Below are 44,222 nucleotides of genomic sequence, written 5' to 3' on the forward strand. Positions count from 1 at the left end.
GCCCGCGGCCTCAGGTTCCGATCACCTTCACCCCAGCCGTTAAGAAGTGAGAGCCGGGCACCCAGCGGCTCAACCGGAAGAGTTTTTCAACAGCATCGGTCAGGCACGGTAGTTCCTGTGCTCTTCAGGAACGTCCGGTATTCGCTGCCTATTCGCTGCCAGAGCTGACACTCGGTTTACTTCCGAGAAGTGCCAAGACCCGACCTTTACGAACTCACCAGTCCGCAGCGATTCATTATCCGACAGGCTGTTCTAACGGGAACGTCCCACTTTCGAAGGACATCGCTTGCGGCTATTACTTCGAAGGCTTCACGACCGCCCACATGCCAATTAACCCTGCTCAATGGATTGAGGCGCCTTCGTCACCCTGTTCATGGGCTATCACCGGACAGACTCGTTGGTCCGGTGCAGGGTGCGCCCGACTTTCTCGCGGAGGTGCATGAGACCCGGGGAACCGTGATCCTGTGGCTCGCGGGTCTGCACACCCTGATCGCCTGTTGACACCAGTTCGTCCTTCGGGACGGCACTTTGGGGCGCAGGAGCCCGGTCTAGGGAGGGCTTGCGCTCCCAGGATCGGAAGCGCTCTGGCCCTCATGGCCAAACGGATCCTATCGGGTGGTCATCCGCGTCCAAGCGGGCGGATCGCTGGCCGGGAAGGATTCCTCGTCGGCCTCCTCGACGATGTCCAGGACGTCCTCCGGGGCATCGGCAACGCTGACCAGATCGGTGTGCCCGAAGCCTTTGGAGTAGTCGAGCACCGAGATCACGGTCGGCGTCACGCGGAAGATGCGGACCTCCTCCGGGCCTGGCATCGGCCCCGGCAGGGAGGTCTGCTCGGGATAGTTCCGCACGAGCATCCTCATCACCCTGCCTGCCTCGGCCATGTCGATCACTGCCCGCGTATGTCCTGCCATGAATAGGCCGCTGATCGCCATGATGTCCGACGTGTCGTGGTCAATCGTCAGGGACACCCGGTCATCCCGCGCGAGATTCTTCGCCTTCTGGCTATCCAGGCCGCACAGGAAGTAGAGGGTGAGGCCCTCGCTGGCGTAGCCGACGGTGGTCGCCTGAGGCCAGCCGTCGGGCCTGAGGGTAGCCACCGTCATGATCCGATGCTGCTCCAGCAGCGTCAGGATCTTCCGTCTGATTTCCTCGTCCATCTCCCGCCTCCATGATGGTGCGCAATCCAACGCGGACGGAATTGATAGGAGGTCGACTATCGGGACCTCTGCAAGCCGTTGAGCCGAGCCGTCCAGTTGGATGGCCAGAAGGCCAGTACGCCCACGATGAGTGTGAGCAGCAGGAGTGCTACCATTACCTGGATGATCCCGAAGTTGGGCGCGTCCTCAGCGACAACCCAGCCTGTTACGGCACCGGCGGCGATCATCAAGAGACGGACGATCCAGGAGATCATGTCCTCCTCCGTCGGCTGAAGGCTGCACAGGATCCGTCTGGTCCCGCCTTCTATGAGACTGACTCAGTATAGCACCTATTCGTTTGCCCGGTTTGATTCAGATCAAGGCAGGCTCAAGCGACGCTGCTCACCATTGCGCTGTCTCGTTCGCGTTCAAGCGTCGCCGGCCGCCAAGCTGCCTCAGGTTCACCGAATTGTTCTGCTTAACCTAGGTTAGTAGCTCAGGCGGACGCTCTAACAACCAGAACATCAGCGGAGGAAGCCATGCCGACAGATGTGCAGCACCTGCGCTTCCAGGAACCATCGCACACGGATCGAGTGTATTCACCCGACATTCTACCCCGGCTCCAGTCGCTCCTGGCCGACCTGGCGGACATCGACTTAACCTATGAGAAGGCGCACACAGCCATCGAACGCGGCCTCGGCGAGGAGAGCCTCAGGCGCAGGACGATCGCCCAGCTTTGGCAAGATCATCAGGACCGCCGCGCACCCTACGTAGCGGCGCTTGAGGAGCTACAGGCGCAGGTCAGGGACTGCTTCGAGTAACCAGGCGCGGCCCTGAGACTGCGGGATGAGAAGAGGTCTGGTCCATGAAGGGGATGGTCCTCCACGAGGTGCGCACGCCCCTTCGACTTGAAGAGCGGCCCCTGCCCTCACCGGGCCCAGGCGAGATCCGCTTGGTGGTCGAAGCCTGTGCGGTCTGCCGCACCGACCTTCACGTGGTGGAAGGTGATCTCGCAAATTCCAGTCTGCCGGTTGTTCCCGGCCATGAGATCGTCGGGAGGATCGATGCGCTCGGCGGCGGCGTGACAGGCTTGCGCAACGGCGAGCGTGTCGGCGTTCCCTGGCTCGGCCACACCTGCGGTCATTGTCCCTACTGCACCTCCGGACGTGAGAACCTCTGCGACGAGCCGCTGTTCACGGGCTATACCCGGGATGGGGGCTTCGCGTCCCATGCAGTCGCCGACGCAGCCTACGCCTTCCCCTTGCCGGATGATGGCAATCCCGTTGCCCTGGCCCCGCTCCTCTGTGCTGGGCTGATCGGCTGGCGTTCGCTGGTGGCCGCGGGTCCCGGTGAGAGGATCGGCATCTACGGGTTCGGAGCAGCGGCTCACATCATCACCCAGGTCTGTACCTGGCAGGAACGGCATGTCTTCGCCTTCGCGCGCCCGGGCGACGTCGCCGCCCAGGATTTCGCGCGGTCACTCGGCGCTGCCTGGGCCGGGGGTTCCGATCAGGAGCCTCCCGAACGTCTCGACGCGGCGATCATCTTCGCGCCCGTGGGCGAGCTAGTGCCCTTGGCGCTCCGTGCCGTGCGAAAGGGTGGCCGCGTCGTCTGCGGCGGCATCCACATGAGCGACATCCCGCAGTTCCCCTATCGGCTTCTCTGGGAGGAGCGACAGGTCGTCTCCGTCGCCAACCTGACCCGCCAGGACGCCGTGGATTTCCTGGCGATCGCCCCCAAGGCGCGGATCAGGACGCAGACCGTCTGCTATCCCCTAGAGGCCGCCAACGAGGCCTTGGACGACCTGCGGTCGGGACGGCTCCAAGGGGCCGCGGTCCTGGTCCCCTGATGCAGGGTGGGAACAGAAGTCATTGCGTCCAGAAGCCGAATCATAGGTTCAGAGGGAGGAATCCATGCTGCAGAACATTCGCAGCATCCTGATTGGGATCACGGGAGAAGGCGAAGCCGAGGAACGCTCGTCCGCCCTGGCCTACGGGCTTTCGCTCGCCCGGCAGGCGGACGCCCATGTGACCGTCCAAGCTGCCTCCCTGAAGCTCACCCTGACCCATGCCTTCATCAGCGCCTTCGCCGAAGGGCTGGTGGCCGCCGAGAACCGCCGGCTGGATGCGCTTGCGCGCGGCCGCCGACTCGTCCCAGCGGGCCGCCGCCGCATCGGGAGTTACCTGCACCACGCAGGCGCCGCAGCTTGCCTATCCGGCCCTCATCAGGAGCTTCAGCTCCCTTGCCCGCGCCCATGACCTGACGGTCCTGGACGCGGAGCCGATTGCCCTGGCTGTCGACCGCGGACTGATCGAGGCCGTGCTCATGGACAGCGGGCGGCCTCTCGTCGTCGTGCCACAGGGTCGCGAAGCTTTCGCGGCAGAGAGGATCGTCGTGGCGTGGGACGGCAGCGCCAAGGCGGCGCGTGCCCTCAACGACGCCCTGCCGATCCTGCGGGCCGCCACTCAGGTCGAGCTGGTGAGCGTCACGGGCGAGAAGGACCTGGAGCACACGGTGCCCGGTGCGGAGATCGCACCGCATCTCACCCGTCACGGCGTCACGGTGGATGTCCTGGCCCTGCCGGCCATGGATGGGGATGTGGCCGAGACCTTGCGCAACCATGCCCACCTGACGCGGGCCGACATGATCGTCATGGGCGCCTACGTCCATTCACGCCTGCGCGAAATGGTGCTCGGCGGCACGACGCAGTCCCTGCTCAGGAACGCCCCGGTGCCCCTGTTTCTATCCTACTGACCGTAGAGGCCCGGCATTCACGCACGCTCTTCACCAAGGGAGGTCCGCATGTACAAGAACATCCTGATTGCCACCGACGGCTCGTCCCTGGCGAACCGTGCCGTCGAACACGGCGTCAACCTCGCCAAGTCGCTCGGTGCCAATGTCCTGCTCCTGACGGTCACCGAGCGCTTCCATGTCTTCGCGCTCGAGGCCGATCAGTTGGAGGAAACATCGGACTCGTTCAGGGAGCACATGCGGAAACAGGCCGAGCGCACCCTGTCGGAAGCGTCCGAGATCGCGCACAACCTGGGGGTCGAGGCCACAACGCTTCAGATGGAGGACGACGCACCCTATCGGGCGATCATCCGCATGGCCGAGGATCACGTCTGCAACCTGATCGTCATGGCTTCGCATGGACGCGGCGGGATCTCGGCTCTCCTTCTCGGGAGCGAGACCATGAAGGTGCTCGCCCACTCGAACATTCCGGTCCTGGTCGTGCGGTGACGACGCCAGGTCCTACCACTGTATGGAATCCAGGTAGGCGATCAGGTCGTTGATCTGCGCCGGATCGAGCTGGAACTGCGGCATGGAGGGATGGCCCGTCGTGATCCCTTCGGCGAAGGCCTCCGCCAGGTCCTCGACGGGATAGCGCGTGTGCAGGGTCCGGAAGGGTGGCGCCTCCGGAATGGGGCTTTCGCCGACACGGCCGATCGCATGGCATTGGGAACAGTTCATCTGTGCGAACGTGAACCCCCGCTGCACCCGTCCGGACTGGGCCATGGCAGCCGACGAGGCGCATGCGAGAACAAGGCAGAGGAGAGCGAGCCGCCGCATCATCGATGCTCTCCTGCCATACCGAGTTCCGCCGGCGTCACCGAGACGACCTGGAACGTGTAGGGCTCGCCGTCATCGTCCTCGATGGTGACGTATTCGCCCTCAATGAAACGATGCTGATGCAGGTGATAGCCCGCTTCTTCGTCGCCAGGCCGATCCTGGTTGTAGTCGATCATCCAGGTCGCTCCACCAGCCCCGCCTGGCCGATGGACCAGAACACCCTGGCGTTCGCCCTCGTCGGCCCAGAAGCGCCTGACCCGGCAGTGATTCCGTCTCGCTCCCCATTCGTCCTGATCGAGGCGCCCCTCTGCATCGAGCGGCGCGGTGATCTCATAGCCGTAACGGGAACTTCCTTCGGGAAACCGCTTGCTGCGGGCGAGGTGCAGCGTGATGTGATGGAGCATCGGTCCCTCCCGGGTATAGCCGCGGCTCAAGCAGGTCATGCCATTGTGGCAAAGCGTAGGAGCCAGCCCGCCTCGCCGCCTTGATCCTGATCAACATAGAACTGCCCGCGGATCGTAAAGCCGGTTCGAGGCTATTCGCGCGCTCCATCCTTCAGGGCATCCCTGATGCGCCGGATGATGACCCCTTTCGCCTTCCTGCCGGCTGCCGCCTCCAGGGCGTCGTTGATCTCGAGAAGCAGTTCCGCGTAGTCGTTGTGCCAGTCCCGGTGCCCGGCGCTTGCGCCCGGCAGACGCTCCGCATGGCGCTCGATCCGGACCGCCTGGTCGCCCGCCAGATCGTAGACATCGTCGATCTCCGGGATGATCGCGCCGGGCACGCGGTCGAGATCGGCGAGGGACCCGTGCAGCACCTTAAGGGGCGGATCCTCCCCATGCACGAGGAAGACCCCGCGTCGGACCGGAAGGCGCTCGGCAAGCCAGGCCCTCAACTCAGGCCCGTCCGCATGCCCCGAGTAGAGATCGAGCGTCCGCATACGGGCACGCACCCTCACCTCCTCGCCGTGGATCCGGACCTTCGAGGCGCCGTCCTGAAGGATCCGCCCGAGCGTTCCCTGTGCCTGGAAGCCGACGAAGAGAAGGGTGGCCTCGTCCCGCCAGAGCCAAGCCTTCAGGTGATGCCGAATGCGGCCCGCCTCGCACATGCCGCTGGCCGCGATGATGATGTGGAAGCTGTGGATGCGGTCGATCGCTTTGCTCTGCTCGACGCTCTCCGTGAATCGGACCCACCGGGACTCGAGCGCCTGGACCAGGTCCGATCCGTTCCTGAGTTCGTCGGCATGCCGCTTGAAGATCGCGCTGGCCTTTGAGGCCAGAGGTGAGTCGATGAAGATCGGGATGTCGGGCAGTTCGCCCGCTTCCATCAATTCCATGAGATCGACGAGAAGCTCCTGCGTTCGCTCCACCGCGAACGATGGAATGAGCAACACCCCACTTGGATGCATCGCCGTACGGACCTCGTCGCGCAACATCCGTCGGCGGCGCTCGATGGTGGTGCCGTCACGATCCGTATCGCCATAGGTGGATTCGAGGACGACGTAATCGAGATCGCGCGGACTGTCAGGATCGGGCTGGAGGAGCTTGTGATCGGGTCCAACATCGCCGGAGAACAGAAGGCGCGTCGGCTTCCCGTCGCCGCCGTGCGTCACCTCAAACTCGATGGAAGCCGAGCCTAGAAGATGACCCGCGTTCCAGTAGCGGGCCCGCACACCGCGGACGACCTCCTGCCATTGGCCGTAAGCCACGGGCCGGAACTGCCTGAGGGATGCGACGGCGTCCTCTTCCGTGTAGATGGGAGACACCGTCTCCCGCCCGCGGCGGCTGTTGCGGCGGTTGAGCTGGTTGACCTCCATCTCCTGGATGTAGCCGGAGTCCGGAAGCATGATGGAGGCCAGATCGGCCGTTCCGGCCGTCGCGTAGACCGGGCCATCGAAGCCGGCCTTCACGAGTTTCGGCACGAGGCCGCTGTGGTCGATGTGCGCGTGGGTGAGGCAGAGTGCGTCGATCCCTGCGGCGCGGAAGGGGAAGTGCTGATAGTTGAGCTCCCTCTCCTCCTTCGACCCCTGAAACATGCCGCAATCGACCAGGACGCGGGCCGCGTCCGTCTCGAGCAGGAAGCAGGAGCCCGTCACGGTTCGGGCAGCGCCGTGGAAGTGGAGGCGAAGCGACAAGGTTCTCTCCCGGGCTTGACCGTCGAGCGGAAGGATCGCACCTTCGTACACCGCGGTCGAGCCGTCGCGTTTGATCCCGGTCAAGCCCTTGGGACAAGGTGAGACCGTTCCCGGGCCTTACAAGGCCAGCATGGCGTTATCGAGCCCTCTTGCCGAGGCTGCGCATGGTGCCGAGCCACGCTGCCCGTTTGCCGTCGCCCATGGCCTCGATCATGCCGATCAGCGTGTGCCGGTTTGAGCCGATGCCGACCAGGGACAGGATGCTGCGCTTGAGGCTCTTGAGGCTGTGCGCTCCGAAGTACCAGCGATACGCGAAGGCCGGCATGCCCATGGTGATCACGATCCGCGATGACCTGCCCTTGAGCAGACTCTTCCAACTCGCCCCTTCCCGACCGCCCGTCATGAATGCGGGGCGCAGGGCCTGCTCCAGGAAACCCTTGAGGAGGGCGGGCATGCCTCCCAGCCACAGAGGATAGATGATGACGAGGTGCTCGGCCCACGCCAGCGTACGCTGGGCCTCTGCGATGACGGCTGGCGGCGGGACCTCGTCCCAGTCGGCTTTCGAGCGCAACAGCGGGAAGTCCAGGTCTGCGACGGTGATGAACCGGACCTGATGGCTGCCCGCGAAGGCCCCTTCGGCATAGGCCTCTGCCAGTGCATGACAGAAATGCCCGGCACCGGATGTGGGATGACCCTGGATGATGGCGATGCGCATCATGCTGTTGTCCGTTGCGCATTGCGTGGCGTCAATGCCGCCCGGAGCCGCTTGGCGAGCCCGAACCAGCCGCCCGCCAATACCGCAATGGTCAGGGCTGCCGCCAGCCATGACAGGCTCGGCGGCGAGAGGCGAAGGATGGCGGCCAGCGGTGGGACATAAAGGATCGTGGCAACGAGAACGGCAGCCCCGGCTCCGATTCCCCAAAACACGCGTCTCCTGCTGTCGAAGAAGGAGGTTCCCGGCTCGGCCGCGTCGGAGAAGGCGAGGACCAGATTGGCGACCACCAGGGCCACGAACGCAGATGCCCGCGCCTGCATCTCGGGGGCGCCGGCATTCAGTGCCCACACGTAAAGCCCGAGGACGGCACCGAGAACGACGGCTCCCTGGATGAACCCGAGCCCAATCTGGGAAGTGCCGAAGAGCGGCTCACTCGAGGGACGCGGCGGCCTCTCCATTGCGTGCCGTTCACTCGGCTCGCCCTCAAAGGCGAGCGAGCAGACCGGGTCGATGACGAGTTCCAGCAGGATCACGTGCATCGGGTACAGGATCGGCGGCAGGCCCATGATGAGGGGCAGCAGGGCCAGCCCGGCGATCGGCACGTGGACCGCCGTCACGTAAATCAGCGCCTTGCGCAGGTTCGTGAAGATGCGCCGCCCGAGCCGCACGCCGCCGATGATCGAGACGAACCGATCATCGAGAAGGACGAGGTCCGCCGCCTCCCGGGCCACATCCGTGCCCCGCTGCCCCATGGCGATGCCGATGTGGCCGGCCTCGAGAGCCGGCGCGTCGTTGACGCCATCCCCGGTCATGGCGACGATCTCGCCGTTGGCTTTCAGCGCCTCGATCAGGGCAAGCTTCTGCTCCGGCATGATGCGCGCGAAGACCCGGATCCGCCGGACCCGCTCGCGCAGGCCTTCCGCGTCGAGTTCGGCGATCTCCCGTCCGGTGAGCACGCCGGCACCCGTATCGATCCCGGCATGGCGAGCGATCTCCAGGGCCGTGGCTGGGTAGTCGCCCGTGATCATCGCAACAGTGATCCCGGCCCGTGTCGCCTCGGCGATGGCCTGGGGAACATCGGGCCGCACTGGATCCGCGAAGCCTACGAGGCCTTCAAAGGCGAACGCTAGATCCTCGGGAGCCGACGCACGGTTCCTGTCCTCGCGCGCCGATGCCACGCCGAGCACCCGCAGGCCGCGGCTCGCCAGTCCCGCGACCACGGCGTCCGTCACGGCCCGTTCGTCATCGCTCATGCGGCAGAGACGGAAAACCGCCTCCGGCGCGCCTTTCGCGGCATACAGAACGCCCGACGGGTCCGGCCAGACCTGGATGAACGCCAGAAGCTCGGGACGGAGCGGATAGCTGCGAAGCGGGGCCCCAGCCCTGTCCGTCTCGCCGGGCAGCCACTCCGCCACCGCGTGGACGGCGCGGTCCATCGGGTCGACGGGACGGATGGCCGAAGCCAAAGCGGCCACCCGAAGCGTCTGCTCCATGGATTCGGGCAGCCTGATGCCGCCCTCAAGCTCCTGAACCCTGCCGGCCCGCCAGATCGTGGTGAGAGCCATCCGGTTCTCGGTCAGCGTCCCGGTCTTGTCGACGCACAGGAACGTGGCTGCGCCGAGGGTCTCGATCACCGCGGCGCGGCGCACCAGCACCTTGTGCCGGGCGAGGCGGAAGGACCCGAGCGCCATAAAGATCGCCAGCACCATCGGGAACTCTTCCGGCAGGAGCGCGATGGCCAGCGTGATGCCGGACAACGCACCGCCGATCCAGTCGTCCCGCAGCACGCCGTACGCCACGGCGACGATGGCGCAGAACGCGAGCGCGAGGATGCCGAGTCTGGCGATGAGAGCGCCGGTCGTCTTCTGGAGCAGCGTCGGCTCGTCCTCGATGGTGACCAGGGAGGCGCCGATGCGTCCCAGCCGCGTCGAGGCGCCGGTGCGGACGACGTGGATCATGCCTTGCCCGCGCACGTTCAGGGTCCCGGCAAACAGGTACGGGGTGTCATCTCCCCCAGGCTCCGGGTCGGCGGCTCCGTCCGTCCCGGTCGGCGCAGGAAGTTTGGACACGGGCACGGACTCGCCCGTGAGGGCGGACTCGTCGACCGTCAGTGCGTCGCCCGCGATCAGGAGACCATCGGCAGGCAGACGCTCCCCTTCTCCGACGAGGACGAGATCGCCCGGCACCACCTCGCGCGCCGGGACGCGCCGCTCGGTCCCACCGCGGATCACCCGGGCGAAGGGCTCGGCCAGCTCGCGCAGGGCTGCAAGAGCCCGCTCGCTCCTTGCCTCTTGCAGCACCACCAGACCGATCGTCACGACGGCCCCGGCCGTCATGAACAGGCCTTCCCCGATGTCGCCGACCACCAGGTAGAGCCCGGCCGCAGCCAGCAGAAGCAGGAACATCGGCTCGCGCAGGATGCCGCGGACAATGTCGATCAAGCCGCGGGAGCGCGTCCCCGCGATCGCATTGGGTCCATGGCGCGCGAGGCGGTGCTGCGCCTCGGCCTCGTCGAGGCCCGTCAATCCCGCAGGTGCGACCGTCGCGGTATCCGCGTCATGGCCACTCGGTGCGGTCTGCGCATGAACGGCCATGTCCGCTCCCGGCTGGAAGGATCCGCCTCAATGGGCCACCAGGACCGGACTTTCCGATGCGGTCAACATGTCCCGCGTCGCGCCGCCGAACACCTGCTCTCTCAGGCGGGTGTGGCCATAGGCGCCCATGAGGACGAGGTCCGCGGAAATGCGGCGCGCCTCCTCGAGGATGACGTCGGCGACGGAGCGATCCCGGCTGTCAGCGGTGACGACCTCCGTGACGACATTGTGGTGGGCGAGATGGGCCTTCACCTCCGCGTAGAGCTCCGTATCCGCCGGAGGATCCACGACCAGGACGACTACTCGAGCCGCCTGCTCGATGAAGTCTAGCCCCTCGCGTAGGGCGCGGGCTGCCTCGCGACTGCCGTTCCAGGCGACCAGCACGGTTTGGATCGGCCCCTGCCGGCGGCGACCGGGCGGCACGAGCAGGAGCGCGCGCCCACTGCCGAATAGCACCGCCTCCACCAAGTCCGGCCAAACCGCTGTCTCGGCCCCGCCATAGGGCCGCGTGGCGATGAAGAGGTCGGCGCAACGGGCCTGGTCGACGACCTTCCCGGACAACGCACCGAACGTCTCGTCGAACCGGCGCAGCTCGCTCGGCACCTGAAGGCCGGCAAGCCGCTCCGTCAGCCGCCTGGCCGTGGCATCACCGTCCTTCAGGGCTTGGTCCTGTAGCTCGGTCAGAACCTGGATCGCGGCCGCTCCGCCATCCATGGGCATGGCGACCGTGAGGTCAGGAAGTTGGTTGGTGAAGAGCCCGATCAGATGAGCCCGCCCAGCCGTCGCGAGGGCCTGCCCGTGTTCCAGCCGGATCTCGTCTTCGCGACTTCCATCGAGATGCACCATGATGTCCTTGATCATCGCTCTCTCCCTCTGCGTTCCCGGACACAGCCGTCGTGCCGAAGCGACTATCGATCATCATGTGGTCGAAATCGGGGTGGATGCTTTGATCTGACGCAATTCGCCTGAGATCGCTCGGATTTAATGTCGAGTGATCCACCGACCTCAGCACGCGGGGTTAAGCCCGGAGGCTGCAATGCCGTCCCATACGACTGGTGCTCTCACGGGCGGTCGCGCTCGGCAAGCCCAAGCCGCCCCACTTCCTAAGCGAAGGCCGGATCGGCTTCCTGTCCGAACCGTGCCTTCACCGCCCCTTCAGTCCCAACCGTCCGATGACGCCGAACTCCATCGGATCCGGGACGCTCTCGACCATGCCGCCCACGCAGGTCTGGCGCGCCTTACGGGTGGACTGTCACCGGCTGCCGTCTTCGATGCCTACATGGACTGGGCCGTCAATCTCGCCATCTCGCCGGGCAAGCAGGTTGAACTCGCGGCGAAGGCAGCCCGCAAATGGGCGCGGCTGGCGCAGTTCGCCTTACGCTCCGCCACTGGCGGAGGCACATGCGAGCCTTGCATCGAGCCGTTGCCCCAGGACAGACGCTTTGCCGAAGCCGAGTGGCAGCAATGGCCTTTCAATCTCATTCAGCAGGGCTTCCTGCTCCAGCAGCAATGGTGGGACAACGCGACGACCGGGATCGACGGCGTCACCAAGCAGCATCAGGCCGTGGTCGAGTTCATCTCGCGCCAGATCCTCGACATGGCATCACCCTCGAACTTCCTCCTGACCAACCCGGTCGTGCAGCGGCGCATCCTGGAAACGGGCGGCCAGAACCTCGTGCTGGGCTTCCGCAACTTCCTCGATGATTGGGAGCGGATCGTCCGCTCGAAGTCTCCCGCAGGCGTGGAGACCTTTCAGGTGGGTCGGGATGTGGCCGTCACGCCGGGCAAGGTGATCTACCGCAACCGTCTCATCGAGCTGATCCAGTATGCGCCAACGACGGATAAGGTCCGGCCGGAACCCATTCTGATCGTGCCCGCCTGGATCATGAAGTATTACATCCTCGACCTGTCTCGTGAGAACTCGCTCGTCCGCTACCTCACGGACCAGGGCTTCACGGTGTTCATCATCTCTTGGAAGAACCCGACCGCAGAAGATCGGGATCTCGGCATGGACGATTACCGGACGCTTGGGGTGATGGCGGCGCTGGATGCCGTGATCGCGGTCATTCCCGATCAGAAGGTTCATGCGGTCGGCTACTGCCTTGGCGGCACGCTCCTCTCCATCGCAGCCGCCGCGATGGCACGCGACGGGGACAAGCGCCTAGCGACCCTATCCCTGCTTGCTGCGCAGGCCGACTTCCGGGAGGCCGGAGAGCTCACCTTGTTCATCAACGAGAGTCAGGTCCACTTCCTTGAGGACCTGATGCGCAGCCAGGGCTATCTCGACACCCGGCAGATGGCCGGGGCTTTCCAGCTCCTGCGCTCGAACGACCTGATCTGGTCGAGGCTCGTCCGGCATTACCTCATGGGCGAGAGGACGCCCCTGAACGATCTCATGGCCTGGAATGCCGATGCAACCCGCATGCCTTACCGCATGCATGCGGACTACCTGAGACAGCTTTTCCTCGACAACGACCTCGCCGAAGGACGTTTCCAGGTCGACGGCCGTTCCATCGCCATCAGCGACATCCGGGCACCGATCTTTGCAGTCGGGGCCGAGCGCGATCACGTGGCGCCCTGGCGCTCCGCCTTCAAGATCCATCTGCTCGCCGATACCGATGTGACATTCCTTCTCACGACAGGCGGACACAATGCCGGCATCGTTGCCGGACCGGACAATTCGAAGGGAAGCTTCCAGGTATTGACAAGATCCGCGGCGGGCCACTTTCTGGATCCCGACACATGGACCAGGATCGCACCCCGCTTCGAGGGCTCCTGGTGGCGCGAATGGACCCGTTGGCTGTCCTCCCATTCCGGAGAGTTCACGGATCCGCCCTCCATCGGAGCACCGGCACAGGGGTACGCTGGTCTGGGTGATGCACCCGGCACCTACGTGATGCAGGCCTGATCGGAACCCGTGGCATCTCCCCAAGCCTATGGGGTGACCGCCACCTTCAGCACGCCATCGCGCTGATGGCCGAACAACTCGTACGCCTCCTCGATCTGGTCGAGTTTGAAGCGATGCGTCACAAGCGGACGCGTATCGACGCGTCCTGACGCAATCACTTCCATCAGGCGGCGCATGCGCTCTTTGCCACCCGGGCAAAGCGTCGTTCGGATTGTGTGGTCACCCAGCCCGGCCAGGAAGCCGTCGAGCGGGATTCTGAGATCGCCCGAATAGACTCCTAGCGAAGACAGCGTACCGCCAGGACGCAGCACCCGCAGCGACGCCTCGAAGGTCTCCTGCCGTCCGAGCGCCTCGATGGAGACGTCGACGCCCCGTCCGTCCGTGAGGCGCCGGATCTCCTCGACCGGATCGGCCTCCGTGAAGTCGACCACGTGATCCGCGCCTATGCGGCGTGCCATCTCCATGCGAGCGGGCACGCTCTCGACCGCGATGATGGAGGTGGCGCCCATCAGCCGGGCGCCGGCCGTGGCGCACAGGCCGATTGGGCCTTGTGCAAAGACCGCCACAGTGTCGCCGATGCGGATGCGCCCACTCTCCGCGCTGGAGAAGCCCGTCGACATGATGTCCGGACACATCAGCACCTGCTCGTCCGAGAGTCCGTCCGGCACGGGGGCAAGGTTCGCCATGGCATCGGGAACGAGCACGTACTCGGCTTGGCAGCCGTCGATGGTGTTGCCGAAGCGCCAGCCGCCCAGCGGCTTCCACCCGTGCTTGGTGCCGGCCCCATCCTGGGAATGGCAGCCGCACAGGCAGGCCGCGCTGTGCCCGCTCGGCGTGATCGCACCAGCGATGACCCTCTGGCCTTCCCGATAGCCCTGCACGGCCGAGCCGAGCTTCTCGATCACGCCGACAGGCTCGTGGCCGATGGTCAGGCCACGAGCGACCGGATACTCACCCTTGAGGATGTGGACATCCGTTCCGCAGATCGTGGTGGTGGTGATGCGCACGAGCGCGCCGAGTGGACCGATATCCGGGATCGGCTTCTCATCCAGGACGATGCGACCCGGCTCCACGAAGATGGCGGCCTTCATCTTGGGCATGGCAGTCCTCCGGCTGGTTCATACGGAGCGTGTCGGCCTATCGGTGCACGATGCCGAACATGGCCTAGCTTTCGATGGCCGGCATTGACGCGGATCAAATCAAGTCGAGGAGTCTCGCCGTGGCGCAAGGCCGTCCTTGATGTGATAGGCACGCGCCGACCATTGACTCGGGCTGGCCTTCATCCGGATCTCATGTCGTTGGCCCGGCCCGCCAAATCGGTGGCCTGCTGTCCCGCTCCGGAAGGGCAGCACAACGCGGACTGAATGTTCGGATCCTGCCCTTCCGCCATGGGTAACCCGACGCGAAAGCGCCCAGTCCGCAGCACCGATGATAGTCCTCGATCGGCCGTCTTGGAACCGAGATTCCATCGACCGGCCACAATACATGCGCAATATTGGGATGACGTCGCCGCCCGGCACGGGTGCTCCGTCCCATGGTTGCCAGCATCGGCCCAAGACGCATGCATGGGGAGTAAGTTACTGTAGTTTACGGGGAGAGGCGCCTCATGCGCCCGCGGACAACGGACCGATCCATGCTCGGCGAAAGCAACGGCACTGTCAGTGCCTTGCCGCAGGCGCAGTCGCCGCCTGCGGCAGATTGAGCGAGGCAGACTATTCAGGGCCGCCGACGTCACCAGGCAGATCCGGCATCGCGACCATCGACCCGCGCGGGATCGGGTTGTCGGTGAGCTCAGCCTCGACGTAATTGGGCGGTTGGCTGCCCGAAGGGCCCGACACGCAACCGGAGACCAGGGCCGACAGGATCAGGAAAAATGGCAGTCTAACGAGCATCGTCTTCTCCTCTGCGGATTCAGGACGGGAACGAGGGATCACGTGCCGAGGCGATCGGTGCCGAGGAAACGCGGGCCTGACGAAATCGGCCATGGGCGTCACCGCGTTCCGTTCCGGATCCTTGCTCCTGCGGTAGACCCCGACATTCGACGCAGCGCGTGCCGGGCGGGGTCGGGTGGCGCAGATGCGCCGTCCCGCAGCAGCCATCATCGGTGGAGAGGCCGCGGAATGGAAGTAACTTACTGTATGTGCGGGTGGGACAGCTCTGCGGGGACGTGTTTCGGGCGCCCTCGATCCTGGCGCCGACCGTGATCGCCACTCTGTAAACTACACGATGCTACAGGCGGACCGTCGCGCTCGCCTGCTAACGTCCTGCCCGGATCCGCACCGTTTCCACGCCACGCGTGGCCTGCGGCAGTTTCCGATCCAAACGTCCCTGGGCCGCAATGCGACGGAGTTGCCCCGAGGCCCGCGCACAGGAGAGATCACCATGAGGAGAGCATCATCGCCAGCCATTCGCGTGGCCGCCGTCCTGGCGGTCCTGTGTGCGGGCGCGCAGGCCCAGGACGCCATCCGGTAACCGGGTCAGAAGCAGATCGGCAAGGTGAAGCCGGAGGTCGAGCCGGCCCTGATCGTCATAAATTCCGCAGGAGCGACGCTCGAGGCAAACAAGCTTGTTCTCACGGGCGTCGCTCCCAACTTCATCATCTTCGCTGACCGTCCTGTGCGCGCGGCGGGCCACGCCCTGACGGCCCACCTCCTCGAGGAGTGGGCGGTCGGTTCCGACAGCTTCGCCAAGGATCCGCCGAACGCGACCGTGTCAGTGTTCGACAAGGCCGACTCCGCGGTGAAGGACGCTGTTGTCACCTTAAAGAACCCGAAGATGGAAGGCAGCCAACTCACCTTCGACGTGGCGGTGCTGGAAGGCGATCTCGGCAATGCCGACGGTCCCGTCTCGGTGTTCATCGACATCATCGGCATGCCGTTCACGCCGCTGTCGTTCGCCGGCATGGCCCGCCGGACCGCCTATCGGGGTGCGTTCTACGCCGGAGCGGCTGCTGCCACGGCCAGGGCCTACGGCTAATACCATCCGTACGCACCGCCTCCCTACGCTTACCCGCCCTATCCCTATCGCCCCTACTAGGGACACCAAGGCGTTGGCCGCCCGGCAGCCTTCGCCGAACGGATCCAGTCCGGCTTCACCTTCCGCCCCTCACCGTCAAAGGAGACTACCCCGTGAAAAGACATGCCCTCTTCGCCGTTGCGTTTCTTGCGTCCGTCACCGGCGCCGTGGCCCAGAGTCCTGCGCCACTGAGCAGCTACGCCGATGCCGACGGCTTCCTCGACGTTCAGGCGCTCACCTGTGCCCAGCTCGCCGGCACGTACCAGGAGGACGCCGACCTGCTCACGACGTGGTACAGCGGCTGGAACAACGGCCTTGCGCAGAAGCACTTCATCAACCTGCCGCGCGCGAAGGAGGTGGAGCACGAGGTCATCGTCTATTGCAAGGCCAACCCGCGCGTCAAAATCATCGAAGCGATGGGGCTTTTCTTCGACAGGATGCGGAAGGAGAGAGGCATCGTCCTGTCGAAATGAGGGACAGGAGCCGATGACCTTCAGGCGGGCCGGTGCCCGCCTTTCTTTTTGGGTGCCTTACCCGACGGCTCGTCCAGGGTCCACTGTCCTGAGCCAAACCGACGTGAAGGCCCGGCAGGCAGGTGTGCGCCTTTGCAGAGGCCTCCTACTTGTTGCGGTCCAGCTCGGCCTCAATCTCGACCGCGAGGTCCCGCACCAGTTCGCGGTATTCGGCGCAGCGCGCCTCCCTCACGGATGAGGACGATCGCTCCCAATGCACGAGGGCTGCCTGTGCCGCGGCGAAATCCTCGTACAGCGACTGAAAGCCTTCGTCTGTCCTCGCCAGCTCCTCGATGGCATGGCCCCGGTCCGGGAAGCCTGCGATGGCGGCCTGGACGGCGTAATGCATGGCGTGACCCCGTGGCCGGGTTCGGACAGCGCGGTGGCGCTGTCTCATGATTGTCAGCATCGGCCCGTACCGTGCGCCTGGGGAGTATGTTACTGTAGGTTACGGGGAGAGGCGTCTCGTGCGCCCGCGGATTACGGACCGAATCATGCTCGGTGAAGGCGACGGCACTGTCGGTGCCTCGCCGGAGGCGCAGTCGCCGCCTGCGGCGGAGGACGTACGCGCCCAGCTCGACCGCCTCCTTGCCAGCCCCGACCTCGACGCGCCTGCGCGGGCGCGCAAGTTCCTGCGCTATGTCGTCGAGGAGACGCTCGCCGGCCGCGCGGAGCGCATCAAGGCTTATGCCATCGGCACGGAGGTGTTCGAGCGCAGCGCGGACTTCGATGCCCAGAACGACCCAGCCGTGCGCATTGAGGCAGGACGGCTGCGCCGGGCGCTGGAGCGCTACTATCTCTCCGATGGCCTGTCGGACCCGGTCGTCATCACCATCCCCAAGGGGGCCTATATCCCGCACTTCGCCTGGCACACGCCGCCCGCTGAGGACTCCGCTCCTGTCCCTGGCACCGTGGTGCCTGTGCCTCAGGTCGATTCGCCGCGACGGCGGCGGACACCCTGGCTCGTCGCGGCTGCCGTCGCGGTTGCCTTCCTTGCGTTCCTTGTCGGGCTGATCCTGTGGAGCCCGTGGCGCGACGGCGCGTCTGACACGCCCCACACATCGGCCCCTCTGCCTCCCAGCGGGCCGACCCTCGTCGTGATGCCGTTTGCGGCTCTGGGCGAGTCTCCGGCGGCCAAGACTTACGCAGACGGCCTGACGGAGGAGGTCCTGAGCCAGTTCGCCCGCTTCAAGGATATCACAGTCCTCGGGCGGGAGACGTCGCGCAGCATCCCGCCGGGTGCGGATGTCGCCCGCATCCGCCGCGACCTCGGCGTCCGCTACGTGCTCGAGGGCAGCATCCGGGCCGCGGCCCACCGCCTGCGCATCACGGGTCGGCTCCTCGATGCACAGACCAGCGCTGTCCTCTGGTCGCAGACCTACGACGAGGACCTGCAGATCCGCGACCTCTTCACGATCCAAGACGATGTCGCGCGCAAGGTCGCGACTGCGGTGGCGCAGCCCTACGGCATTATCCAACGGTCATACCAGACCCGGACCGGGGCTCGCCCGCCCGGCGACCCGGAAGCCTATGCGTGCACGCTGCGGTTCTACGATTACCGGGCCGCGCTGTCGGAGGAGAGCCATGCCGCGATCCGGACATGCCTCGAGCGGGCTGTGGCGCTCCATCCGGATTATGCGACCGCTTGGGCAATGCTGTCCGTCCTGTATCTCGACGAGGACCGGTTCGGGTTCAATCTAAGGGCAGGGTCAAACTCCCCGATCCAACGCTCGCTCGAGGCCGCGCGCCGCGCGATCCGCCTCGACCCGCAGAACGTGCGCTCGCTCCAGGCCCTGATGATGGCGCTGTTCTTTGCCCAGCAGCCCGCTGAGGCGCTAGCGGTCGGCGAGCGGGCGGTGGCGCTGAACCCGAATGACACCGAGCTTCTCGGCGAGTTCGGGACCCGGCTGGGCCAGGCGGGCGCCTGGCAACGCGGCGCCGAGCTGCTGGAGCAGGCGCTCGCCCGCAATCCGGGCCATTCCGGCTACTACAGCGGGACGCTGGCGGTGTACGCCTACATGCAGCATGACTACGCGCGCGCCGAAAGCCTGATCCGGCAGGCGGCACTGGAGAAGTTCCCGCTCTACCATTTCGTCGCCGCGGTCATCTACGCCCAACTCGGCAAGGGGTCGGAAGCCACCGAGGCCCGCGACCAGTTCCTGCGCATGCGCCCGACCATCTTCGAGAACTGGGACGACGAGATGGCCAAGCGCAACTACCGGCCGGAGGACACCGCTCATTTCGCCGAGGGAGCGCGCAAGGCCGGCTTTCCGGTGCCGGCCCGGACCGCCGCGGAAACGGCTCTTCAGGCGGCCTCTCACCAGCGCTGACCGCCACCACTACTACGTAAACTACAGGTGCTACAGGCGCGAACGCTTCGCCGTTGCTAGCGTCCGGGCAGTGTGCACCCGAAAGCAGTCCCGAAACAGCGCCCCCAAAGCCCCCCACGCCGAATGCCACTGTAGCCGGACAGGCATCCGGCGCACGGCACGGCCGTTCAGGCCTCGGGGGTGCTCCAGTCGCGGAAACGCAATGGAGGACAACATGCAGACCCGTACCCTGAAACTTCGTGAAGCGCTGCTCGGCGGCGTCGCCCTCGGCCTGATGACAGCATCGGCACTGGCCCAGGCCAATCCCGAGCGCGAGGCCTTCTTCGGCGAAACCCACGTCCACACCGGCTGGTCCTTCGACGCCTACATCTTCGGCAACACCATGACCGGGCCAGCGGAGGCCTACGCCTACGCAACCGGCGAGCCGATCCGGCATCCGCTGGGCTACACCATTAAGATCGATACGCCGCTCGACTGGATGGGCGTCACGGACCACTCCGAGTACGTCGGCACCGTGCGGCTGGCGAACGATCCGAGCTCCCCGATCAGCAAGCTGCCGATTGCCGAGAAGCTGAAGGTCCGCACCAAGGCCGATATCCAGAGGGTCTATCTTTGGCTCGGCACCAGCATGATCGACAACAAGCCGGTCAAGGAGCTCCTCGTCCCCGAGATCGCCGGCACGGTGTGGAAGGAGAACAACGCCATCGCCGACCGCTACAACAAGCCGGGCACGTTCACGGCGTTCTGCGCCTACGAATGGACCTCGACGCCGAACAACCGGAACATGCACCGCAACGTCTTCTTCAAGGACTGCGCCAAGGTCCCGCCGATGCCGTTCAGCTCCATCGACTCCACGAACCCGGAGGATCTCTGGGCCTGGATGGACGGCCAGCGTAAGGCCCGCAACGAGCTTCTGGCGATCTCGCACAACGCGAACCTGAGCGACGGACACATGTTCCCGACCGAGGTCGACGAGAAGGGCCGGCCCATCGACGCCGCCTGGGCCGAGTCGCGCCTGCGCAACGAGCGCCTGTCCGAGATCAAGCAGATCAAGGGACAGTCCGAGACCCATCCGTTCCTGTTTCCGAACGACGAGTTCGCCAACTTCGAGGTGCTGACCTACCTGCTCGGCGATCCAGCCGGCCGCATCCCGCACATCCCCGGCAGCTACATCCGCCAGGCCTACAAGGACGGTCTCTCGATGCAGGGCGCCCGGGGCTACAACCCGTACAAGTTCGGCCTCGTCGGCGGCTCGGATTCGCACAACACCGGAGTGCCCTACCGGCAGGACAACTTCTTCGGCGGCCATGCCAAGAACGACGGCACGGCGCAGGTCCGTCTGGGCAACGTCTTCGCGGGCCTCGACACGAAGTTCGAGAACCCGGCCGGGCTGACCGGCATCTGGGCCGAGGAGAACACGCGGGCATCGCTGTTCGAGGCCATGCAGCGCAAGGAGACCTTCGCCACCAGCGGGCCGCGCATCAAGCTGCGCTTCTTCGGCGGCTACGACCTCGCCTCCGACATGCAGCGCGACCGCGACTGGGTGAAGGCCGCCTATGCGAGGGCCGTACCGATGGGCGGGGACCTGCCGCCGATCACGGCCGGCAGGCCGACCTTTGCCGTCTGGGCGGTGAAGGACCCGACCTCAGGCAACCTCGACCGGGTTCAGATCGTCAAGGGCTGGTCCAAGAACGGCCAGAGCTTCGAGAAGGTGTTCGACGTGATCTGGTCCGGCGAGCGGACGGTGAGCGAGGTCGACGGGCAACTGCCGCCCGTCGGCAACACGGTCGACGTCGCCGCCATCGAGCCCCGCCCGCAGGGAACCTCTGTCGAGGCGCGCGTCGAACGGATCGCCGAGGATGTCCGCACGCGCGGCGACGAGCGCGCGCCAGCCGGCAGCGTCGGCGAAGGGATGAACCTGGGCTACCGGAATTCCATCGGGGCGGTTGAGCTCAAGACGGTGTGGACCGATCCCGAGTTCGAGCCGGGCGTGGATGCGTTCTACTACGCCCGGGTGCTGGAGATCCCGACGCCGCGCTGGACGACGATCCAGGCCCGCCAGCTCGGCCAGCAGCCGCCGGCCAACGTCGCCGCGACGCTGCAGGAGCGCGCCTGGAGCTCGCCGATCTGGTACACGCCAAGCGCCGAGGTCCGCAAGAGTGCTTCCCAAGGCCAGACGGTGACCGACCTGGTGCAGCGTGGGGCGAAGGCCCTGACGGACGACGAGATCAAGGCGCTGATCGTCAGCAAGACGCTGAACGTGCGCAACACCGTGACCGGGCAGACCTTTACGATCATCTATGCGGCCTCGGGCCGGCGGCTAATCACCGGGATCGACGGGGTCGCGCCCGAACCGGGCGAGATCGGCGACGTCCTGCACAGCGGCGAGATCGGCGCGCCCGCGGGCTACGAGATCAAGGGCGGCAAGATCATCACCACGCTGATGAACTCGCCCTATGAGGTCGCCGTCTACCAGCTCGGGAACAAGTACTATGGCGCACGCAGCAACGAGTTCGGCTTCGCGAACTACGAGATGGACGTCAGCCCGACAACGCCCTGAGCGGAATCACGCAGCGCGCCGGCGACTTCGCGCCGGTCGGCAGGTTCCAAGTCGAAATCCTGATTGCCCGAGGATGTGACCATGATGGAAGCAGCAAAAGAGCAGATCCCGCCCCGGTGGACCCGCCGATGGCTTCGCGATCCCCTGTTCCACTTCATGCTTGCCGGCGTCGCGCTGTTCGGGTTCTACCGAGTGCTCAACCCCTCGGCCGACGCTCCGAAAGAGGGCCGGATCGTGCTGACGCAGGACGACCTGCGCCCGATGACGGTGGCCTGGATGGCGCAGGGACGGCCGGCTCCCGCGCCCGAACAGGTGGCAAGCCTCGTCGAGGCTAAGGTACGCGAGGAGATCCTGTACCGGGAGGCCCTGGCCCTTGGCCTCGACCGCGATGACACCATCGTCAAGCGCCGGCTGGCGCAGAAGATGGACTTCCTCGCCGAGGACGCCGCAGCCCTGCGGGAACCGACGCGACAGGAGCTTGAGACGTGGTTCCGGGAGCATTCCGATTCCTTCGCCTCGACGCCCCGGGTCTCGTTCACGCACGTCTATTTCTCCGCCGACCGCCACGGCGAGGGCACCAGGGAGGTGGCGGCCAAAGCCCTCGAGACGATGCCGGCCCGATCCCGGCAGTCCACGGCAGGGCTGGGCGATCCGTTCATGTTCCAGGACTTCTACGGCGACCGCTCACCGACGCAGCTTGCCGGCGTCTTCGGCCCGGCCTTTGCCAAGGCGCTGTTCGAGGTCAAGCCGGGTACCTGGCAGGGGCCGATCGCGTCGGGCTACGGCTGGCATCTCGTGTTCGTCGGCGCGATGACACCGTCCCGCGTTCCCGCCTTCGAGGAGGTCGAGGGCGAGGTCAGGGCGGAGTGGACCGCCGAGCAACGCGCCCGCTCCAAGCAGACCGCGTTCGAGACGATGCGGGCGCGCTACACCGTCATCCTGCCGGATGATGGGGAGGCCAAGCCATGAGCACCGGATCCGCATGGCGGCCCCTGGCGGCCCTTCTGATCGGCCTGTGGGCTGTCCTGGCGGGCGTGGTTCCTGCGTCCGCCCATGACGCACGGCCGGCCTATCTCGAGATCACCGAGACGGCACCCGGACGCTACGCGGTGCTGTGGCGCACGCCGCTCCTCTCCGGACTGCCGCTGCCGGTGCGGCTGGGCTTTGCGGAGGGCATCCGCAACGTGACGGAGTCGGCCCGACGCGAGCTGCCCGATTCGGTGATCGAGCGCCGGCTCGTCGCGGCCGACGGCGGTCTCGGCGGCAAGCGGATCGCGTTCGTCGGCCTCCAGGGCACCATCGCGGATGTCCTCGTCCGCATCCAGGCCCTCGACGGCACCCATGCGACGACGCTCGTGCGACCGTCGCGGCCGTGGCTGGATGTCGAGGTCCGGCAGGGGCCGTTCGGGGTGGCGGCGGCCTATCTCGTGCATGGGATCGAGCACATCCTGTTCGGCTTCGACCACCTGCTGTTCGTGCTGGCGCTCGTCCTCATCGTCAGGGATCTGCGGGTGCTTCTCTGGACGGTAACCGCGTTCACGCTCGCGCACTCGATCACGCTGTCGCTGGCGACCCTCGGCTACGTGGATGTGCCGGGCCCGCCGGTCGAGGCCACCATCGCGCTCAGCATCCTCCTTCTCGCCTACGAGATCGTCCGCGCCGGGAGGGGCGAGCCGAGCCTCACGGCCCGCTGGCCATGGCTGGTGGCGTTCTCCTTCGGCCTGCTGCACGGGTTCGGTTTTGCGGGCGCGCTGACGGATCTCGGACTCCCGCAGGGCGACATTCCGCTGGCCCTGTTCTCGTTCAACCTCGGGGTGGAGCTCGGCCAACTGGCCTTCATCGCGGTGGTTCTGGGCGCCATCGCCCTCGCCCGCCGACTGCCGCTCCCGACGGCAGTCGGACGATACGCGCTGCCATGTGCGACCTACGCGATCGGCGGGCTGGCGGCTTTCTGGTTCGTCGAGCGGGTCGCTGGCTTCTGGACCTAAGAGGAAATGATGATGAGATGTCTGCTTGCAATCTCTGCTCTCGCCCTGACGGCCACGGCCGCCACGGCCCAGGTCAGACCACCCACGTCGCAGCGGACCTGCTCGGCCAACCGCCAGCTCGTGCTGAAGGACGGTGCGGTCGTGCTCGACACCAGCTCCTCTACCTATGCCCGTTTTGTCAGGAGCAGTGCGGAATGCCTGGTCGACCACTTCCCGGAGCGGGCCTGGGTGCCGAGCTCCAACAACCCGCAATGCTTCATCGGCTACCGGTGCAAGGACGGGTCCGACGACTTCTGACGCTGCGCTCGCGTCAATGCATTGAATGAATACTGGAACGGGAGGCACACATGCGCGCTCGCCCGTCCTGGCTTGGCACTCTTGCCCTGCTCGTAACTTGGATCCCGGTCGCCGTCGCCCAGACCGGCCCGCTGCCTTCATGGAACGACGGTCCTGCGAAACAGGCTGTCATCGCCTTCGTCACGGACGTGACCCGGGAAGGATCCCTCGACTTCGTTCCGGAGCCTGAGCGGATCGCTACCTTCGACAACGACGGCACGCTGTTGATCGAGCAGCCGATCTACGTGCAGTTCGCCTTTGCGCTGGACCGCGTCAAGGTGCTGGCGCCGCAACATCCGGAATGGCGGGACACGCAGCCCTTCGAGGCGGTGCTCGAAGGCAACATGGCGGCACTCGCAGCCGCCGGCGAGAAGGGATCGGTCGAGATCGTCGCCGCGACGCATGCCGGCATGACGCCGGAGGAGTTCCGGCAGACGGTCAAGGAATGGCTCGCGACCGCCAGACACCCCCGCTTCGGCCGCCGCTACGACGAGCTTGTCTACCAGCCGATGCTGGAGGTTCTCGCCTATTTGCGGACGAACGGGTTCAAGACCTTCATCGCGTCCGGCGGGGGAGCCGAGTTCATCCGGGCCTTTGCCGAGGAGCGCTACGGCATCCCGCCCGAGCAGGTCGTCGGCTCGCGCATCGCCACGAAGTACGAGCGCCGCGACGGCCGGCCGACGCTGTTCCGCTTGCCCCCGGTCGATTTCATCGACGATGGCCCTGGCAAGCCCGTTGGCATCAACCAGGAGATCGGCCGACGGCCCATCGCGGCCTTCGGGAACTCGGACGGCGATCTCGAGATGCTGCAATGGACAACCGAGGCGGGGAAGCGCAGGCTTGGCGTCGTGGTGCATCACACCGATGCGGAGCGGGGATATGCCTACGACCGCCAGTCGCATGTGGGCAAGCTCGACAAGGCGCTCGATGCCGCGACGGTGGACCGATGGACCGTGGTCGACATGAAACGGGACTGGAAGACTGTCTTCCCGATCAGTCCATAGGGGCAGTCCGGGACGATCCGCGCCCAGGAGGGAAGCAATGACGGTTGCCCGCCCCACCGTTTTCTGGATCACGATCGCCCTCATCGTACTGCTGATGCTGGTACTGTTGCGTGAGATCCTGCTGCCGTTCGCCGTCGGCATGGCGCTCGCCTACCTGCTCGTCCCGGTCGTCGACAAACTGGAGCAGGCCGGGATCAATCGTGGGTTGGCTGCCCTCATCCTCATCCTGCTGCTGGCCGTCGGCTTCGTTGGCCTGCTGCTGGTGATGCTCCCGGCCCTTCTCGGCGAACTGCGGTTCTTCATTGACGAGTTCCCCCGCTATGTCACCCGGGTCCAGTCCCTCGTCGCCGACACCGGTCGGCCCTGGCTGCACAAGGTCATGGGCCAGGAACTCCGGATCGAGGAATCGATCACCCACACAATGGCCGCGATGGGCTCTGCCTGGCTCGATGACCTCGTCCGCTCGGCTTGGTCGGGCGGGAAGGCCTTGCTCTCCCTTCTCTCGCTGCTGGTCGTGGTCCCGATCGTCAGCATCTACCTCCTGGCGGACTGGGACGGGATGATCGCGACAATCGACGGCTGGTTGCCCGCAGGGCAGCGCCAGGAGGTCCGCGCCCTCGGGCGGGAGATCCACGACACGGTGGCCGGCTTCGTGCGCGGGCAGATCGTCATCTGCCTCATCCTGGCCGCATTCTACGCAGGGGCCTTGCGGCTGACCGGGCTCAACCATGCCATCCTGATCGGCCTCACGGCCGGCTTGATCAGCTTTGTCCCCTATCTCGGGCTGGGCGTCGGCTTCGTCGTCGCAGCGTGCGTCGCGATTGCCCAGTTCGGGCCCGACTGGACCCCCCTAGCTGTCGTGGCTGGCATATTCCTGCTCGGCGAAACGCTTGCCGATTATGTGCTGTCGCCGCGGATCATCGGCACCCGCGTCAATCTCAATCCGGTCTGGCTGATGTTCGCGCTGTTCGCCTTCGGGTACCTGTTCGGTTTCGTGGGCCTGCTGGTCGCGATCCCGGTCGCCGCATCGCTCGGTGTCATCCTGCGGTTTGCGATGCGCAAGTCCCTGGCCGCGCCGAATATCGTACCAGTGCCGGTCGCATCGGGCGTATCCGCCCCAAAGCCGGTGGCGCCTGGACGAGGAGAGGTCGGTCAACCTGCGGAGGAGTCTCCCAGCCCGGCGCCGCATGAAGCCGTGATTGCACGTCCCGGGATACAGCCTGAGGTTTCCTGAGACATGACTATCACCTAGGCTCGCCTGCGTTGGACGAGCCGATTGGAAGGACCGCTTCGGATCAGCCTTTCACGTTCCGGCCGCTCAACGAACATCGGCTCATGAGCGCCGAAGCGGACCAAGCTATTTCGTCGCAGGAGTGCTATTTCCAGACCTTCCAGTACACCTCTTGGGTTGCATGTGGTTGGGCACAACGTTCGACGCCGTCGCCCATGGCTTCGGCGGGATAGCCCCCCTCGAGCAGTCGGCCCGGGCAGTCACAACACGCGGCAGCATCCTCAGCCAAGGGAGATGAGCACGGCTGCGATGGGGCAAAAACCCGCTGGAGCTTTCACGAGCTGGCTGCCGAAATCGATTGGCGTCCCGCCGATCTCGATTCCGATTGGACATGGCCAGGCTCCGCGCCCATGTCCGGCGCAGGCTGCTTGTGGCTGCCGGAGCTCATCAACGCCCGAGTCCAGGCGTAGTCCTTCCGAACCCTCTTTTCGAAGCCGCGTGAGCCGCATCAATTGGCCTTGACCACAAGGCTCGCCAACGTCACTCGTCCGTCGGTCGTGTAGTGGTTGACCCGTTCCGCGGCGAGACATTGGCCGGCCTGATACACCTTCACCGCCTCAATGGACCCAATGTTCTCCAGCTCAGCGATGATGAAGTCACGCTCGAAGTTCGTATCCGAATCCGTGGCGTGGGTGACCTGGAACGTGAGATGCGTCAAGGACAGGCCCGTATCTCTCGTGCCAGCCCCAACCCAGAGAACGCGCTCGTCGTCCGGTGGGCGGTCGGTGTTAAGCCAGAAGCTCGCCGCTCCCCGGGCCCAGGTCTCCTCGGCCCGTGCGAGGCTCAAGGACCAGAACCTTATGTGATGGCGCTTGCGGGGGCTGTTGTCGATTGCCTTCTGGAACCCGACGTCCTGGCCGCGGCCGAACAGATAGAGGGTGCTGAACGGGGCGGTCGGATAGGGCGAGTTGAGCACAAAAGCCCGGACCATGCCCCAGGAGCTGGCGAGGCCCAGCCGGTCCGCCTCTGACCAGCCGAGGGCCGCGAAAGCCGCGCGAAGCTCTGCGAGCGTTCCGACGAGCGCCACGTTGACGGGATCACCCGGCAAACCATCGCCTGTTGTCGTGAAGCTGGGCACCCGTTTCCGGTGGAGAAGCTTGAGGCCCATGCGAATGATCCGCGGGAGGATGACGTAGGCGGCGACGCCGTAGGTGAGGCCCACAGCCAGAATCCATGGCAGCCTTTGGTCCGCAGTGTCAAAGACCACGAAGACGATTAACCAGACAGAAAGAACACCCAATCCAAGGATCACGAGGCGTTGCAGGAAGCGGTTCAGCAATTTCATGATCGAAGCTCCGTCATGATCGACACATCGGTGCTCAGCACCCCGTGCAGATGCCCTTCATGACCTCCTGGTCGATCTGCTTGGCGCGTTGGTCATCTGTCTGGGGGTGGTACGGTATTGCAGTCGAGCATCCGATCAATCGCTGCCCCGAACGGGATTTGAATCTCTCCCGAGGGCGCGAGCCGCCGATTGCATTCCTGCGCCAGAGCAGGAACCGCGGTGATCAACGAACCGAGGATGAGGAGTTGGCGATAACGGTGCATCGTGATGACTCCGGAATGAGGATCCCAGTCCTGTCCTGCCCCGACGGGTTCATGCCGCACGGCGGGAGATGACATCCGGGCGGAAGTATCCCTCATTCCAGCAGTGCCTGCCTGACCGAACGAGACAAGAACTTGACGACCCAAGATCTCGGCTCGTTGTAAAAGCCTTTCAGACACTGAAACTATGTCTGAAAGGAAGCTGTGCCGATGTCTTGTCCTTGCCGATCTGTTCCAGGCATGCGCGGTGTTACCATAATCTCCGACAAACGTGGGACTCATCCAGCTAGGTGCACCAGTGGGTCGTCCTCAACGATTTACGAATTGGCTGGAACGAGCGTCACGGTCGTCACACCACCCGCGATGTTGAGACCGGTTTGCCCCTCGACCGAAATGGGTTGTAGGGAGAACGCACGGCCCGTGCCACCAGTGAGCACATTGACGCCGAGCCCAACGCCAAGCGTGGCCTCGGCGCCGAGGCCGGCATAGGTTCCTGCCAACGCGCCCCTGGGCAGACCCGGCGCCGCGGCGATGACGCCCCACACGAAATGTCCCGCTGTGACTTCGCCAAGGGCAACACCGAAGTCGTCGATCTTGCCTGTATAAGCATCGGTTGGTCCGCCTCCGTTCGGCGTGAAGGTGCAGAGAAGGGTCTGTTTCTGGACGACGAACAGGCCGATGCCGGCAGAGACGTCGCAGGCGAGCGTCCCGACTCTGACAGAGGATTGAGCAAGCGCGGGTCCCGCCGACGCGAAGAAGGCGGCACTCAGAGCAAGCGCGGCAATGTTCAGTTTGTTGGCAATGATCATAACAGGCGTTCCATGTTCACGCGGTTTGTCGTCAATTGTGAGGGATCGGCTCTTGCGGGTTTCGTTGTCGTCGCTGGCTGTTCTATTCGACGCGGCCCAATCGACAATCAACGTGCCTACCGTACGGTCGAATGAGGTTGAGATTACACCAGCCTGCACCATCCGCTTGACCTTCCGAGCCATCGGCTTGACGTTTCGAGACATGCACCACCGCCAGACGACGCAAGCTCAGGGACCTTCATGCTCGACGAGCCTACCGAGCCGCGGCACTGTCGTTCGGTTACGTCCGCGGACGGATCGGTGTCTCGCCAGGCCGGTCCGGCTCCAGCCAAACCGACGCAGCAAGTCTGTCTCAAACAAGCAAGTCATTGGCCGATGACAGCAAGGCGCGTCGATGCTTTCCCCGCTAATAACCGTTCCGTCGGTCCGCGGATGCAATACCGGTGCCGAACCCGCCCGCCTGAAGGCAGCCACCAAAGAGCGCCGGCGGGCGGGATGCCGTTTCGATTACCAGTTCATTCGCTCTTTCCGGTTCATATCGCCGATGCCGCGCTTCTATTTCGACTTCTACCTAGGTTCGGATTCCAGCCGCGACGAGGTTGGCTCTGAGATCGGCAGTCACCGCACTGCCGAGATCGCAGTCATGCGCACCGCGGCAGATCTGACGCGGGACCGGTTGCTCAAGATGCAAAGTGCGGTCCCAGACGACATTAGGATTGAGGTGAGGGATGAGCATCGTCAGCCGGTCCTCGCCGTGACGGTCTCAATCCAGGTCGAACGGGCCGGGCCGATCCCCCCGGACGAGTAAAGGCCAGGCATGTCCGTCGATCGACTTGCTCAAGCTGCCGAGTATCGCCGGCAGGCACAGGAGATTCGGACGATTGTCGAGAGGATCGCGATCGACGAAGCGCGCGAACAACTCCTTGAGACGGCCGAGCACCTCGAAGGTCTCGCAAAGGAAGAGGAGTGCAAGGTTCGCGCCGACGGCTCCAAGCCGCAGCCTCGATCGGAAGCGTAGTTCCGATGGGTCCCTGTTTGGGAATGCACACCGCTACACTCCGGGATTTCAGCTTGGGTTTGCGCTTGGGCTTCGGCATTTGGCGGTGAGAGCCTTGGCAGATGCTCGAAGCCTCGGACACTCTCTCCGGAGCCATCATGGCGATTGATGCCGGCACCGTGGGAGCGGCCAGTGTTCCGGGGCGAAGCATCGACGAACCGTTCACCGGCCTCATGATCCTCTTGGACCTTGAGAGGATTGTCCTCCGGGGCGAGCAGATCTGGCTGCTGTATCGGGATGTGCATGGCATGGACCCCTAGACGATCCATCCAGCGTGTGAAGGCTCAGGAAGGCGAGTCAGCCGCCGCAGGGCATGATCCTGATCCGCGCTTTTCGCACACCGTCCGGACGAGGGGTGGCGCCCGCTAGGCAAAAACAGGACTGGGCAGTGCGAGCGGAGGCTTCGCCGAAGATGCGTCGGGATGCATGCTCTGTGGAGTGTCATCCGGCATGCAACAGAGAAGCGACCGAGCCTGGAGGCCCGAGTTGAATGATTGCTTTGTTACAACACTGGTTGCGATCCGATGGGCCGGAGCCGATGGTTTGCTACCAGCGGCGGTTCGTCCGGAACGATCTTCGATTGCGATTGCGCAGTCCGGCAACGGCGGCAAATAGCATTGCGCCGCCGGAGGCAAACACCGCCAGTTCTGTTACGATGTGAACGAAGGGATCCACGTCATCGAAGCGGCCTGCGCAAATGTCGCGGGCTTCGAGCGCTATCGCCAGCGTCATACCAACCATGGCACCGCAGAACGCAGCAACCGTCGGATCCCATTTCTTGCTTGGTTCGGTTTTCATGTCCTTGTCCCATCCTGCCGCGCGGCTCGACGGCCCCCAACATCCAACCCTGGGAGTGCCCGTGATTGTCTTCAGTTCTGGGCCTGATGGCGGTCCTTGGCCTCGCAGACCAAGTCGACGACGGCCTCCAGTTCGTCCTCGCCGAATTCAAAGCAGCCGGTGCTGTCGATGGTCGAGCCGGTCGTGAGCAAATTGATCTCCAGCCAGAACGGCGGCAGGTCAGGCTGTTCGATCCAGGGCGCCTCGGTCAGACGAACCTCAAGATCGCTCAACCGAGCGAGCGTGACGGTCCGGGAGCAATCTGCATCATTGCTCAGGGCGAGCCGCACATACGCGCGGACGATCTGCTGCTCGATCCAATCACGGCATGCATAGTCACCAGTGGCGTCGCCCTCTGGCGCCGCGCGCGGCTGCGGCATTTCGATTCTCCATTGGCACGAGGATGTCCGGTGCTGCGGGCGGGTTGAGCCATGGCTAGGAAAAACGCTCCTGCCGTCCCACAGCCAATCGTCCGCGGCTGAAGACGCGGTGGTACCCGAGACGTTTTGACCAAGTCTTGCTATCCTCGGCCAAAGGCTTGCCAGTTCCCGTCTCTGGCCTGGGGTCTGGGAGTTTGCTGCGGTGAGGAGGGCCTGATGCATGGCGTGCCCCTGACACCCATGATGATGCCGCCCAGCGCGACCGGCGCCATTGCCCGCTTGGCCGCAGCCCGTGTCACCGAAGCAGGCCTTGATCTCGGCCCCCTCCTGCACAAGGTCGGCCTGACTGCATCCCAGATTCAGGACCGGCAGGCCCGCGTGGCTGTTGCAGCCCAGATCTCTTTCCTGAACCTGGTGGCGGAGGCGCTGCCAGATGACCTGCTCGGTTTCCATCTTGCCCAAGGCTTTGAGCCACGTGAGGTTGGCCTGCTCTACTTCGTGCTCGCGTCCTCGGCGACGCTCGGGGAGGCCATGGCCCGCGCCGAACGGTACAGCACCATCACCAATGAAGGGATCCGGCTGTGGTGCCAGGAGGGAGGCGATTTCCGCATTCGCTATAGCTATGTCGGCGTGTCACGACACACGGACCGCCATCAGATCGAATTCTGGGCTACGGCGCTTGTCCGGATCTGTCGCACCCTGACGGACACCGACCTGAGGCCCATTCGGGTCAGCCTCGCCCATCCGCGCTGCGGCGCATCAGGCTATCTCGAGGCCTTCTTCGGCTGCGAGGTGACCTTTGCCTCCGACCATGATGAGGTCACCTTCGCCCGCCCGACCCCGCAGCGTCGGCTTGCGGAGGCCGAGCCCTATCTCAATGAGCTGCTCGTCCAATACTGCGAGGAGGCCTTGTCCCGGCGGGGCAATCCGGCAAGCCCCATCCGCGCGAGCGTGGAAAACGCCGTCGCTCCGCTCCTACCCCACGGCCGCGCCCGCGCGGGTGAGGTGGCGCGGGCGCTCGGCATGAGCGAGCGCACGCTGGCGCGGCGCCTAGCGGCGGAGAGCCTGACCTTTCTTGGAATCCGGGAGGAGATGCGCAAGGATCTAGCGCGTCATTACCTGGCCGATGCCGGCCTCCCAATTTCCCGCATCGCCTGGCTATTGGGCTTTCAGGAGATCAGCGCATTCACCCATGCATTCAAGCGATGGACGGGACACACACCAACGCAGATGCGCAACCGGCTCACCGCGCAGACATCGTCTGCCGGGGACGCGGGCTTCTAAGACTCGCAAGGATAGCTGGAGGGCCACGCTGAGGAAGATCTATCCGCGGCCATAGCGCCAGAGCGCGGATCGTGACGTCACGCACGCATTCACCGTTCCATTGTCCCAATCTGTCAACGGAACGTCCTGATCGATCAAGCGGAATGGGCGTGGAGCGGATAAGATGGGGAACTGCACCCGGTCGCGGGCCAGCCCGACCTGCACCGGAACCGGACGAGGCTCGTCATGGGGTCTGCTTTGGTCGTCGCCGGCATCGGCCGACGGGGATGACGTCAGGACGCGGCGAGCAAATCGAGCCGCGGTCAGATGGCCATTCGCCTCGCCTCAGTGAAGATTTGCGTCGCGTGCTCCGGACCGAATTGCTGAAGGGGCCTTGCACCGTGACTGAGATTGCCCGGCGGTTCTCGATGCACCACCGCACCTTGAGCCGACACCTAGCCCGCGAGGGTGTCTCATTCCAACAGGTGGCCGATGAGATGCGGTTCGCGATCGCGTGTGACCTGCTGACCAACACCGACATGGCCCTGGATCAGATCTCGATCATGCTGAGGTTCTCGGAACCTAGCGCCTTCACCCGGGCCTTCCGCCGCTGGTCTGGGCGGGCCCCCTCGGCCTGGCGGGCGAGCCATGCCCGGGGCCGGAATCGGCCCCCAAGGCGAACGGTCCCTCGCCCGCGCTGAGCCCGCGCTGACCGGCGGCGCCCGAAACCTAAACCCAAAAGGCCGAGAGGTTGTCATGTCCCAACAAGCTCCGTTCACGATCCAAGTTTGGATCGCCTCCACCCTGGAGGACCTGTGATGAGCAGCCCCCGTCGTGGAGCAAGCCGGGTCGCCACCCGGATCCGCAAGGGATTGCTCATCACGGTCATCCTGATCGGCGGGTATGCCCTGCTGGCCTATGTGGCGTTGCCATCGGTGTGGACCCACTATGAACACCAGCGCGGGCTCGCAGGCCGGCCCATGGTGACGCACACCGAGCAAGGCATCCCGGGAGATGCGCTCAACGTCGGTCTTGTCGGATCGCAGGAGGATGTCGTCCGCGCTATGCATGCGGCCGGTTGGTTTCCGGCCAATCCGATCACGTTGCGAAGCAGTCTCGGGATCATTGACAGCGTCCTTCTCCACCGGCCCGACAACGAGGCGCCGGTTAGTCCTCTCTTCTATCAAGGGCGGCGGGAGGACCTCGCCTACGAGAAGCCCGTCGGATCGAGCGCCGACCAGCGCCATCACGTGCGTTTCTGGAAGGTGCTGGAGAGTGGTCAGGAAGACCGGATCGTCTGGCTCGGATCGGTGACGTTCGATCGCGGCGTTGGCCTGAGCCGGTACACCGGCCAGGTGACTCATCACATCGCGCCGGACATCGACACCGAGCGTGACGGACTGCTCGATGACCTGGTTCGAGCCGGAATGGTCACGATGCGCTACCAGGTGTCCGGGGTCGGTCCGACGCTGAATGGCCGCAACGGCGAAGGCGATCCCTACTACACCGATGGCGAGATCTGGGTGGCCGTTCTCGTCGTAGCCGGAGAGAAACGGACGCAGCCTCCGACCGAGCTGACCAGTCCGGCACTCGTCAGGACAACGAACGGAGTCTGGAAAGCCATTGCGGGCACGTTGCGGAACTGATGAGACTCGCGTTGAAAATTCAGATTGTCTCAAGACGTTCAGCGGCTGTCTTCATCGGTCAAGCAACACGCTTCCGATCGGGCAAATTGGCTCCCGGAGGTCCTGATCCCCGCTCTATCCCTTTGCTGAGACCTCCGCTGACTCGGCCCCGTTCGGAAGAGACCGAACGGGGTCCTTTTTGCAGCCCGACCGTCCTGGCCGAGGGCTCCGACATCCGGGCTCACGTGGAGTGTGCCCGATAAAGGTCCATCCGACGCCTGACGCGGACACGCAGGCTGTTCTGTTTCATCGTGGTTGCGAAGCGCTTCCTGAGCGTGCCTGAATTTGGGATCTGCTGCAACAAGGGACGATTGCATGTGGCGGTCGGCGGGAGAAATTGCAGACAGAAAAAACCCTGCCTCTTGTAAGAGGCAGGGTTCAGTGTTCTCCTCGCCTTCGGGATGACAATCCGAAAACAGCTCGAGTAGGACACACAAGAGGTCGAGTGTCAATTTCAGCTATGTAATGTCTGGTATAGTTATAATAATCTTTCAATTTATTCATGTATTCCTAAGCTATCCATAAGTAGTATTTCTTTTTTAACTGCCGTATACTCTAAGAATAACAAAGAGTGTTGCAGATTTGCAATAGCTTTGCTTTGCGGAAAGCTCCTAGAGTGGACTGTTTAGTCCTCACACAAAGGGGTGACCATCATGAGGAAGTGTGTTTCCAGTCTTCTGGTCGCAACGGCCATTTCGACCCTTGCCTTCTCGGCCGCATCAGCCGCGGACCTTCCCGTCCGCGCGGCGCCTCCTCCCTACATTCCACCGGTTCCGGTCTTTACCTGGACGGGTTTCTACGCCGGTGTGAACGCCGGCTGGGGCTGGCGTGACAGCGACCGGGAGCCGGTGTTCCTGGCTCCTGGACCAGGGATTCCGGCAGGCCTCGCGGGCACGCTGATCTTCAACAACAACGATGACGGTGGCTTCACCGGCGGCGGCCAGATCGGCTATAACTACCAGATCGGCTCGTTCGTGGTCGGTGTTGAAACCGACATTCAGTGGGCCGATACGGACCAGAACTTCGATGCCGTGTTCATCCCGGCCACCGGCTTTGCCGGCAGCTTCGTGCCGGGGGTGTTCAACAGCAACGCACCGGAATGGTGGGGCTCGGTTCGTGGTCGCCTCGGTGTGGCGTTCGACCGGGTTCTCGTCTACGCCACCGGCGGTCTCGCCTACACCGACGACAGCACCGGCTGGGCTGTCGGCGGCGGTGTCGAATGGGCGCTGCCGGTGAACTTGTTCGGCTCTTCGGCGGTGACCTTCGGCCTGGAAGGGCTGTGGCTCGGCTTCGACGATGATGATGACAACATCGGCCAGTCCATTGGCACGTTCACGCCCGTCGGCGGCGGGGGGCCCGTGGCGGTGGTTGCGCCGGCCTTCGATAACGATGACAACAACGACTTCTTCGTGGCGCGTGCCAAGCTGAACTTCAAGTTCGGCACCTACTGAGATCCGCTGCGCGCAGCAGAAAAGGCCCGGTTCGTCCGGGCCTTTTTGCTTGTCCGCTGGCACACGATGCCGTTCGGGTGTCTGGCAGCCGCCGAATCGCGTGTTGACGTCACGCCCGCTTAACGCGCCAAGCCGGACGGCGCCGCGTAGTCAACCGGGTCAAAGGGGTTGCGCGATCCGACGAAGGGGCCATTCGTGACGGGGTCCGGCAGGTTGCCGCCGCCACTGAAGCGTTCGTTGTTCTGCATGTAGGGCGGGCTTCGCAGATAGGATTGCGCTTGCCCGTAGCCGGTGTAGCCCGGATTGATCGAGCCAACCGGAACAACGTTTCCCGGATCCAGGAAGCTGCGGGGCGTCACCCGCAAGACCAGTGGACCTCCTTGTCCCAGGGCTTGTCGGGCTTCTCGTTGGCGGGTCTGGGCCTCGGCCTGCACAGGGATGACCAGGGATGCAACAGCGGCAATGACGACGACGACACAGGTATGGCGCATCGGCAGCCCTCCAATGTGAGTACGGTCTCGCGGGAACCCCCGTTGCAGGCTTCTTCGTGGAACCAGCAGTCTTCGCTCATGGACTCGCCAGCCGATTGCCGCGCTTAAGATGGTATCTTGCCTGAAATGGCTGCACGGCAAGCCCACGTTTGTTTTCCGACACGCTTGCGAGAACTCCGTTGGGACCGTCCAGCAGGCACGCCATAGATGATCTGAGCCTCGTTCGAACTGGAATGTCAGGGGTTTTGCGTGCCAACAATACTGCACATCAACTGTGGAAGACATGCTGCAATCTCAGGGTTTGCAGATGTTGCTGTCGATCTGCTCCCCTCCGAAGGAGTATTCGAGAGCAACCATAATAATTCCACTCGCTGCCATGGATTGTCACCTTGACCTCGGGCGCAACCTCGGCTGCTATGCAGCAGGGAAGCAAGCGAACAGCGATCCAAGGGGGAGCGATGCATTACCTTTCGCACTGGTTGGCGTGCGGCGTCGTCGTTCCGCTCGGCGTTCTCGCCGGGGGCGCAGGAGACACGCTCGCCGCAGACCTCGGGCCTCCCGCTCCCGTGAGCGAGGCTCCCGTCGTGTCCGGGTGGACCTACCGGTTCACGCCCTATGGCTGGCTCACCGCCCTGAAGGGAACCCAAACGGTGCGCGGACGCAGCGTGAAGGTCGATGCGAGCTTCATCGACATCGTCGAGAAGAGCGACACGCTCGTGGCCCTGATGGGCGACTTCGAGGCCCGCAATGGCCCCATCGCCCTCTTCACTGATGTGGTTTGGAGCCAGATCGGCGTCGAGGGCGGCAACGTCCGCAGCCGCGCGCTGGCGCCGGGCGTGACCGGAACGCTCGGCACATCCCTCAATTTGGATATCGAGATGGCCATCGTTGAGGTCGGCGGCGCCTACGAGGTCGCCCGCTCGGGACCATTGGCCTTCGACCTCCTGGGCGGAGCCCGGTACTGGTATCAGGAGGCAGACCTTTCGTTGGCCATCGCGGCTGCGGTCGACGTCGGCGATCTCCAGATTGCCGGAGCCCGGGCCTTCGCCCGCTCCGGTTCCGTCGATTGGCTCGATCCCATGATCGGGGCACGGGTGCGCTACGCCGTGGCGCCGGGTCATGAGCTCTTCCTGCGCGGTGATATCGGTGGGTTTGGCGTGGGGAGCGACTTCTCCTGGCAGGCCATCGGCGCCTACGGCTTCGAGCTCGGTACCTACCAGGGCGTCACCTTCTCCGGCGTGATCGGCTATCGGGCGCTCTCCGTGGACTATGCCCAGGGCGAAGGCCGGAGGCGCTACGAGTTCGACATGCTCCAGCACGGACCGGTGCTTGGCATCAGCGCCCGGTTCTGACGGCAGCCGACCCCGGCAACCGCAGGGTGCCCGGCACCTGTCGGTGTTCGTCCATCGATTAAGCCTGACGTGGGCATCGGTGCGTTCGGTCCACGAGGACCGGGTTTCGGTGAAAGCGGGAAGCTCGAGCCATGGGATGCCATGAACGGCCTTTGACCCTGACATCAGTCCTGGCCATGGCCCTCGGCCTCAGTGGATGTGTCCCCCTGTCCTCCGACGGCGGAATGGCACCCGTCCGGAACATCGCCTTCGCCGAGCTGAAAGCGGAGGCCGTGAAGGTCTCGACTGAACCCGAGAGTGCCGCGCAGCGGCGGAACGGGTCAACGCGTTGCTCAACCGTCCGCTGACGGCTGGAGCGGCGGTTCAGATCGCACTCCTGAACAACCGGGGGCTTCAGGCCGCTTACAACGAGCTCGGCATCTCGGAGGCGCACTACGTGCAGGCGAGCCTGCCACCCTCGCCTCGGTTCGGTTTCAACCAGTTGGCCGGCGACCTGAAGGTCGAAATCACCCGCCAGCTCGTCGGCAATGTCCTCGCGCTGGCAACCCTGCCAGCCCGGTCCGAGATCGCCCGGGAGCTGCTCCGGGCGGCCCAGCTCCGGGCCGCGGAGGCGACCCTCGTCCTCGCGGCCGAGACCCGAAAGCAATTCTATCGCGCCGTGGCCGCGAATGAGCAGGTCAGCCTGGTCACGCAGACTGATGGCGTCGCAGGCGACACGGAACACACCGAGGCCCGGATGAAGCTTCGCATCGAGTGTGAGCGGCTGGCCCGCCACATGGGCCTGTAGGACGACGTCGATTACAAGCTCCCTCTCCACCTTCTGGCGATACCGGCAAGGGTTCGCTCGATCCGGGAGGCCGAGGCGCAGGCCCTGCAACACCACCTCGACCTTCGGATCGCAAAGCTCGAACTGGAGGCTCTGGCCAAGTCGTTGGGCCTGACGCAGGCGACACGGTTCGTCAGCGCCCTTCGATCTGGCAGCCCAGAACCGTTACAAGAGTACGGACAAGGTCTCGGCGGATTCCGTCAGCAAGACCAAAACCATCACAAATGGCTTCGTGGCGACGATAGAGATCCCGCTCTTTGACTTCGGGCAGGCCCGCGTCGCCGAAGCCGAGCAGCGCTACCTCCAGGCCGCGAACCGGCTGGCCGAGATGGCCGTGAATGGCCGCTCGGAGGCCCGCGAGGCCTACCATGCCTATCGCGGGACCTACGATCTCGCCCGCATCCATCAGAAGCGGATCGCGGCGACCGGACACATGGTCGGGATTTATGATCCGACCCAGGACAGTGATCGGGCCGCAACCCTGCCCGAGCCAGCTCTCGACATGGATGAGTGGATGAAGCGCAACATCAAGGCGATCGAGGCCCGTCGTGATTTCTGGATCGCGGACACGGATCTCGGGGCGTCATGGTCCGGTGCCCGGTCGACCGGAGGCCTGAGCCCCCTTGGCGGCCCGCACATCTAAAGGTCCATCGGAAGCCCGTGCCCCGTTCGGCTCCGCCAAGGGAAATGCGCGCTCACGTCATCGCGATGCCGAGTCTTCCCTCTCTTGCTTGAAGATGACGTCGAGCGCTTGGATTACCTTCTTGTCCCGGTTCTCCTTGCAATACACGATCACCTGATGCTCGAGGTCCTTCCCGCGCTTGACATTGATCATGTGCTTCTTGGCGAGCCCGTTGTACCAGCCGCTGTACCAGGTCATCAGCAGGTCCGCGTCCTCCTGGTAGGTCCCTGCAAGTTGCTCGCATGTCAACTTCTGCACGTCGATCCGGCCCTTCGCGTCCGCGTAGCTGGAGAGCGGGGTCGCCGTCTGGGCCTTCGCACCAAAGGCCGCTGTGACCATCAAGGCCGCCGCAAGAAGTGTTCCGTGTCTCATGTCTCAAATCCCTCATGACTTTCGTCTTATGCCGGCTTCGCCCGGACCGCCGGGACCTTAGGCACGCCGACGCACCGCTGCTTGACCAATGAAGACGCTGGCTTGGCAATTCGGGACAGGAACCTGCGATGTGCCGGACGAGAGCAACGTCCGGATCAGCCTCGGTGTCCACACAGGTCGGTTTCTTGTCCTCTTCCGTCAAGCCAGTCTATGCCGCAGGTGGTAATGTGGCCGTGCAATGGCTCCCACGCAGGAGAGACGACAATGCTGCGCCTCATGTTGCTCGCTACACTCGGCATCCTGGTAACCACCACGCCGGATTGGGCTCAGGATGCCGGGCCACCCGTCCGCGACGGTGAGATCGTCATCCCCTCGCAACGAACCCTCGAACGGGAAGCGGTGACGCAACCGCGGAACGACTTTTCGACGAACGATGCGATCGCCACCCAGCAGATGGAACGGCAAAATCGGCGGATCGACCGCGAGGTTGAGAAGGGGATCTGCGCGGACTGCTGAGGAACAGAATTCGGGGCAGGGATAGTGGGATGCCGTCCCCTGCCTCGACCGTCCGGCCCTCGGTCAGATCCAATCCCGGGCTTGTGCCTTGGTGATCTGTCTCCCGGTCCTTTCCTGTGGTTGAGGAACCGGGTGGCCGGGTTGAGTCCGGCCGTGTTCCAGGCGCCAAGCCGCCGGTGATTGTCCGGACCAGCGGCGGAAGGCCCTCGTGAAGGCGCTCGCCTCGGAGTACCCAAGCGCCACGGCAATCTCGCTGAGCGGGATCTTGGTCTGGGTCAGCAGTTGGCGTGCGATCTCGAAGCGCGTCTCATCAACAAGGCTCTGGAAACCTGCGCCCTCGGCTTGCAGGTGCCGGCTCAAGGTGCGGCGATGCACGGCAAAGCGATCCGCAACCGTCGTGGCCGAGCATCGGTTCGTCAGGATCTCGGTTCGCAGAACGCGGCGCAGGCTCTCCTTCCAACCGCCCGCTGCGGCCGCCTCAAGCTCCCGAACATGGGCTTCGAACACCTGGCGGAAGATCGGGTTCGCGTCCGCAATGCGGTGGTCAAGGCAACGCGTCGGAAAGACCAGGACGGCGGTTTCCTGATCGAAGCGCACGGGCGCCCGGAAGAAGCGCCGATAGGCCCCCAGATCGGCCGGCTGGTGTCGGGGCAGCAGCACCTCGTCCGGCACCCAATTGGGTCCACACAGCGTCCGCAGGACATTCGTCGCCACCGCCATGACTGTATCCGTGATCTGCTCGGGACTCCTCACGCCCTGCTCGTAGATCGCATAGCCCAGGGCCACCACATCCCCGTAGGCCAACAGTGTGGGAGTGGCGCCACGGTCATGCAGAGGCAGGTGCCTGACAAGGGCCGACAGGGCCTCGCCGACGGTGGGCGAGTGTTGCATGAGGCCTCCGATCGGGCCTAGCGACGAGAGGGATCCCCGCTGACCGACCAGGAGGCCGAAGTGCGGACAATGCGTGTGCGCGACACAGGCCGTGAGCACCCGGCCCAGGGCCGCATAGGGAATGATGTTGTTCTCGTCCTCGAACAGCTCCGGATCGAGACCGGCCTGGCGGATCACCGCATTGGGATCCGCCCCGAACTCGCGCAGGAGGGGATAGACTTCACATGCAACGCCGATGCGGATGACGCCTTTCGCCACCGCCTGCCGGAGAGTTCCTTGCGCAGGCACATCCGTGGCCAGGCCGCGGAGGTCCACTTGATCCAGCGGTGTCAGCGCAGGTTGGGACGCCGGCCTCATGGCAACCTCCTGCCGAGGGGGTCACGATCAAGAATCACGATCAGGCCTCCACCAGTCCGTTTCGGATTGCGTAGCGGATCAGCGCTGCCGTCGTGTCGAGGTTGAGCTTGCGCAGGGCCAGGGCACGATGCGTCTCGACGGTTTTGGTGCTGATGCTGAGGATGTCGGCGATCTGCTTGTTGGTCTGGCCATCGGCGATCAGTTGCACCACGGCCTTCTCGCGCGCGGTCAGCGCCGCCTCGTGCGCGCATCCCTTCGCCAGGTAGGTCTCGAGCAATGCCTCGGAGACCTTGCCGGTGAAGAAGGGCTTGTGGGCGGCCAGGCTTTCTACCGCCGAGACCAGGAACTGCCTGGCGTCGGACTTGAGCAGGAAGCCGCGGGCTCCAGCCTCGAGGACGTCCCGCACCAGACAGTCCGTATCGTGCATGGTGAAGATGAGCACCTCGACGCCGGGTAGACGGGTCCGGATCTGCCGGGTCGCCTCGACGCCGTTCACCAGTGGCAGGCTGTAGTCGAGGACCACGATGTCGGGCCGGGTGGCCACGGCCTGGTCGATGGCCTCCTTGCCGTCCCGGGCCTCGCCGACCACCTCCCAGCCCTCATGCCCTTCCAGGATGGCCCGGACGCCGGAGCGGACCACGTCGTGATCGTCGGCGATCAGGATGCGCGTCATGGCGAGCCTTCCTTCGGCGACCCAGTGCCACCGGCAGTTCCGGTGAGCCCGAGTCCGAAGTCAGGTTACACCTCCCAGCGTACTGCTCCACCTGGGCAGAACCCTGAAACTGGGGGAGGCAGACCCTGAAACTTCAGGAAGGCGCGTCGCAGTCCGCCTCGGCGGGGTCCGACAGCCATTGCATCCTCAGGCGCCCGGCAGGCGGCCGTGCACGGCCGCTCCGGGATATTGGAACCATCGCGACAAGGCGGGTGCCACCCCAACCCGTCCGGATCCTTAAGGTCCCGCCGAACTGCTCCAGGCGGGCCTGCATGCCGGCAATGCCGACCCCGAGACGGATCGATCCGTCCGACCGGTCCCTTCTCACCATCCCATGTCCGTCGTCGCGGATGCGGATGATCAGGCGTCCAAACGTGATCCGGGCCTTGACCGACACGTGCGAGGCATCGGCATGCCGATGCACGTTGGTCAGCGCCTCCTGCACCACGCGCAGGATCGCCCGCTGAAGTTCCAGCGGCAGCTCATCGATCTCCTCCGGAATCCGGATCCGCGCGACGAGCCCTGTGCGCCCGGCGAAGCCCTCGGCAAAGTCCCGCAATGTCGCCTGGAGACCATCAGTCGCCAGGTTCGGCGGATGCAGCAGATAGGTGAAGATGCGCAGCTCCCTGAGCGCCTCGCTGAGCAGGCTTTCGATCTCCGCAAACGCGGAGCGGGATGCCGGAGTGGCCACGACCGTTCTCTCGAGACCAGCCAGTCCGAGGCTCGCCGCCACGAGGTGCTGCGCCGTCGAGTCGTGCAGCTCGCGTGCAATGCGCTGGCGTTCCTCTTCCTGAAGGGCGAGCAGTTGCCCCGACAATTCGCTGACCTGCTTCTTCGCTCCCGTGACCTGATCGGACAGCGTTCGGAGCGGCTGCTCCACTTGGCGGGCCGTGAACCAGGCGGCAATCCCTCCGGCGAGCAGGAGAAGAGATGCCGGCCCGGCCATTCGCCACAATGCAGCGGAGACAGGTGCATTCAGATCGGCCAGCGGCACCGTGACCACACTCGTCCAGTTCGTCGCGCCCGACCGGCGGTAGGCGACAAGGACCGGGACCCCACGGTCATCCGTGGCCTCGACCGTCCCCGTGATCGTACTGTCCGGCCCCGCATCGGCGAGGCGGCTGGCCAGGGCTGCGGGAACTGGCAGATCGGACCCTTTGCGGCCATCCCTGTCGGCCACGATCGGCTGGAGCTTGCGGTCGTAGAGCCCTTTCACCCAGCCGGCGGGCAGCGTCTGGTCATCGAGGATCGTGCCCAGCCGCGCCTCCGTCAGGATGATCGTCAGATGGCCGTTCATCCGGCCCTCGGCATCGTCGAGCCGGAGGCTGAGGGCCACGACGATGCTGCCCTTCAAGGGCGCCAGCGCTCGGCCCGAGACGGCCCATCCCCGGTCCCGGATCCGCTCAAAGGCCTCGCGGTAGTTCGGGAAGTCGACGTGCCGCGGGAGCGGCGATCCGAACGGGCGCAACGTGTTGGCGACCTGCCGCTCGAGGTCGTTGAGGACCAGCCACGAGCCTTCCGGAACCGGCGTCGCCTTGAGCTGATCGTAGAAGGCCCTGACGTCGCCGGAGAGGAGCGCCGGGGACTTCGACAGGCCCTTGAGCAGGTAATTGACTGCGGCGACCTCCTGATCGAAGCCGAAGGAGAGCGCCTTGGCAGCCTCCAGCGCACGGTGCTCGATCGCGTGCCGCTCCTCGGCGGCGCGGGAGAGCAACAGGGCCGCGGCGACGACGCATGCAGCGATCGTGATGACCATGAAGGTCAGAGCAATCCGCCGCCGCAGACGGGGCGGCGGGCCCGAGAGCGCAACCACCGGGATGGTGCCATTGCTCATGAGGCGATCTCCGGCCGCAAGGGCAACGCAACGGGACCGGGGTCGCGACGGGCCCTCGTCCGGTAACATAGGTTAAACCCTGGGTCGCTTCCTGTCGACCGGGATCGCCATCGACCCGCGCGCTGGTCTGCTGGGCCAGGGTGAGGCACAAATCAGGGTCTGCCTCCATCAGTTTCAGGATCGACCCCAATAGACCCTCGTCCGCGAACGGCGCGACACTGCACACATGCCGGAACGGAAGCAACATTCATAAAGGCTGTCCTCATCGGTCAAGTGAGTGTCCCGCGCTGTCAAGCGAGCTCCGGCAACGGGTCTAGGATACGTGCCTGCGGGAAGGCCTTGGTCCTGTCCGCCAGCAAGTCACGCCGACAGCGCATACCCCTTCGAGGATGGATGCCATGACTGATGTGGATTTCGTCACTTCGACCGACGTTGCCTTCGATAGGCAGCCGGCCGACAACGGCATGATCCGGCTTCCCGGTGGTACGTTCCGGATGGGCTCGGATAGGCACTATCCCGAAGAGGCGCCGGTCCACCGCGTCACCGTCGATGCGTTCTGGATCGACCGGACACCGGTCACCAACCGCCAGTTCCGCGACTTCGTCCGCGCCACAGGGCACGTCACGGTTGCAGAAATCGCACCCGATCCCAAGGACTACCCTGCTGCCCTGCCGCACCTGCTCCATGCCGGCTCACTCGTGTTCAGGCCGCCGGATTATCCAGTCGATCTCCGTCACTTCAGCCAATGGTGGGCGTTCAAGGCCGGGGTGAACTGGCGCCGTCCCTATGGCCCGGGCTCGTCCATCAAGGGCCTGGACGACCATCCGGTCGTGCATGTCGCCTATGCCGACGCGGCGGCCTATGCCCGTTGGGTCGGCAAAGATCTGCCGACCGAGGCCGAATGGGAGTTCGCGGCCCGCGGTGGACTCGACAGGACCGAGTTCGCCTGGGGCGAAGAGTTCGCACCCGGCGGACGGCAGATGGCCAACACTTGGCAGGGCGCCTTTCCATTCCAGAATACGCGGCTCGATGGTTACGAGCGCACATCGCCGGTCACGGCCTTCCCGCC

At 64.9% G+C, this 44,222-nt stretch carries 45 protein-coding genes and 1 pseudogene; 26 read left to right on the forward strand and 20 right to left on the reverse strand.

Going from position 1 to position 44,222, the window contains the following annotated elements; translation table 11 throughout:
• Positions 1-608 precede the first annotated feature (608 nt).
• Together DRB19_RS21560 and DRB19_RS21565 are read right to left on the reverse strand one after the other, a co-directional pair.
• Positions 609-1,160, reverse strand: coding sequence for a pyridoxamine 5'-phosphate oxidase family protein (locus DRB19_RS21560; protein ID WP_114188092.1), 552 nt, complete (start codon positions 1,158-1,160; stop codon positions 609-611).
• Between the two features lie 56 nt (positions 1,161-1,216).
• Entirely contained in the window at positions 1,217-1,414 is a 198-nt protein-coding gene (locus tag DRB19_RS21565; protein WP_114188093.1) for a hypothetical protein, read from the reverse strand.
• A 264-nt stretch (positions 1,415-1,678) separates the two neighbouring features.
• Between DRB19_RS21565 and DRB19_RS21570 the strand changes: the two genes are divergently transcribed.
• From DRB19_RS21570 to DRB19_RS21585, 4 genes and pseudogenes are all read left to right on the forward strand, one after another.
• Entirely contained in the window at positions 1,679-1,960 is a 282-nt protein-coding gene (locus DRB19_RS21570; protein WP_114188094.1) for a hypothetical protein, read from the forward strand.
• A gap of 44 nt (positions 1,961-2,004) precedes the next feature.
• A complete protein-coding gene (locus DRB19_RS21575; RefSeq protein ID WP_114188095.1) occupies positions 2,005-2,988 on the forward strand; it encodes a zinc-dependent alcohol dehydrogenase family protein in 984 nt (327 codons plus the stop codon).
• Between the two features lie 64 nt (positions 2,989-3,052).
• A pseudogene (locus tag DRB19_RS21580) lies at positions 3,053-3,893 on the forward strand (universal stress protein).
• 48 nt (positions 3,894-3,941) lie between these two features.
• Positions 3,942-4,379 (forward strand): universal stress protein, encoded by a 438-nt coding sequence (locus DRB19_RS21585; protein ID WP_114188096.1) that lies wholly within the window; start codon positions 3,942-3,944, stop codon positions 4,377-4,379.
• 12 nt (positions 4,380-4,391) lie between these two features.
• On the opposite strand, the gene DRB19_RS21590 is transcribed toward DRB19_RS21585, so the two are convergent.
• The 6 genes from DRB19_RS21590 to DRB19_RS21615 all read right to left on the reverse strand — a co-directional run bounded on the left by DRB19_RS21590 (position 4,392) and on the right by DRB19_RS21615 (position 11,010).
• A complete protein-coding gene (locus DRB19_RS21590; protein ID WP_170148937.1) occupies positions 4,392-4,712 on the reverse strand; it encodes a c-type cytochrome in 321 nt (106 codons plus the stop codon).
• Positions 4,709-5,113, reverse strand: coding sequence for a hypothetical protein (locus DRB19_RS21595; RefSeq protein ID WP_114188097.1), 405 nt, complete (start codon positions 5,111-5,113; stop codon positions 4,709-4,711). The genes DRB19_RS21590 and DRB19_RS21595 overlap by 4 nt, the downstream gene beginning before the upstream one ends.
• A gap of 131 nt (positions 5,114-5,244) precedes the next feature.
• Positions 5,245-6,840 carry an MBL fold metallo-hydrolase gene (locus DRB19_RS21600; RefSeq protein ID WP_114188130.1) on the reverse strand — a complete coding sequence of 532 codons (1,596 nt, stop codon included), beginning with the start codon at positions 6,838-6,840 and terminating at the stop codon, positions 5,245-5,247.
• A gap of 136 nt (positions 6,841-6,976) precedes the next feature.
• On the reverse strand, positions 6,977-7,558 hold the full coding sequence (locus DRB19_RS21605) for an NAD(P)H-dependent oxidoreductase (protein WP_114188098.1): 582 nt from the start codon (positions 7,556-7,558) through the stop codon (positions 6,977-6,979).
• Positions 7,555-10,149, reverse strand: coding sequence for a cation-translocating P-type ATPase (locus DRB19_RS21610; protein ID WP_114188099.1), 2,595 nt, complete (start codon positions 10,147-10,149; stop codon positions 7,555-7,557). Before DRB19_RS21610 ends, DRB19_RS21605 begins: the two co-directional genes overlap by 4 nt.
• Positions 10,150-10,176: 27 nt before the next feature.
• Entirely contained in the window at positions 10,177-11,010 is an 834-nt protein-coding gene (locus DRB19_RS21615; protein WP_114188100.1) for a universal stress protein, read from the reverse strand.
• Between the two features lie 175 nt (positions 11,011-11,185).
• Here DRB19_RS21615 and DRB19_RS21620 point away from each other — a divergent pair, with 175 nt between their 5' ends.
• Positions 11,186-13,057, forward strand: a complete 1,872-nt coding sequence (locus DRB19_RS21620) for a PHA/PHB synthase family protein (protein WP_114188101.1) — start codon at positions 11,186-11,188, stop codon at positions 13,055-13,057.
• Between the two features lie 26 nt (positions 13,058-13,083).
• Here DRB19_RS21620 and DRB19_RS21625 read toward each other — a convergent pair whose 3' ends face one another.
• Positions 13,084-14,157 carry an NAD(P)-dependent alcohol dehydrogenase gene (locus DRB19_RS21625; protein WP_114188102.1) on the reverse strand — a complete coding sequence of 358 codons (1,074 nt, stop codon included), beginning with the start codon at positions 14,155-14,157 and terminating at the stop codon, positions 13,084-13,086.
• Positions 14,158-14,769: 612 nt separating this feature from the next.
• Positions 14,770-14,949 (reverse strand): hypothetical protein, encoded by a 180-nt coding sequence (locus tag DRB19_RS21630; protein WP_114188103.1) that lies wholly within the window; start codon positions 14,947-14,949, stop codon positions 14,770-14,772.
• 604 nt (positions 14,950-15,553) lie between these two features.
• Between DRB19_RS21630 and DRB19_RS21635 the strand changes: the two genes are divergently transcribed.
• Both DRB19_RS21635 and DRB19_RS21640 read left to right on the forward strand, forming a co-directional pair.
• Positions 15,554-16,033 (forward strand): hypothetical protein, encoded by a 480-nt coding sequence (locus tag DRB19_RS21635; protein WP_373867385.1) that lies wholly within the window; start codon positions 15,554-15,556, stop codon positions 16,031-16,033.
• 152 nt (positions 16,034-16,185) lie between these two features.
• On the forward strand, positions 16,186-16,545 hold the full coding sequence (locus DRB19_RS21640; protein ID WP_114188104.1) for an HdeA/HdeB family chaperone: 360 nt from the start codon (positions 16,186-16,188) through the stop codon (positions 16,543-16,545).
• A gap of 145 nt (positions 16,546-16,690) precedes the next feature.
• Here DRB19_RS21640 and DRB19_RS21645 read toward each other — a convergent pair whose 3' ends face one another.
• On the reverse strand, positions 16,691-16,933 hold the full coding sequence (locus DRB19_RS21645; RefSeq protein ID WP_170148938.1) for a hypothetical protein: 243 nt from the start codon (positions 16,931-16,933) through the stop codon (positions 16,691-16,693).
• 145 nt (positions 16,934-17,078) lie between these two features.
• Here DRB19_RS21645 and DRB19_RS21650 point away from each other — a divergent pair, with 145 nt between their 5' ends.
• The 7 genes from DRB19_RS21650 to DRB19_RS21685 all read left to right on the forward strand — a co-directional run bounded on the left by DRB19_RS21650 (position 17,079) and on the right by DRB19_RS21685 (position 26,036).
• A complete protein-coding gene (locus tag DRB19_RS21650) occupies positions 17,079-18,914 on the forward strand; it encodes a tetratricopeptide repeat protein (protein ID WP_114188131.1) in 1,836 nt (611 codons plus the stop codon).
• A 274-nt stretch (positions 18,915-19,188) separates the two neighbouring features.
• On the forward strand, positions 19,189-21,474 hold the full coding sequence (locus DRB19_RS31245) for a DUF3604 domain-containing protein (RefSeq protein WP_245439733.1): 2,286 nt from the start codon (positions 19,189-19,191) through the stop codon (positions 21,472-21,474).
• Between the two features lie 81 nt (positions 21,475-21,555).
• Positions 21,556-22,443 carry a peptidyl-prolyl cis-trans isomerase gene (locus tag DRB19_RS21665; RefSeq protein WP_147021923.1) on the forward strand — a complete coding sequence of 296 codons (888 nt, stop codon included), beginning with the start codon at positions 21,556-21,558 and terminating at the stop codon, positions 22,441-22,443.
• Positions 22,440-23,462 carry a HupE/UreJ family protein gene (locus DRB19_RS21670; RefSeq protein WP_114188107.1) on the forward strand — a complete coding sequence of 341 codons (1,023 nt, stop codon included), beginning with the start codon at positions 22,440-22,442 and terminating at the stop codon, positions 23,460-23,462. The genes DRB19_RS21665 and DRB19_RS21670 overlap by 4 nt, the downstream gene beginning before the upstream one ends.
• A gap of 12 nt (positions 23,463-23,474) precedes the next feature.
• Entirely contained in the window at positions 23,475-23,759 is a 285-nt protein-coding gene (locus DRB19_RS21675) for a hypothetical protein (RefSeq protein ID WP_245439725.1), read from the forward strand.
• 50 nt (positions 23,760-23,809) lie between these two features.
• Positions 23,810-24,802, forward strand: a complete 993-nt coding sequence (locus DRB19_RS21680; RefSeq protein WP_114188109.1) for an HAD family hydrolase — start codon at positions 23,810-23,812, stop codon at positions 24,800-24,802.
• 37 nt (positions 24,803-24,839) lie between these two features.
• Positions 24,840-26,036 carry an AI-2E family transporter gene (locus DRB19_RS21685; protein WP_114188110.1) on the forward strand — a complete coding sequence of 399 codons (1,197 nt, stop codon included), beginning with the start codon at positions 24,840-24,842 and terminating at the stop codon, positions 26,034-26,036.
• A gap of 505 nt (positions 26,037-26,541) precedes the next feature.
• On the opposite strand, the gene DRB19_RS21695 is transcribed toward DRB19_RS21685, so the two are convergent.
• A complete protein-coding gene (locus tag DRB19_RS21695) occupies positions 26,542-27,378 on the reverse strand; it encodes an LssY C-terminal domain-containing protein (RefSeq protein WP_114188112.1) in 837 nt (278 codons plus the stop codon).
• 577 nt (positions 27,379-27,955) lie between these two features.
• Complete coding sequence (locus tag DRB19_RS21700; RefSeq protein WP_114188133.1) at positions 27,956-28,447, reverse strand: DUF992 domain-containing protein; 492 nt, start codon at positions 28,445-28,447, stop codon at positions 27,956-27,958.
• A 544-nt stretch (positions 28,448-28,991) separates the two neighbouring features.
• Here DRB19_RS21700 and DRB19_RS30090 point away from each other — a divergent pair.
• The 3 genes from DRB19_RS30090 to DRB19_RS21715 all read left to right on the forward strand — a co-directional run bounded on the left by DRB19_RS30090 (position 28,992) and on the right by DRB19_RS21715 (position 29,764).
• Entirely contained in the window at positions 28,992-29,255 is a 264-nt protein-coding gene (locus DRB19_RS30090) for a DUF6894 family protein (protein WP_162815795.1), read from the forward strand.
• Positions 29,256-29,264: 9 nt separating this feature from the next.
• Positions 29,265-29,465, forward strand: a complete 201-nt coding sequence (locus tag DRB19_RS21710) for a hypothetical protein (RefSeq protein ID WP_114188114.1) — start codon at positions 29,265-29,267, stop codon at positions 29,463-29,465.
• Between the two features lie 101 nt (positions 29,466-29,566).
• Complete coding sequence (locus DRB19_RS21715; protein WP_114188115.1) at positions 29,567-29,764, forward strand: hypothetical protein; 198 nt, start codon at positions 29,567-29,569, stop codon at positions 29,762-29,764.
• Between the two features lie 286 nt (positions 29,765-30,050).
• On the opposite strand, the gene DRB19_RS21720 is transcribed toward DRB19_RS21715, so the two are convergent.
• Positions 30,051-30,302: a hypothetical protein gene (locus DRB19_RS21720; protein WP_114188116.1), complete on the reverse strand. Its 252-nt coding sequence runs from the start codon at positions 30,300-30,302 to the stop codon at positions 30,051-30,053.
• Between the two features lie 71 nt (positions 30,303-30,373).
• Positions 30,374-30,721 carry a hypothetical protein gene (locus DRB19_RS21725; protein ID WP_114188117.1) on the reverse strand — a complete coding sequence of 116 codons (348 nt, stop codon included), beginning with the start codon at positions 30,719-30,721 and terminating at the stop codon, positions 30,374-30,376.
• Positions 30,722-30,937: 216 nt separating this feature from the next.
• On the opposite strand from DRB19_RS21725, the gene DRB19_RS21730 reads away from it, so the two are divergent.
• From DRB19_RS21730 to DRB19_RS21745, 4 genes are all read left to right on the forward strand, one after another.
• On the forward strand, positions 30,938-32,005 hold the full coding sequence (locus DRB19_RS21730; protein WP_245439726.1) for an AraC family transcriptional regulator: 1,068 nt from the start codon (positions 30,938-30,940) through the stop codon (positions 32,003-32,005).
• 380 nt (positions 32,006-32,385) lie between these two features.
• A complete protein-coding gene (locus tag DRB19_RS21735; protein ID WP_245439728.1) occupies positions 32,386-32,685 on the forward strand; it encodes a helix-turn-helix domain-containing protein in 300 nt (99 codons plus the stop codon).
• A 117-nt stretch (positions 32,686-32,802) separates the two neighbouring features.
• A complete protein-coding gene (locus tag DRB19_RS21740) occupies positions 32,803-33,630 on the forward strand; it encodes an LssY C-terminal domain-containing protein (protein WP_114188119.1) in 828 nt (275 codons plus the stop codon).
• A 692-nt stretch (positions 33,631-34,322) separates the two neighbouring features.
• On the forward strand, positions 34,323-35,120 hold the full coding sequence (locus tag DRB19_RS21745) for an outer membrane protein (protein WP_114188135.1): 798 nt from the start codon (positions 34,323-34,325) through the stop codon (positions 35,118-35,120).
• 119 nt (positions 35,121-35,239) lie between these two features.
• Here the strand turns inward: DRB19_RS21745 and DRB19_RS21750 are convergent, their stop codons facing one another.
• On the reverse strand, positions 35,240-35,611 hold the full coding sequence (locus DRB19_RS21750; protein ID WP_114188120.1) for a hypothetical protein: 372 nt from the start codon (positions 35,609-35,611) through the stop codon (positions 35,240-35,242).
• 458 nt (positions 35,612-36,069) lie between these two features.
• Between DRB19_RS21750 and DRB19_RS21755 the strand changes: the two genes are divergently transcribed.
• From DRB19_RS21755 to DRB19_RS21765, 3 genes are all read left to right on the forward strand, one after another.
• Positions 36,070-36,963 carry a hypothetical protein gene (locus tag DRB19_RS21755; RefSeq protein ID WP_114188121.1) on the forward strand — a complete coding sequence of 298 codons (894 nt, stop codon included), beginning with the start codon at positions 36,070-36,072 and terminating at the stop codon, positions 36,961-36,963.
• Positions 36,964-37,291: 328 nt separating this feature from the next.
• A complete protein-coding gene (locus DRB19_RS21760; RefSeq protein WP_114188122.1) occupies positions 37,292-37,750 on the forward strand; it encodes a TolC family protein in 459 nt (152 codons plus the stop codon).
• Between the two features lie 271 nt (positions 37,751-38,021).
• Positions 38,022-38,432: a TolC family protein gene (locus tag DRB19_RS21765; RefSeq protein ID WP_162815796.1), complete on the forward strand. Its 411-nt coding sequence runs from the start codon at positions 38,022-38,024 to the stop codon at positions 38,430-38,432.
• A gap of 57 nt (positions 38,433-38,489) precedes the next feature.
• On the opposite strand, the gene DRB19_RS21770 is transcribed toward DRB19_RS21765, so the two are convergent.
• A complete protein-coding gene (locus tag DRB19_RS21770; RefSeq protein WP_114188124.1) occupies positions 38,490-38,843 on the reverse strand; it encodes an HdeA/HdeB family chaperone in 354 nt (117 codons plus the stop codon).
• Between the two features lie 264 nt (positions 38,844-39,107).
• Between DRB19_RS21770 and DRB19_RS21775 the strand changes: the two genes are divergently transcribed.
• Positions 39,108-39,359 (forward strand): hypothetical protein, encoded by a 252-nt coding sequence (locus DRB19_RS21775; protein WP_114188125.1) that lies wholly within the window; start codon positions 39,108-39,110, stop codon positions 39,357-39,359.
• Between the two features lie 63 nt (positions 39,360-39,422).
• On the opposite strand, the gene DRB19_RS21780 is transcribed toward DRB19_RS21775, so the two are convergent.
• From DRB19_RS21780 to DRB19_RS21790, 3 genes are all read right to left on the reverse strand, one after another.
• Positions 39,423-40,607, reverse strand: coding sequence for an AraC family transcriptional regulator (locus DRB19_RS21780; RefSeq protein ID WP_114188126.1), 1,185 nt, complete (start codon positions 40,605-40,607; stop codon positions 39,423-39,425).
• Positions 40,608-40,647: 40 nt separating this feature from the next.
• Positions 40,648-41,280, reverse strand: coding sequence for a response regulator (locus DRB19_RS21785; protein WP_114188127.1), 633 nt, complete (start codon positions 41,278-41,280; stop codon positions 40,648-40,650).
• A gap of 133 nt (positions 41,281-41,413) precedes the next feature.
• Positions 41,414-43,153 (reverse strand): sensor histidine kinase, encoded by a 1,740-nt coding sequence (locus DRB19_RS21790; RefSeq protein ID WP_147023385.1) that lies wholly within the window; start codon positions 43,151-43,153, stop codon positions 41,414-41,416.
• 464 nt (positions 43,154-43,617) lie between these two features.
• On the opposite strand from DRB19_RS21790, the gene DRB19_RS21795 reads away from it, so the two are divergent.
• Positions 43,618-44,222 (forward strand): SUMF1/EgtB/PvdO family nonheme iron enzyme (locus tag DRB19_RS21795; RefSeq protein WP_162815797.1); only part of this gene is annotated, 605 nt, incomplete at its 3' end.

The organism is Microvirga aerophila (assembly GCF_003332305.1).
Classification (GTDB): Bacteria; Pseudomonadota; Alphaproteobacteria; order Rhizobiales; family Beijerinckiaceae; genus Microvirga; species Microvirga aerophila.

Excerpts from the sequence above, each read along its gene's own strand:
- DRB19_RS21750 (WP_114188120.1), bottom strand. The coding sequence starts at position 35,611 with ATGCGCCATACCTGTGTCGTCGTCGTCATTGCCGCTGTTGCATCCCTG.
- DRB19_RS21720 (WP_114188116.1), bottom strand. The coding sequence starts at position 30,302 with ATGAAAACCGAACCAAGCAAGAAATGGGATCCGACGGTTGCTGCGTTC.
- DRB19_RS21650 (WP_114188131.1), top strand. The coding sequence starts at position 17,079 with ATGCTCGGTGAAGGCGACGGCACTGTCGGTGCCTCGCCGGAGGCGCAG.
- DRB19_RS21610 (WP_114188099.1), bottom strand. The coding sequence starts at position 10,149 with ATGGCCGTTCATGCGCAGACCGCACCGAGTGGCCATGACGCGGATACC.
- DRB19_RS21745 (WP_114188135.1), top strand. The coding sequence starts at position 34,323 with ATGAGGAAGTGTGTTTCCAGTCTTCTGGTCGCAACGGCCATTTCGACC.
- DRB19_RS21630 (WP_114188103.1), bottom strand. The coding sequence starts at position 14,949 with ATGCTCGTTAGACTGCCATTTTTCCTGATCCTGTCGGCCCTGGTCTCC.
- DRB19_RS21680 (WP_114188109.1), top strand. The coding sequence starts at position 23,810 with ATGCGCGCTCGCCCGTCCTGGCTTGGCACTCTTGCCCTGCTCGTAACT.
- DRB19_RS21560 (WP_114188092.1), bottom strand. The coding sequence starts at position 1,160 with ATGGACGAGGAAATCAGACGGAAGATCCTGACGCTGCTGGAGCAGCAT.
- DRB19_RS21725 (WP_114188117.1), bottom strand. The coding sequence starts at position 30,721 with ATGCCGCAGCCGCGCGCGGCGCCAGAGGGCGACGCCACTGGTGACTAT.
- DRB19_RS21625 (WP_114188102.1), bottom strand. The coding sequence starts at position 14,157 with ATGCCCAAGATGAAGGCCGCCATCTTCGTGGAGCCGGGTCGCATCGTC.
- DRB19_RS21695 (WP_114188112.1), bottom strand. The coding sequence starts at position 27,378 with ATGAAATTGCTGAACCGCTTCCTGCAACGCCTCGTGATCCTTGGATTG.
- DRB19_RS21775 (WP_114188125.1), top strand. The coding sequence starts at position 39,108 with ATGCTGCGCCTCATGTTGCTCGCTACACTCGGCATCCTGGTAACCACC.
- DRB19_RS31245 (WP_245439733.1), top strand. The coding sequence starts at position 19,189 with ATGACAGCATCGGCACTGGCCCAGGCCAATCCCGAGCGCGAGGCCTTC.
- DRB19_RS30090 (WP_162815795.1), top strand. The coding sequence starts at position 28,992 with ATGCCGCGCTTCTATTTCGACTTCTACCTAGGTTCGGATTCCAGCCGC.
- DRB19_RS21770 (WP_114188124.1), bottom strand. The coding sequence starts at position 38,843 with ATGAGACACGGAACACTTCTTGCGGCGGCCTTGATGGTCACAGCGGCC.
- DRB19_RS21585 (WP_114188096.1), top strand. The coding sequence starts at position 3,942 with ATGTACAAGAACATCCTGATTGCCACCGACGGCTCGTCCCTGGCGAAC.
- DRB19_RS21570 (WP_114188094.1), top strand. The coding sequence starts at position 1,679 with ATGCCGACAGATGTGCAGCACCTGCGCTTCCAGGAACCATCGCACACG.
- DRB19_RS21595 (WP_114188097.1), bottom strand. The coding sequence starts at position 5,113 with ATGCTCCATCACATCACGCTGCACCTCGCCCGCAGCAAGCGGTTTCCC.
- DRB19_RS21780 (WP_114188126.1), bottom strand. The coding sequence starts at position 40,607 with ATGAGGCCGGCGTCCCAACCTGCGCTGACACCGCTGGATCAAGTGGAC.
- DRB19_RS21590 (WP_170148937.1), bottom strand. The coding sequence starts at position 4,712 with ATGATGCGGCGGCTCGCTCTCCTCTGCCTTGTTCTCGCATGCGCCTCG.
- DRB19_RS21665 (WP_147021923.1), top strand. The coding sequence starts at position 21,556 with ATGATGGAAGCAGCAAAAGAGCAGATCCCGCCCCGGTGGACCCGCCGA.
- DRB19_RS21565 (WP_114188093.1), bottom strand. The coding sequence starts at position 1,414 with ATGATCTCCTGGATCGTCCGTCTCTTGATGATCGCCGCCGGTGCCGTA.
- DRB19_RS21740 (WP_114188119.1), top strand. The coding sequence starts at position 32,803 with ATGAGCAGCCCCCGTCGTGGAGCAAGCCGGGTCGCCACCCGGATCCGC.
- DRB19_RS21700 (WP_114188133.1), bottom strand. The coding sequence starts at position 28,447 with ATGATCATTGCCAACAAACTGAACATTGCCGCGCTTGCTCTGAGTGCC.
- DRB19_RS21710 (WP_114188114.1), top strand. The coding sequence starts at position 29,265 with ATGTCCGTCGATCGACTTGCTCAAGCTGCCGAGTATCGCCGGCAGGCA.
- DRB19_RS21645 (WP_170148938.1), bottom strand. The coding sequence starts at position 16,933 with ATGCATTACGCCGTCCAGGCCGCCATCGCAGGCTTCCCGGACCGGGGC.
- DRB19_RS21790 (WP_147023385.1), bottom strand. The coding sequence starts at position 43,153 with ATGAGCAATGGCACCATCCCGGTGGTTGCGCTCTCGGGCCCGCCGCCC.
- DRB19_RS21715 (WP_114188115.1), top strand. The coding sequence starts at position 29,567 with ATGCTCGAAGCCTCGGACACTCTCTCCGGAGCCATCATGGCGATTGAT.
- DRB19_RS21685 (WP_114188110.1), top strand. The coding sequence starts at position 24,840 with ATGACGGTTGCCCGCCCCACCGTTTTCTGGATCACGATCGCCCTCATC.
- DRB19_RS21675 (WP_245439725.1), top strand. The coding sequence starts at position 23,475 with ATGAGATGTCTGCTTGCAATCTCTGCTCTCGCCCTGACGGCCACGGCC.
- DRB19_RS21755 (WP_114188121.1), top strand. The coding sequence starts at position 36,070 with ATGCATTACCTTTCGCACTGGTTGGCGTGCGGCGTCGTCGTTCCGCTC.
- DRB19_RS21670 (WP_114188107.1), top strand. The coding sequence starts at position 22,440 with ATGAGCACCGGATCCGCATGGCGGCCCCTGGCGGCCCTTCTGATCGGC.
- DRB19_RS21730 (WP_245439726.1), top strand. The coding sequence starts at position 30,938 with ATGCATGGCGTGCCCCTGACACCCATGATGATGCCGCCCAGCGCGACC.
- DRB19_RS21605 (WP_114188098.1), bottom strand. The coding sequence starts at position 7,558 with ATGATGCGCATCGCCATCATCCAGGGTCATCCCACATCCGGTGCCGGG.
- DRB19_RS21575 (WP_114188095.1), top strand. The coding sequence starts at position 2,005 with ATGAAGGGGATGGTCCTCCACGAGGTGCGCACGCCCCTTCGACTTGAA.
- DRB19_RS21615 (WP_114188100.1), bottom strand. The coding sequence starts at position 11,010 with ATGATCAAGGACATCATGGTGCATCTCGATGGAAGTCGCGAAGACGAG.
- DRB19_RS21785 (WP_114188127.1), bottom strand. The coding sequence starts at position 41,280 with ATGACGCGCATCCTGATCGCCGACGATCACGACGTGGTCCGCTCCGGC.
- DRB19_RS21620 (WP_114188101.1), top strand. The coding sequence starts at position 11,186 with ATGCCGTCCCATACGACTGGTGCTCTCACGGGCGGTCGCGCTCGGCAA.